Origin of the sequence: Roseococcus sp. YIM B11640 (genome assembly GCF_049727625.1) — a bacterium.
In the GTDB taxonomy this organism is placed as follows: Bacteria; Pseudomonadota; Alphaproteobacteria; order Acetobacterales; family Acetobacteraceae; genus Roseococcus.
In genome coordinates, this window is the sequence record NZ_JBBJOZ010000003.1 from 164514 (window position 1) to 219887 (window position 55374).

Consider the following 55374-nt stretch of genomic DNA (forward strand, 5'->3'; position numbering starts at 1 on the left):
GCCGAAGCTCACCTCCTGGCCGACCGAGCGGGCCGAGGCCAGCGCCACCACCTCGGACACGGGGAACTTCCGCTCCGCCAGGATCTTCAGGAGCTCGCGCCCCACCGCGCCGGTGGCGCCCACGACGGCGACCCGATAGGCCATGGCATCCTCCAATCGACTGTGCCGGGCGGCTTTAAAGCAGAACGCCCTCCGGCGATATCGCCCTCCTTGATGACGGGTGAAAGGACTGCCATCTTGAAGGGGCCGGCATCACGCCGGAGCAAGATTCGGGAGGTTACCTATGGCCTGGAAGAAGCCGCGTATCGTCGAAGTGTCCCTGGCGCTCGAGATCAACAGCTACGCCTGCGCCGAAATCGGCTGATCCGAGACCGGGCGGAAACGCCTGGTCCCTCTTATGCTGCGTGCGATCGTTTTGGGCGCGGGGGCCGGCGGCGGCTTCCCGCAATGGAACTCGGCCGGTCCCGGCTGCCGGCGTGCGCGCTCAGGCGATGCGGCTGCGAGGCCGCGTAGCCAAGCCTCCATCGCTGTCAGCGCCGATGGCGAGACCTGGGCGGTGGTGAATGCCGCGCCCGATCTTCGCCAGCAGATCGCCGATACCCCGGCGCTGCACCCGCGGCCGGAACCCCTTCGCAACTCGCCCATCAGGGCGGTGATCCTGACCGGGGCAGAGGTCGACACCCTCGCCGGACTGCTGACGCTGCGGGAGCGACAAGCCTTCAGCCTCCACGGGAGCGAACAGAGCCTCGCCGTGGTGGAGGAAAATCCCATCTTCCGCGCGCTCAATCCCGAGTTCGTCAGCCGCCACCCGATGCCGATGTCCTCGCCCTTCGAGCCGTTGCCCGGCCTTCGGGTCGAGGCCTATGCCGTCCCCGGCAAGGTTCCGCTCTTCGCCGAGAACGGGGGCGACCCGGGCGTCGCGGAGGATGGCGAGGCGGTGGGACTCGCGATCTCGGCCGGGGGCGCCGCGCTGCACTACATCCCCGGCTGCGCGATGATGACGCCGGCTCTGGAGGCCCGCCTGGCGGGGGCCGATTGCGTGATGTTCGACGGCACGCTCTTCACCGATGACGAGATGATCCGCGCGGGCGCCGGGCCCAAGACCGGCCGCCGGATGGGCCACATGCCCATGACGGGCGAGGGCGGCACGCTCGATGCGTTCGCGCGCCTTGGCGTCGCCCGGCGCATCTTCATCCATATCAACAACACCAACCCCGCCCTGCTGGACGACAGCGCGGAGCGCGCGATGCTGACCGCCGCCGGCTGGGAAGTCGCCGAGGACGGGATGGAGATCACGCTTTGAACCTGGCGACCCCCGAGGAACTGGAGGGCGAGCTCCGCGCCATCGGCGCCGAGCGCTACCACATCCTGCATCCCTTCCACCGGCTGCTGCACACAGGGAAGCTGACGAAGCCGCAGGTCCAGGCCTGGGCGCTGAACCGCTATTATTACCAGGCGAGTATCCCGGCGAAGGACGCCTCGCTGCTGGCGCGGCTCCCGACCACCGACCTGCGCCGCGAATGGCGCCGGCGTATCGAGGATCATGACGGCGACGGTTCCAAGCCCGGCGGCGTGGAGCGCTGGCTGGTGCTGACGGACAGCCTGGGCCTGGATCGCGACTACGTGGTCTCGCTCGCGGGCCTGCTGCCCGGCACGCGCTTCGCCGTCGATGCCTATGTCCATTTCGTGCGCGAGCGCAGCGTGCTGGAGGCGATCGCCTCCTCGCTGACCGAGATGTTCTCGCCCAACATCATCCAGGAGCGCGTGGCCGGCATGCTGCGCGGCTACGACTTCGTGAGCGAGGAGACGCTCGCCTATTTCACGCCGCGCCTGACGCAGGCGCCGCAGGATGTCGATTTCGCGCTCGGCTACGTGAAGGAGCACGCCGATACGCGCGAGAAGCAGGAGCTCTGCCTCGCCGCGCTGCGCTTCAAGTGCGACCTGCTCTGGGCGCAGCTCGACGCGCTGCATCACGCCTATGTGGCGCCCGGCCTGCCGCCGCCCGGCGCGTGGCGGCCATGATTCCGAAGTTTCCCCCGGGCGTCCGCCTGCATGAGGACAAGGCGCGCGACCGCTGGATCGTGATGGCGCCGGAGCGCATGTTCATCCCGGACGACACGGCGCTGGAGGTCCTGCGCCTGGTGGACGGGAAGCGCGACGAGGCCGGGATCGTGGCGGAGCTGGCCCGCAAGTTCGCGGCCCCCGAGGCCGAGATCGCGGCCGATGTCGCGGAGATGCTGCGCGACCTCATCGCCAAGGGCGCGCTCCGCGAATGAGCGCGATCGAGCCTCCGCTGGCCTTGCTTGCGGAGCTCACGCATCGCTGTCCCCTGCGCTGCCCCTATTGCTCCAACCCCGTGGAGCTCTCGCGCGCACGGCAGGAACTGAGCACGGAGGAATGGGCGCGCGTCTTCCGCGAGGCGGCGGCGCTCGGCTGTCTGCAGATCCACCTCTCGGGCGGCGAGCCCACCGCACGGCGCGACATCGTGGAGATCACGGCGGCGGCACGCGAGGCGGGGCTCTACACCAACCTCATCACCGCGGGCGTGCTGCTGGACGTGGCGCTGATGGCGCGGCTCGCGGCGGCAGGGCTCGACCATGTGCAGCTGTCCATCCAGGACGCCGACGAGGCGGGGGCGGAGCGGATCGGCGGGATGCGGGGCGCGCAGGCGAAGAAGGCGAGGGCGGCCGCGCTGGTGAAGCAGGCCGGGCTGCCGCTTACGCTGAACGCCGTGGTGCACCGCCAGAACCTGCACAACCTGCCCCGGCTGATCGAGATCGCGCTGGAATGGGGCGCGGCGCGGCTCGAGGTCGCGCATGTGCAGTATTATGGATGGGCGCTGGCCAACCGCGCCGCCCTTCTGCCGACGCGCGAGATGCTGGACGAGGCGACCCGCGTCGTCGACGCCGCGCGCATTCAGCACCGTGGACGGCTTGTCATCGACTATGTCGTGCCGGACTATCATGCGGCACGGCCCAAGGCCTGCATGGGCGGATGGGGGCGGCGCTTCCTGTCCGTCTCGCCGGCCGGCAACGTCCTGCCCTGCCACGCGGCCGAATCCATCACGGGCATGGTCTTCGCCAATGTGCGCGACACGGCGCTGGCCGAGGCATGGACCGGGAGCCCGGCCTTCAACGCGTTTCGCGGCACCGGCTGGATGCCCAAGCCCTGCCAGGGCTGCGCCCATGCGGAGCGCGACTGGGGCGGCTGCCGCTGCCAGGCCTTCGCGCTGACGGGCGACGCCGCCGCGACCGACCCGGCCTGCGCGCTCTCGCCGGACCACGGGCTTCTCGCAGCCGCGGTGGCCGATGCCCGGGAGTCGCAATTTAGGTACCGCGAATTCTCCTGAAGGCCCCATGTCCGGGGCACTACGGGCTTGCAACACTTGTGGTTTCGTCATTCCATCCGGCGGCAATGCCCCAAGGGGCAGCAGGGAGAGGAAGCATGACCATGAAACGCGTTCTGCTCGGCATGGCCGCGGCGCTGATCGCCGCCCCGGCCTTTTCGCAGGCCCCCGCGCCGGCGCCCGTTCCGGGCTGGGCCGTGGGACGCCCCGAGGGCTCCACCCTCGCGCCCCATGCACCGATCCTGACCGTCACGCCGGTGGACCGGCTGCCTGTCTCGTCGATCCGCGTGCCGCAGGGCTTCTCGGTGGCCGTCTTCGCGCACGGCATTCCCGGCGCGCGCGCCATGACGGAGGGGCCGAACGGCACCATCTTCTCCGGCAGTCGCGCCATCGGCCGCGTCTATGCCACCACGCGCAATGCGGATGGCACGACGCGCTCGCGCGTCATCGCCCAAGGCCTGAACAACCCGAGCGCGCTGACGATGGTGGGGAACAACCTCTACGTCATCGCGCTCAACCGGGTGCTGCGCTACGACAATATCGAGGCCAATCTCGACAACGTGCCCGCGCCGGTGGAACTGACCCAGGCCTTCGGCCTGCCGGCCGATTCGGATCACGGCGGCAACCATTTCTGGAAGCACCTGACGCTGGGGCCCGACAACCGGCTCTATACGAGCGTCGGCGCGCCCTGCAACATCTGCTCCATCGACCGCGACCGTTTCGCGCTGCTCGTTTCCTTCAACCTGGATGGGAGCGATCGCCGCATCGAGGCGCGCGGCGTGCGCAACAGCGTGGGCTTCCACCACCACCCCGTGACTCGCGAGCTCTGGGCCACCAATCACGGCCGCGACTGGGCCGGCAACGACACGCCGCAGGACACGCTGATCCGCGTCCGCCGCAGCGGCGAGGACCATGGCTATCCGTTCTGCGTCGGCAGCTGGGCCGACCCGCAGGAGAATGCCGGCCGCAACTGCAGCGAGTTCGCTCAGCCGGCGGCGCTGCTCGGTGGCCATGTGGCGCCGATCGGCATGCGCTTCTACACGGGGACCATGTTCCCCGAGGCCTATCGCAACCAGGCCTTCATCGCCCGCCGCGGCTCCTGGAACCGGGACCGGCTGAACGGCTATGACGTGGTGGTCGCGAAGCTCGACGCGCAGGGCAATGTGACGGGCATCGAGCCCTTCATGACGGGCCTGCTGGACGAGGCGAACCAGCGCTTCCTGGGCCGCCCTGTCGATGTCCATGTGATGCGGGACGGCTCTTTGCTCGTCGCGGATGAGCAGATGGGCGCGATCTACCGCATCACCTATCGTCAGTGATGCGGCTTCGACTGCTGGCGGCGGCCCTTCTGGCCGCCGCCCTTCCCATCGCGGCCGAGGCGCAGGACGCCCGCCGTGGGGCCGAGCTGGCAGGGCAGACCTGCATCACCTGCCATGGCGAGAATGGCCGCAGCCAGATGGAGAACATTCCGTCCCTGGCGGGCCAGCCGGCCGATTTCATCACCATCCAGATGATCCTGTTCCGCGAGGGCATCCGCCAGGCGCCCCCGATGAACGATTTCGCCGCCAACATGGCCGACCAGGACATCCAGGACATCGCCGCCTTCTTCGCGAGCCTGCCGCCCGGCCCGCCGGATGACCGGAGCCCGCGCGACGACGCGCTCTTCGCCCGCGGGCAGGCCTTCATCGGGCCACGCCATTGCGCCACCTGCCATGTCGCCGATTTCGGTGGCCGGGCGCAGATCCCGCGCGTCGCCGCCCAGCGCGAGGAATTCCTGGCCCATACCATGCGGGAGTACCGGGACGGCCGCCGCGCGGGCGTCGATACCCAGATGAACGGGGCGGTCGTCGGGCTTTCCGACGCCGATATCGCCGCCATCGCGCATTATCTGGCGCACCTGGATTGAGGGGCATTCGCGCGGCAGGTCATTGAGCCGCCGCGCCTCCCGTTCTATCCCTGGCCGCGATGGACTCGGTGCTCCCCCCGACTGACGGCCCTCTGCCGGCCTATCGCGCACGCGTGGCGGAAGGTGCCCTCCGGCCCGACCCGGCCCAGGCCCATGCCGCGGAAATCCTGCAAAGCCTGTGGCGCACGCTGCGGGGATACGACCCCAGGCCGACAGCGACCCAGCCGTCGAAGGGCTTTTTCGGCAAGCTTTTCGGGGCCAAGCGAGGTTCCGGCGACCTCGCCGCGCCCGAGGGGACGCCGGAAGGACTCTACCTTGTCGGTGCCGTGGGCCGGGGCAAGTCCATGCTCATGGACCTGTTCTTCGACACGGCCGACGTCCCGCGCAAGCGCCGCATCCATTTCCACGCCTTCATGCAGGAGGCGCACAACCGGATCCATGCCTGGCGCCAGGCCAATCCGGGCGCGGACGACCCCATCCCGCCGCTGGCGGACCGGATCGCGGCAGAGGCCTCCCTCCTGTGCTTCGACGAGTTCCAGGTCCACGACATCACGGATGCGATGATCCTGGGCCGGCTTTTCGAGGCCCTCTTCGCCCGCGGCGTGGTCATGGTCGCCACCAGCAACACCGCCCCGCAGGACCTTTTCAAGGGCAAGCCGGGGCGGGATGCCTTCCTGCCCTTCATCGCGCTGATCCAATCGCGGGTGGAGGTGCTCTACCTCGAGTCGCTGCAGGATTACCGGCGCGAGCGCATCCGGGGCCTGCCCACCTGGCACCATCCGGTGGACGGGCGGTCTGAGCGCGCCCTGGATGCGGCCTTCGAGGAATTGAGCGGTGAGAAGCACGGCCAGCCGGCCAGCCTGCAGGTGCTCGGGCGCAGCGTGCCGGTGGGCTGGTCGGCCCGTGGCGTGGTCCGGACTTCTTTCGAGGATTTGTGCGGCCGGCCGCTCGGCCCCGCGGACTACCTGGCGCTCGCCACCCATTTCCATACGCTGGTGCTGGACGGGGTTCCGCGGCTCGGGCCCGACAATTTCGACCGCGCCCGGCGCTTCATCACGCTGATAGATGCGCTGTACGAGCACCGCTGCAAGCTGGTCGCTTCGGCCCAGGCGGCGCCGGACCAACTCTACGAACAAGGCGAAAATGCGGCCATGTTCGAGCGCACGGCCTCCCGCCTCATGGAAATGCAGAGCCAGGAGTATTTAGGCTTGCCTCACCTGCCCTGACGTAATACGCCGAAACACGAAGGTCGCGTCTGTCGCGCGACCGTCGCGTTTGTTGCGTCCCGAAGGTGGTTTCCATCTTGGGAGGCCGAGTTGGGGTTGGGGGATTCATGCGGAAAGTGATCGGAGGCCTTCTGGGCCTGTGCCTGATGGCGACCGTCCTGCCGGAGGCCGCTTCGGCCCGGACCGACGCAAGGGCTTCAGTGCAGAGCAGCCGCCCGGCCGCTTCGGCCAGCCGCGCCAGCGCGCCCCGCGCCGCCACGGCGCCGCGCAGCATCAGTGCGAGCCGCTCCGCCGCGCCGCGCGCCTCGGCCGCCAGCAGCCGCAGCGCCGCCGCCCCGTCGCGCAGCGCCCGCCAGACCGCCGCGGCCCCGAGCCGTTCGGGCCGCCAGCAGGCTTCCGCCCAGACCAGCCGCCGCGGCCAGGCCGCCACCCGTGGCAGCCGCAGCACGAACAGCCGTGTCGCCGCCGCGGTTCCCTACGGCCGCCAGTCGGCCATGATGCAGCCCCGGAGCCTGAGCCGCACCGCCGTGGCCACCTGCACGATCCGCAACGGCCGCCGCAGCTGCACCACCACGGCCTCCCGCGGCGAGTCGCCGCTGCGCTGGACGGGCGGCCTCGCCCCGGCCGCGATGAGCCAGGCCTCATGCCCGGATGGCACGATGGCCACCATGGCCATCGGCCATAACGACATCACCCGCTGCGTGCCGCTCTGATCCCTCGGGAACCGAAGCCAACCGAAAGGCCGCCTCCGGGCGGCCTTTTTGTTTGGGGCCGGCCATGTCTTTGAGCCGGACAAACCCGTGATATCGTCCGGACAGGCCGGCGGCTCCAAGCCGGCAGGTCCAGGAGGAATCGCCCATGCACCGGCGCGCCGCGCTCGTAGCCGCCCTGGCGGGGGCCTTGCCTTCAGCGGCGCGGTCGCAGGCCTATCCCAGCCGTCCGATCCGCCTGATCATTCCCTATCCGCCGGGTGGCGGCACGGACGCGCTCTCGCGGCCCTGGGCCGAGCGCATGCGGGCCAGGCTGGGCCAGCCGGTGGTCATCGAGAACCGGGGCGGCGCTGCGACCAATATCGGGATGGAGGCGGCGGCGAGGTCTGCGCCGGACGGCCATACCCTCATCATCAACACCGATAATGTGGCGCTCTTCCCGCATCTCTATCGGCGCCTGACCTACGACCTGTTCCGCGACTTCGCGCCGGTCAGCTACCTAGCGGATTCGCCGCTGGTGCTCGGGATCAACCCGAGCGTGCCTGCGCGCAGCCTGGATGACTTCGTCGCCCTGGTGCGGCGCGAGCCGGATAAGTGGAGCTTCGCCAATCCCAGCATCGGCTCGCCCCATCACCTGGGCTACGAGCTCCTGGCCCGCGAGGCGGGGCTGAAGATGGTCCAGGCCGAATACCGCGGCGGCGGGCCCGCGCTGAACGACGTGCTGGCGGGCCATGTGCATCTCGGCGTCTTCACCCTCGGCGCCGTGCGTCCGCAATTCGAGGCGGGAACGCTGCGCCCGCTGGCGCTGCTTTCGCCGCACCGGTCGGATGCCGCGCCGGCGATCCCGACCACCGCGGAGTGCGGCTACCCGAGCGTGGTGAATTCGCTGCGCTTCGTCCTGCTGGTCCCGGCCCAGACCCCGCCCGAGGCGATCCAGGCGCTGCATGCGGCGAACGTCGAAGCCATGGCCGATCCAGCCCTACGCCAGCAGCTGCTGCGTGCCGGCTTCGACATCCACGTGACCACACCCGAGCAAGCCGGCAACCTGCTCCGCCTCGAGAATGAGCGCTGGGCGCCGATCCTCCCTGGCCTCAACATCCGGCTCGACTGAAAGGCATTTCCGAATGGCGACCATCGATATCGCGGGCGATGCCCGCCGGGCCGTGGATGTGGTGAAGGCGGGCGGCGTCTGCCTGTTCCCGACCGATGTGGGCTATGCCGGCACCGGCGGCTGCGAGGCGGCGCTGCTGCGCTTCTTCCGCGCCAAGGGCAGGGGCGCGCACAAGCGCAACGCCATGCTGGGCAGCCTCGACATCCATGACGAGGTGCACGACATGCCCGCCCGCGCGAAGGAGATGATCCGCGCCCTCGTGCTGGACCACGATCTGCCCATCTCGGCCATCGGGCCCTTCCGCGCGGATCATCCGCTGCCTCGGGCGCTGGGTGCGGACGCGCTGGAGGCCAGCACCGAGTCCGGCACGCTCGCCATCCTGATGAATGTCGGCGCGCTCGAGCAGGAGATGGCGCGCCTCTCGCTGGCCGAGACGCAGCCTCTCTTCGGCTCCTCCGCCAACCTGACCGGGACCGGCACCAAGTTCCGCGCCGAGGACATCCAGCCCGAGATCCGTGCCTGTGCCGATCTCGTGATCGATCACGGCTTGCGGAAGTATCATCGCTACCGGCGCTCCTCGACGATGATCGACTTCACGACGATGGAAGTTGTCCGGATCGGTTCCTGCTATGAGCTCATTCAGGACGTGCTGTCCCGATATTTCAGGGTGGAACTCCCGGCCGATCCGGGACTGGAGGCGCTCCCGTCGGGACACACCCGGGCGGCCCAGCAGGTGCACGTTTAGTCGAATCCTGCGCTGCTTCCCGGCCCGATGCCTTGCTCCGCCAGGGCAACGGGTCTACCCATGCGCCGCACACCAGCCACTACAAAGAGGAAGGCCCCATGGCCCGCAGCAAGATCGCGCTCATCGGCGCCGGTAACATCGGCGGCACGCTCGCCCATCTGATCGGCCTGAAGGAGCTCGGCGATGTCGTGCTCTTCGACGTCTTCGGCGGCGTCGCGGCCGGCAAGGCGCTGGACATCATGCAGTCCAGCCCGGTGGATGGCTTCGACAGCGCGATGTCGGGCGGCGCGGACTACGCGGCGATCGAGGGCGCGGACGTCATCATCGTCACCGCCGGCTTCCCCCGCATGCCGGGCATGAGCCGCGACGACCTGCTGACGAAGAACGCCGGCGTCATGGGCCAGGTGGCCGAGGGCATCAAGAAGTATGCCCCCAACGCCTTCGTCATCTGCATCACCAACCCGCTGGACGTCATGGTCTGGGCGCTGCAGCAGAAGTCGGGCCTGCCCGCGAACAAGGTCGTCGGCATGGCCGGCGTGCTGGACAGCGCGCGCTTCCGCCTGTTCCTGGCGCAGGAGTTCAACGTCTCGGTCGAGGACGTGACGGCCTTCGTGCTCGGCGGCCACGGCGACACCATGGTGCCGCTGACCCGCTACTCCACCGTCGCCGGCATCCCGGTCCCCGACCTCATCAAGATGGGCTGGACGACGCAGGAGAAGATCGACGCGATCGTGAACCGCACCGCCAATGGCGGCGGCGAGATCGTGAAGCTGCTCGAGAAGGGCTCGGCCTTCTACGCCCCGGCGGCCTCGGCCGTCGCGATGGCGGAGTCCTACCTGAAGGACAAGAAGCGCGTCCTGCCCTGCGCCGTGATGCTGAACGGCGAGTACGGCCTCAAGGACTTCTACGTCGGCGTGCCGGTCGTGATCGGCGCGAACGGCGTGGAGCGGATCGTCGAGGTCGAGTTCACCGCGGCGGAGAAGGCTGCCTTCGACAAGTCCTGCGATGCCGTGAAGAAGCTGGTCGAGGACTTCAAGGCGCTCGGCGTCTGAGACAGCCCGTGCGGGTTGCCGTGATCGCCGATGTTCATGGCAACCGCCTGGCCCTGGCGGCGGTGCTCGCCGCCGTGAAGAATGCGTCGCCCGATCTCCTGATCGAATTGGGCGACGCCGTTTCCGGCCCGCTCTGGCCGGCCGAGACTTTCGAGATGCTGGCTTCCTCCGGCGCGGCCGTCGCGCTGCGCGGCAATCATGACCGATGGGTCGCCTTCGATCCGCCCGAGAAGCTGGGCACGACCGACGCCTTCACCCGGGCGCGTCTCGGCGCGGCCGAACGGCAGGCACTGGGCGCGCGGCCCATGTCCTGGCGTGGCGAGGGTATCCTGGCCATGCACGCGCTGCCCGAGGACGACTTGACCTACCTGATGCATGAGGCGACCGAGCATGGCGTGCGCGAGCGCCGGCCGGCCGAGGTCGCCGCCATGCTGCCCGACCCTGCGGGGGAGGGGCTCGTCCTCACCGCGCACACCCACCGCGCTCGCCTCGTGCGCCTGGCCGATGGACGGCTGGTGGTGAACCCCGGCTCCGTCGGGCAGCCGGCCTACAAGGACACGGACCCGTACTTCCACCGGATGGAAGCCGGCGCGCCGCATGCGCGCTGGGCCATGGCGGAAAGGCGGGGCCCCATGTGGCACGTCACGTTCCACGCAGAAGAATACGACTGGGAGGCCGCCTCGGCCGAGGCGATGCGTCACGGAAGGGCCGACTGGTCGCAGTCGCTGGCCACTGGCACAATGGATTGAGCTTGAGGATCCCCCACCCATGAATATTCATGAATATCAAGCAAAGGAACTGCTGCGCCGCTATGGCGTCGCGGTTCTGGATGGCCATGTGGCCTGGACGGCGGATGAGGCCGAGGCCGCAGCGAAGAAGCTGCCCGGGCCCGTTTATGTCGTGAAGTCGCAGATCCATGCGGGCGGCCGTGGCGCCGGCCGCTTCAAGGAGGATCCGAACGGCAAGGGCGGCGTGCGCGTCGTGAAGTCGGTGGCCGATGCCAAGGCCGCGGCCGAGGCGATGATCGGCAAGACGCTGGTCACCAAGCAGACGGGCGAGGCCGGCAAGGTCGTCAGCCGCGTCTATGTCGAGGACGGCTGCGACATCAAGCGCGAGCTGTATCTCGGCCTGCTGGTGGACCGCGAGACCTCGCGCCTCACCATCATGGCCTCCACCGAGGGCGGCATGGAGATCGAGGAGGTGGCCGAGAACCACCCCGAGAAGATCCTCAAGGTCGCGGTGGATCCGGCCTCCGGCATTTCCGGCTTCCATGCCCGCAAGCTGGCCTTCGGCCTCGGCCTCGAGGGCAAGCAGGTCGGCAGCTTCGTGAAGTTCGTGACCGCCCTCTACGGCGCGGTGCAGGAGCTCGACTGCGCGATCGTGGAGATCAACCCGCTGGTCGTGACCGGCGCGGGCGAGATCGTGGCGCTCGATGCCAAGGTCTCCTTCGACGACAACGCCCTCTTCCGCCACAAGGACCTGGAAGAGCTGCGCGACGACAGCGAGATGGACCCGAAGGAGCTCGACGCGACCAAGCACGAGCTCAACTACGTGGCGCTCGACGGCGAGATCGGCTGCATGGTGAACGGCGCGGGCCTTGCCATGGCGACCATGGACATCATCAAGCTCTACGGCTCCTCGCCGGCGAACTTTCTGGATGTCGGCGGCACGGCGGACGCGGCGCGGGTGACCGAGGCCTTCCGCATCATCACCTCCGACGCGAACGTGAAGGCCATCCTGGTCAACATCTTCGGCGGCATCGCCAAGTGCGACATGATCGCGACCGGCATTGTGGAGGCGAGCAAGAACCTCTCGCTGGCCGTGCCGCTGGTGGTGCGCCTCGAGGGCACGAATGTCGAGCTGGGCAAGAAGATCCTGGCCGAGAGCGGGCTGGCGATCATCCCCGCGGACAACCTGGCAGATGCGGCCCAGAAGGTCGTCGCCGCCGTGAAGAAGGCTGCCTGAGCCATGTCCATCCTCATCGACAAGAACACCAAGGTCATGACCCAGGGCTTCACCGGAGCCCAGGGCACCTTCCACGCCAGCCAGGGCATCGCCTACGGCTCGAACTACGTGGGCGGCGTGACGCCGGGCAAGGGTGGCACCATGCACCCGACGCTCAACCTGCCGGTCTTCAACACGGTGGCCGAGTGCAAGGAAGCGACGGGCGCCGATGCGACCGTCATCTACGTGCCGGCGGCCTTCGCGGCCGACTCCATCCTCGAGGCGATCGACGCCGAGATTCCGCTCATCATCTGCATCACCGAGGGCATCCCGGTGCTGGACATGGTGAAGGTGAAGCGCGCGCTGGACGGCTCCTCCTCGGTGCTGGTCGGGCCGAACTGCCCCGGCGTCATCACGCCCGACGCCTGCAAGATCGGCATCATGCCGGGCCACATCCACCGGCGCGGGTCGGTGGGCATCGTGTCGCGCTCCGGCACGCTGACCTATGAGGCGGTGGCCCAGACCACGGCGGCCGGCCTCGGCCAGTCCTCCTGCGTGGGCATCGGTGGCGACCCGGTGAAGGGCATGGACTTCATCGACGTGCTGGAGCTCTTCCTGGCCGACGACGAGACCAAGTCCATCATCATGATCGGCGAGATCGGCGGGCAGTCCGAGATCCTGGCGGCCGAGTACCTGGCCAGCGAGAATTTCGGCCCCGGCAAGCCGAACAAGCCCGTCGTCGGCTTCATCGCCGGCGCCACGGCCCCTCCGGGCCGCCGCATGGGCCATGCCGGCGCGGTCATCTCCGGCGGCAAGGACACGGCCGCCGCGAAGATGGAAGCCATGGCCAAGGCCGGCATCCATGTCGCCGACAGCCCGGCCTCCCTGGGCTCGACCATGGTGCGCGCCCTGAAGGGCTGACTTGCACGGGGCGGGGGGCAAACTCCCGCCCTATTCATTATGTATTGTTGTGGTCCGGGCCTAAGGTCCCGGACCGTCAAATGAATCCGCCTATGGCGGAACGGAGTGAGAGAAATGGCCGGAGTGGACATCCTCGCAGGTGCGATGAACGGCGCGAATGCCGCCTATCTCGCCGACACCTACGCCAGGTGGGTCGAGGATCCCGCCAAGGTCGATCCCTCGTTCGGGGAGCTCTTCGCGGCCCTCAACGATGATGCCCGCGCGGTCCTGACCGATGCGATGGGTGCCTCCTGGGCGCCTCGCCCCCGTGGCGGCTTCGCCCCCGTGGAGGAGCCCAAGCCCGCGCCGAAGGGCGGCAAGCCCGGCGCCGCCGCCCCGGCCATGGACCCCGAGGCCGTCCGCCGCGCCGCGCTGGACAGCATCCGCGCGCTGATGCTGATCCGCTCCTACCGGGTGCGTGGCCATCTGGAGGCGCAGCTCGACCCGCTCGGCCTGCAGACGCCGCCGGCCCACCCCGAGCTTTCCCCGGGCTTCTGGGGCTTCACCGACGCCGACCTCGATCGCCCGATCTTCATCGACAAGGTCCTGGGCCTCGAAACCGCCACGATCCGCCAGATTCTGGAGCGCCTGCGCGCGACCTATTGCGGCCATATCGGCGTCGAGTTCATGCACATCCAGGATCCGGACCAGAAGTCCTGGATCCAGCAGCGCGTCGAGGGCGCGCCCTGGGTGAACAGCTTCAAGGCCGAGGACAAGCGCAAGCTCCTGACCCAGCTGACCGAGGCCGAGGGCTTCGAGGCCTTCTGCGCGAAGAAGTACGTGGGCACCAAGCGCTTCGGCCTGGAAGGCGGCGAGAGCACCATTCCGGCCGTTCTCGCCACTATCGAGGCCGCCGCCCAGGGCGGCGCCAACGAGGTCGCGATCGGCATGGCCCACCGCGGCCGCCTGAACGTGCTCGTGAACGTGGTGAAGAAGCCCTTCGTGCAGGTCTTCTCCGAGTTCAAGGGCTCGAGCTTCAAGCCGGACGATGTCCAGGGCTCGGGCGACGTGAAGTACCACCTGGGCACCTCCACCGATGTCGAGATCCTCGGCAAGCAGGTGCACCTCTCGCTGCAGCCCAACCCCTCGCACCTCGAGGCCGTGAATCCCGTGGTCGCCGGCAAGGTCCGCGCGCGGCAGGACCAGGCGGGCGATACCAAGACGCGCACCAGCGTCATGGGCATCCTGCTTCATGGCGACGCGGCCTTCGCGGGCCAGGGCCTCGTCTACGAGACGCTGGCGATGAGCCAGCTCATCGGCTACCGCACCGGCGGCACGGTCCATATCGTGACCAACAACCAGATCGGCTTCACCACGGTGCCGGCCCATGCCTATTCGGGCCTCTACTGCACCGACGTGGCCAAGTCGGTGCAGGCGCCGATCCTGCACGTGAACGGCGACGATCCCGAGGCGGTGGTCTGGTGCGCGCGTCTCTGCGCCGAGTTCCGCATGCGCTTCCAGAGCGACGTCGTGCTGGACATCGTCTGCTACCGCCGCCACGGCCATAATGAGAGCGACGAGCCCGCCTTCACGCAGCCGCTGATGTACAACCGCATCCGGCAGATGAAGACGACCCGCACGCTTTACGCCGAGAAGCTGGCGGCCGAGGGCTCGGTGACGGCCGAGGATGCCGCCGCGATCCAGGACAGCTTCAATGCCACGCTGGAGGAGGCTTTCCAGGCCTCGGCCAGCTTCAAGCCGAACAAGGCCGACTGGCTCGAGGGCCACTGGACCGGCCTCAAGGCCGTCGGCGAGGGCGAGGGCGTGGAGCAGCTCCACGAAACCGCCGTGGCGCTCGACACGCTGCGCGAGGTAGGCGGCGCACTGTGCCGCGTGCCCGGGGATTTCGCGCTCAATCCCAAGATCGCGCGGCAGCTCGAGGCCAAGAAGTCGGCCATCGAGACCGGCGAGGGCATCGACTGGGCGACCGGCGAGGCGCTGGCCTTCGGCACGCTGCTGCTGGAAGGCCACCGCGTCCGCCTCTCGGGCGAGGACGTGCAGCGCGGCACCTTCAGCCACCGCCATTGCGTGCTGGTGGACCAGAACAACCAGAAGGAATACGCGCCCCTCAACAACATCCGCGAGGGGCAGCCCAAGTTCGAGGCCTTCAATTCGCTGCTGAGCGAGGCGGGCGTGCTGGGCTTCGACTACGGCTACTCGCTGGCCGACCCCCACACGCTGACGCTGTGGGAAGCCCAGTTCGGCGACTTCGCCAATGGCGCGCAGGTCATCATCGACCAGTTCATCGCCTCGGCGGAGACGAAGTGGCTGCGCATGTCGGGCCTCGTGATGCTGCTGCCGCACGGGCAGGAAGGGCAGGGGCCGGAGCACTCCTCGGCCCGCCTGGAGCGCTACCTCCAGCTCTGCGCGGAGCGGAATATCCGGGTCTGCAACTTCACGACGCCGGCCAACTACTTCCACGCCCTGCGCCGGCAGCTGAAGGCCAATTACCGCAAGCCGCTCATCGTCATGTCGCCGAAGAGCCTGCTGCGCCACAAGCTGGCCATCAGCAGCCTGGCCGAGTTCGGGCCGGGCAGCGGCTTCCGCTACGTGATCCCCGAGGTCGAGGCGATCGCGCCGGAGGAGAAAGTGAAGCGCGTGGTTCTCTGCACCGGCAAGGTTTACTACGACCTTCTGCAGGAGCGGCAGGCGAAGGGTGTCAACGACGTGGCGCTGATCCGCATGGAGCAGATCTACCCGTTCCCGGCCCAGAGCCTCGCCCAGGCCCTCGCGCCCTACAAGAACGCCGAGATCGTGTGGTGCCAGGAGGAGCCGGAGAACAATGGCGCCTGGAACTTCGTGGACCGGCGGATCGAGAAGGTGCTGAAGGATATCGGTATCAAGGCCAAGCGCCCTGACTATGTGGGCCGCGCCGCGGCGGCGAGCCCGGCCACCGGCCTCGCGAAGACGCATACCGCCCAGCAGGAGAAGCTGGTCCGCGAGGCCCTCGGGCTCTGACGAAATTCGGGGGCGCCGGCCATTCGGGCTGACGCCTCCGCCCTTGTGTTCTAGAACACCGCAGGATTTGAAGCAGCAAAGCCATGGCAACCGACATTCTCGTCCCCACGCTGGGTGAAAGCGTCAGCACCGCGACCGTCGCGCGCTGGCTCAAGCAGGCTGGTGAGGCCGTGGCGGCGGACGAGCCGCTGGTCGAGCTCGAAACCGACAAGGTGACCGTCGAGGTTCCCGCCCCGATGGCGGGCGTCCTCGAGGCGATCGCCGCGCAGGAGGGGGCCGAGGTCGAACCCGGCGCCGTGCTCGGCAGCATCGCCGCCGGTTCCGGCGCGGCGGCGGCCAAGCCCGCCCCGGCGGCGGCGCCTGCCCCGGCAGCGGCCCCCACGGCCGCGGCCAAGCCGCCCGGCACCGGCGGCGGTTCCGTCGCGGCTTCCGAGGACAAGGCTTCCGCCCCGGCCGCTCCGGGCGCGGCCCTGCCGGCCGCCGCGAAGCTGATGGCCGAGAACAACGTCTCGGCCGCGCAGGTCGGTGCCGGTTCCGCGAAGGACGGCCGCATCGCCAAGGGCGACGTGCTCGATTTCCTGAGCCGCCCCGCCGCAGCCCAGGCCCCGGCCGCCGCGGCGAAGCCCGCCCGCGCGCTGGAGCAGGGGGAGGAGCGCGTGAAGATGACGCGCCTGCGCTCCACCATCGCGCGCCGCCTGAAGGAGGCGCAGAACACCGCCGCCATGCTCACCACCTTCAACGAGGTGGATATGGGCGCGGTGATGGCCCTGCGCGGCGAGTACAAGGACGTCTTCGAGAAGCGTCACGGCGTGAAGCTCGGCTTCATGTCCTTCTTCGTGAAGGCCTGCGTGGCCGCGCTGAAGGAGTTCCCGGCGGTGAACGCCGAGATCGAGGGCGACACCGTCATCTACCGCAACTTCGTCCACATGGGCATCGCGGTCGGCGGCCCCTCGGGCCTCGTCGTGCCGGTGCTGCGCGATGCGGACCAGATGGGCTTCGCCGAGATCGAGAAGCGCATCGCCGACTTCGGCAAGCGCGTCCGTGACGGCCAGCTGAAGCTGGAGGAGATGGCGGGCGGCAGCTTCACCATCACCAATGGCGGCATCTACGGCTCGCTGATGTCCACCCCGATCCTGAATCCCCCGCAGTCCGGCATCCTGGGCATGCACAAGATCCAGGAGCGCCCGATGGCCGTCGGCGGCAAGGTCGAGATCCGGCCGATGATGTACCTGGCGCTCTCCTACGATCACCGGATCGTGGACGGTAAGGAGGCTGTGTCCTACCTCGTCCGCGTGAAGGAGGCGATCGAGGATCCCCGCCGCCTCATGCTGGACGTCTGAGATGCGCTCCCGCGAAGGTCAGCTCAGCGACAACCGACCCATCTCCCGCACCCGCGTGGAGAAGGAGAAGCAGCTGCGCGACCTCAAGGAAGTGCTCGCCGGAATGAAGTCGCACGCGACGCCTGCGCTGCGCGATTCCGTGAAGGCGAAGATCAAGGAGCTGGAGGTGGAGCTTGCCGCGCCGCCTCCGCCGCCCCGGGACCGGCGCCCACCGCGCCGGGAATTCTGAGACTTGGAAAGGCCCGCGTCTCGCGGGCCTTTTCTGTTTCAGCCCAGCTCCATTCGGGTCTCGCGCACCAGCGCGGCCATCGCCTCGCGCTGCTGGCGCACATAGACGGCGAAGGCGTCCGGATCGCTGCCGACCGGGATGGCGCCCAGCGTATCCAGCCGCGCGCGCACGGCGGCATCGGCCAGCGCATCCTTCACCGCGCCATGCCAGCGCGCGACCATGCCGGGTGCCAGGCCCGCCGGCCCGTAGAGGCCATTCCACTCGTTCAGCTCGTAGCGAGGGAAGCCCTGCTCTGCCACGGTGCCGACGTCAGGCAGCGCGGCGAGGCGGTTCGCCGAGCTCACGGCCAGCGCCCGGACCCGCCCTTCCTGCGCCAGCTGCAGCGAGGATGCGACGGTGCCGAAGACGAAGCCGATATTGCCCGCCACGAGATCCTGCAGGGCCGGCGCACCGCCGCGATAGGGCACATGCGTCATGTCCAGCCCGGCGCGGTTCAGCAGCAGCGCAGAAGCGAGGTGAGCGGCCGTGGCATTGCCCGAGGAGCCGTAGGAAAGCTGCCCCGGCCGGGCCCGGACATAGGCCACGAATTCCTGCAGGTTCCGCACGGGCATGCTCTGCGGGACGATGAGGATCTGCGGCCAGACCAGCACCTGGCTGATGGGCGTGAAGGCGGTGGCGTAGTCGAAGGGCAGGCCGCGCATGAGCGCCGGGTTCACCGTATGCGCCAGCGCATCGATCATGACGGTATGGCCGTCCGGCGTGCTGCGCGCGACCTCGCCGGCGCCGATGGACCCGCCCGCGCCCCCCCGGTTCTCGACCACCACGGACTGGCCGAGCGTCGACGTCATGGGCACGGCCAGCAGCCGTGCCGAGGTGTCCACGCCACCACCTGGCGCGTAGGGCGCGATCAGCCGGACCGAGCGGCTGGGCGACCAGGATTGCGCGAGAGCGGGGGCGGCCAGGGCCGAGAGGCCCGAGCCCAGGAACAGGCGGCGATGCATCGAACTAACTCTCCAGGCGGATATTGTTGTCGCGGATCAGGGCACCTATGCGCGTCCGCTGCTCGGCGAGGAAGGCACCGAATTCGGCCGGGCCCTGGGCCATGACCTCCATGCCCAGCAGGGCATGCCGCTCGCGCACCACGGGGTCGGCCAGGCCTTGCTGCGCGGCGGCGGCATGGCGCGCGACCATGTTCGCGGGAGTGCCGGCGGGCGCGAAGAGCGCGATCCATTCATTCAGCGAGAAGCCCGCATAGCCGAGCTCCTGCATCGTGGGCGTATCGGGCAAGGAGGGGATGCGCTGCGGCGTCGTCACCGCCAGCGCACGCACGCGCCCGTCGCGCACCAGCGGCACGGAGAGCGGCGTGGTGTTGAAGGTGAAGAGCGTCTCGCCGGCCAGCAGGCCCGGCATGGATTGCGAGCTCGCGCGATAGGGCACGTGCGTGACCTGCAGCTTCTCGATGCTCGCGAACATCACGGCCGCGAGGTGCGAGGTGATGCCGATGCCGGTGTTCGCACAGGGCTGGCCGGGATTGGCCCGCAGATAGGCGACGAGTTCCGGCACCGAATGGATCGGCGTCTCGGCCCGCACGCAGAGCACGTTGGGCAGCAGGGCGAAGAGGCAGACGGGGGTGAAGGCCGTCAGGTAGTCGAAGGCCAGGCCGCGCATCAGGAAGGGGTTGCTGACCTGCCCCGCCGCGTCGAAGAGCAGCGTCTGGCCGTCCGGCGCGGCCTGCGCCACGGCCGCCGCTGCGATGGAGCCCGAGGCGCCCGCGCGGTTCTCGATCACCACCGGCTGGCCCAGCGCGGTCTGCATATGGGGGGCCACCACGCGCAGGGAGGCATCGGCCGCGCCGCCGCCCGGCCATCCGGCGACGACGCGGACGGGGCGGTTCGGGGACCAGTCCTGGGCGTGCGCGGCGAAGGGGAGGATCATCGCGCTGGCGATTGCGGTGCGGCGGGAAAGCATGGGACGTCCCTATGTCTGGGACGCCATTACCGGGAGATGAACGCCGGTGGTCAACCGTCGAGGCGGATGCCTTCCGAGGCGATCAAGCCTCCCATCGCGCGGCGTTCGGCGTCCAGGAAGCGCGCCAGCGCCTGTGGGCCCTCGGCGGCCGGCGCCATGCCGAGTTCGGCCAGGCGCGGGCGTAGCGCGGGCTGACCGATGGCATCGGCAGCGGCTTCTGCCTGGCGTGAGATGATGCCCGTGGAGGTGCCCGCGGGGGCCAGCAGCGCGATCCAGTCGCCGATGGAGAAGCCCGGGAAGCCCTGCCCGTCGATACTGTCCGCCACCCCGGGGAGGGAGGTGCCGAGCGAACGGATTTGCCCTTCACGAAGCAAGGGCGCTGCCAGGGCGACCGAGGTGAAGCCCATGGCCACGTCGCCGCGAAGCAGGCCGGTGATCTGGTCGGCCCCGCCACGGTAGGGGATGTGCTCGGCGGTGATCCCCGCGCGGCGCAGCAGCGCCGCCATGGCGAGGTGCGTGCGCGCGCCGATGCCGACGCTCCCATAGGCCGCGAGCCGGGGCTGGGCGCGCAGCCGTTCCAGAAGCCCGGCCAGCGTGGTCACGCCGAGATCGGCTCGGACGACGAGCAGCAGGGGTAGCGTGACGAGCAGCGTCACGGGGGCGAAGGCCGTCCGGTAATCGAAGGAGAGGCCGCGCAGCAGGAAGGGGTTCACTGCCTGGCCGCCGCTGTCGAGCAGCAGGCTTCCTCCGTCAGGCACGGCCTGGGCTACCACGCCGGCGCCCACCGCGCCCGAGGCCCCGCTGCGATTCTCGGGCGTCACAGTGGTGCCGAGGAGCTCGGCCATGCGGGGGGCGATCAGCCGTCCGAGCGTATCGGTGCTGCCGCCAGGCGGGAAGGCGATGACGAGGCGCACCGGCCGCTCTTGCGCCGAGGCGACGGCCGGGAGCGTGGCGGCGAGGAGGAGCGGGCGGCGCAGCATGCCGCAGGCGTCGCGCCGGCTCCCTACCGCGTCAAGCTTCGCTTCCGTGAAATCCGCGCCCCCCGTGCCCTTCGGGATGCGAAGGGATAGGATGCCCGCCATGGCCACCCGCCGCCCCCGATCCGAGCCGACCTCCGGCAGCCTTTTCGAGGCCGAGGCGCCGCGCCCGCTCGCGGACCGGCTTCGCCCCAGTTCGCTGCAGGACGTCATCGGCCAGGACCATCTGCTGGGCCCCGGCGGGCCGATCATGCGGATGGTGGAAAGCCGTCGCCTCTCCTCGCTGATCCTCTGGGGGCCGCCGGGCACGGGGAAGACAACCATCGCGCGCCTGCTGGCGACCGCGACCGACCTGCAGTTCGAAGCTCTCTCGGCCATCCAGGGGGGCGTCGCGGATTTGCGGCGGGTCTTCGATGCGGCGCGCGACAGGCGCGCCATGGGGCAGGGCACGCTGCTCTTCGTCGACGAGATCCATCGCTTCAACCGGGCGCAGCAGGATGCCTTCCTGCCGGTGATGGAGGACGGCACCATCGTCCTGATCGGCGCGACGACGGAGAACCCGTCCTTCGAGCTCAACGGTGCCATTCTCTCGCGCAGCCAGGTCTTCGTGCTGAAGGCGCTGGACGACGCGGCATTGTCGATCCTGCTGGAGCGCGCGGAGGCGCATGAAGGCCGCCCGCTGCCGTTGACGCAGGAGGCGCGGGAAGCCCTGCTCGGGCTCGCCGGCGGCGACGGCCGCTACCTGCTGAACCTGGTCGAGCAGGTCTATACCGTCCGCTCCGACACGCCGCTCGACATCGAGGCGATGGGCCAGGTGCTGACGCGCCGCCTGCCCTCGCACGACAAGGCGGGCGACGGGCATTACGACCTGCTCTCCGCCTTCCACAAGTCGCTGCGCGGCAGCGACGTGCATGCGGCGCACTATTACGCGGCGCGCATGGTGGTGGCGGGCGAGGCGCCGGAGGCCATCTTCCGGCGTCTGGCCTGCGCGGCGTCCGAGGATGTCGGCATGGCGGATCCGCAGGCCATGGTGCAGGTCATTACCGCGTGGCAGGCCTTCGAGCGCATCGGCTGGCCGGAGGGGCGGCTCTTCCTGGCCCAGGCCATCAGCTACGTGGCGACGGCGCCGAAGAGCAACGCTTCCTACATGGCCTTCGAGAGCGCCACGGGCCTCGCGCGCGAGACGAGTCACGTGCCGCCGCCGATGAACATCCTGAATGCGCCGACCAGGCTCATGAAGGAGCTCGGCTACCATGCGGGTTATCGCTACGACCACGACTATCCGGATGCCTATGCGGGGCAGGAGTTCTTCCCCGAGGAGATCCAGAAGCGTGGCGAAACGGAGCTCTATCGGCCCAACGAGCGCGGCTTCGAGCGGGACATCCGTAAGCGGCTGGAGTTCTGGGCCGCGAGGAAGCGCGGATGAGCATGATCGTCGTGGCCGCGGGCGGCGCCACCGGATCGGTGCTGCGCTGGCTGTTCTCCGTCGCCTTCAACGGCCCCGGTTGGCCCTGGGGCACGATTGCGGTGAACGTGCTCGGCAGCGCCGTGATGGGGGCGCTGGCGGGGCATGGGCTTTCGGGCCAGGCGCGGCTGTTCTGGATGACGGGCGTGCTTGGCGGCTTCACGACCTTCTCGGCCTTCAGCCTGGAGGCGGCGACGCTGTGGGAGCGCGGCTGGATGGACGGCGCGGCCTATGTCGGGCTGACGCTGGTGCTGGGCCTGGGCGCCTTCGCGCTGGCCTATGGGATGACGCGGAGTTGAGGAGGCGATGATGGACAGGCAGATGCGGCTGGGCATCTTCGTGCAGCCGGCCGGGCATCACGTGGCGGGGTGGCGGCATCCGGATGCCATGCCGGGCGGCCCGAACCTCGCGCTCATGAAGCACATCGCGGCGACGGCCGAGCGCGGCAAGTTCGACATGTTCTTCCTCGCCGACAACTTCACCACCGGCTACGCCGAGCACCCGTCCTCGATCGGAAAGTTCGAGCCGCTGACGCTGCTCTCGCTGCTGGCGGGGACGACGACGCATCTCGGCCTCGCGGCGACGGCGTCGACCACCTATGCGGAGCCGTATCACATCGCGCGCGCCTTCTCGTCGCTGGATCACCTGTCCGGGGGGCGCGCGGCCTGGAACGTGGTCACGACCTCCTACGCCAAGAATGGTGCGGCCTTCGGCCGCCAGCACCCGCCGCATGCGGAGCGCTATGCCATCGCCGAGGAGTTCGTCGAGGCCTGCAAGCTGCTCTGGGATTCCTGGGACGACGATGCCTTCGTCATGGACAAGGCGCGCGGCAGCTTCGTGCGGCCGGGCACGCTGCATGTCCCGGATTTCCACGGAAAGTACTTCACCATCACGGGCGGGCTGAACTTGCCGCGCTGCCCGCAGGGGCATCCGGTCATCATCCAGGCCGGCAGCTCCGCGCCGGGGCAGGCGCTGGCGGCGCGCACCGCCGATGTCGTCTTCACCGCGCAGAACAGCCTCGGCGACGCGCAGGATTTCTATCGCGGCCTGAAGGCCCAGCTCGCGCAGCACGGCAGGGGCGAGGACGAGTTGAAGATCATGCCCGGCTTCATGCCCGTGATCGGCCGCACGGAGGCAGAGGCGAAGGCGCTCTTCGCCGAGCTCAGCCGGAACCTGGATGCGGCGCAGGCCAACACCGTGCTGTCGGACCGGCTGGGCACCGACATGTCGCGCTTCGACCAGGATGCGCCCGTCCCCGAGCTGCCGGAGAGCGACCATCTCAAGAGCCGCGCGCTGCTGCTGCTGGAGATGGCGCGGCGCGAGGGGCTGACGGTGCGCGAGCTCAGCCATCGCGTCGCGGCATCTCGCGGGCATCTGCTGGTCATCGGCACGGCGGCGCAGGTCGCGGACACGATGGAGCAATGGTTCAGCGAGGGTGCGGCCGATGGCTTCAACCTGATGCCGCCCTTCTTCCCGGGCCAGTTCGACGCCTTCGTCGACCAGGTGGTGCCCGTCCTGCAGGAGCGCGGGCTGTTCCGCCGCGACTACGAGGGCACGACCCTGCGCGAGCATCTCGGCCTCGCGCGCGTGCCCAGCCGCTATGCGGCCGAGCACGCGGCAGAGTAGGGCTCAGCCCTTCAGCGCGATCTCGCGAGCCTTGCGGCCGCGCATCCAGGCCATCATTCCCGCCGCGCGGCCGGACCATTTTTCATGGCGGTCGTCGCCGCGGCGGAACGCCGCCTTCAGCGCGAGGGAGGGATACTCGCCGAGCGCGAGCCGCCAGGCCGCGCCGCGTCCGTGATGCTTCGCCTCCAGGTGCAGGCGCGACCAGCCCTGGTGAAACGCCTTCCACCAGTTGAGCCGTGCGGAAGGCGCGCTGCTGGCGCCGCCCTCGTGCCGCACGCGCACGCCCGCGACATGCATGATGGCATGGCCCGCGCCGCGCATCCGCAGGCAGATGTCGTCATCCTCGAAGTAGAGGAAGATCTCCGGATCGAAGCCGCCGATCGCGCGGAAGACGGACATGCGCAGGAACATGGCCGAGCCGCCGGCATACCAGCAGCAGGCATCGCCCACCGGTTCGACGACCGGCCCGCGCAGCCGGCGGAAGGGCAGGTCGTGGCCGAACTGCATCGTGCCTTCGGGGGTGATGATCTCGGGCGCGAACATCGCCGCCTCGGGATAGCGGCGCGCGGCGGCGACCAAGCCGTCCAGCGTGCCGGGCTCCAGGCTGGCATCGGCGTTGAGCAGGATGCCGAACTCGGTCGTGACCTCCGCGAAGCCCGCATTGGCCCCAGGCCCGAAGCCGAGGTTGCGCCCGGCGCGCACCACCTTGGCCGACGGCCGCGCGGCGGCGGCCACGGCGGCGCTGTCGTCCGGGCTCGCATTGTCCACCACGATCACCGGGCATTCCTCCGGGATCGCGGCGAGGCAGGAAGGAAGCAGCGCCGCCGAGTTGTAGGCGACGATGACGACGCTGACGTCCTGAGCGGCCACTCAGGCCATGTTCACCATGATGGTCTTCTTGTGGGTGAAGTGCTCCAGCATCGCCTCCAGCGAGGCTTCCTTGCCGAGGCCCGAGCTCTTCACGCCGCCATAGGAAAGGTTGGCCTGGACCACGAGGTTCTGGTTGATCTGCACCAGGCCCGCCTCCAGCCGGTGCGCGAGGTCGAGACCCACCTTGAGGTTGTTGGTCCAGAGGCTCGCGGCCAGGCCGTACTCGCTGTCATTCGCCTCGGCCAGGACCTTCTCCGCGTCGTCGAAGGGCTGGATGACGGTGACGGGTCCGAAGATCTCCTCGCGCACCAGGCGCGAATTGCCGTCGAGGCCCGTGAAGATCACCGGGCGGATGAAGAGGCCCTTCTTCAGCGCGGAATCCTTCGGCATGGCCGAGCACTCGTGCGCCGTGGCGCCGGCGGTCTTCTTGCCCTCGTCGATGAAGGCCTGGACCTTCTCGAACTGGCCCTCGCTGATGATGGTGCCGATGTCGGTCTTCTCGTCGAGCGGATCGCCCATGACCATCTTGTCCACCGCCTGCTTCATCTCGGCCACGAAGGCGTCGAAGATCGGGCGCTCGACATAGATGCGGCTCGCGGCCGTGCAGCTCTGGCCCTGGCGGGTGAAGCGCATGGAGGTGAGCGCGCCGGACACGGTCTTGGCGAAGTCGCAATCGGCGAAGACGATCATGGGCGACTTGCCGCCCAGCTCCAGCGTCACCGGCACCAGCTTCTGCGAAGCCGCCTTGGCGACGATCTTCCCGGTCTCGACCGAGCCCGTGAAGGTCACCTTGCGGACCAGCGGGTGTTCGACCAGCGGCGCGCCGCATTCCGGGCCCATGCCGCTGATGATGTTGAAGCAACCGGCCGGCAGCACGCGGTTCATCAGCTCGCAGATGCGCATGACGGTGAGAGGCGCTTCCTCGGCCGACTTCACGACGACCGTATTGCCCGCCACCAGCGCCGGGGCGACCTTCAGCGCCATCAGCAGCATCGGCACGTTCCAGGGAATGATGGCGCCGACCACGCCCAGCGGCTCCCGCACCGTCACGGAGAGCACGTTGGGCGCGAAGGGCACGCTCTCTCCCTTCAGCTCGGAGCCGAGGCCGCCGAAGAATTCCAGGATGTCGGCCACCGTGCCGGCCTCGACCCGGCTCTCGGTGCGGATGGCCTTGCCGGTCTCGAGCGCGATGAGGCGGGCCAGCTCCTCCTGGTGCTCGCGGATGACGGCGGCGCACTGATGCACCAGGGCGCCGCGCTTGCGGGCCGGCATCTTGGCCCATTCCTTCTGGGCGCGGGCGGCGTCGCGAACCGCGGCGTCGACATCCGCCGCATCGCCCTCGGCCGCGGTCGCGACCTCCCCGCCGGTGGCGGGGTTCACCACGGGGAAGGTCTTGCCGCTCAACGCCGGGACGTAGCGGCCACCGATGAAATGCAGGCCGGAGAGTTGCTTGGCCAGCTTGAAGCAGTCGAGCTCAGGGGCGGATGGGGTGGGGTGCGGCGTCTCGAGCATCGGGCGTTCCTCAGGCTTTCCAGTGGGCCGGACCATGAACCCGATGCGGGGGAAAGGGCAACCCTCGCCACCGCCGCGGGTTGAATCCGCGACGGACAGGAGGACCCCATGGCCCAGCAGATTTCCGACGACGAAGCCCGCATCCGCGTCCGGGAGCTGATCAAGAAGATCGGCCTCGTGATGCTCGTGACCGCCGACGAGGATGGCGCCCTGCATTCCCGCCCCATGGCGGTGATGGGCGTGGAGGACCAGACGGTCTGGTTCTTCACCGACGTGGACAGCCCCAAGACGCTGGAAATCGGCCGCGACCACGACGTGCTGCTCGCCTGCGCCAACCCTGCCGGGCAGGAGTTCGTCTCGGTCACGGGCCGCGCCCGGGTCATGCAGGATGTGGCGAAGCAGAAGGAGCTCTGGAGCGAGGGCGCGCGGCTGTGGTTCCCCCATGGCCACAAGAGCGAGAACCTGGCGCTGATCTCCGTCGAGATGCTCGGCGCGGAATACTGGGACAGCCCTGGCTCCAAGGTGCTTTTCGCCTATGGCTACGTGAAGGCGCTGCTGGCGAAGAAGACGCCCGAGACGGGCGAGAACGCGAAGGTCGAATTCCGCCACTGAGTTGCCTGGACCGCATGGCGCGTCTAATCCCTGGGGATCGAATGCCTCAGGGGAATACGCGCCATGTCAGCCCAGTCTTCCGGCCCGCTCAGCGGCCTTCGCGTCCTTGACCTGACGCGGGTCCTGGCGGGCCCGACCTGTACGCAGATGCTGGGCGACCTGGGCGCCGAAGTGATCAAGATCGAGCGGCCCGAGGCCGGCGACGACACCCGCGGCTTCGCGCCGCCTTTCGTGCCGAACACGCGCGAAAGCGCCTACTTCGTCGGCGTGAACCGTAACAAGAAGTCGCTGACGCTCGATATCGCCAAGCCCGAGGGCCAGGCGATCATCCACAAGCTGCTCGAGAGCTGCGACATGCTCGCCGAGAACTTCAAGGTCGGCGCGCTGGCCAAGTACGGCCTGGGCTACGAGCAGCTGATGGAGAAGTATCCCAAGCTGATTTATTGCTCCATTACCGGTTTTGGTCAGACCGGCCCTTACGCGCCCCGTCCTGGCTACGATGCGCTGATCCAGGCAATGGGCGGCGTGATGAGCCTGACGGGCGAACCCGGCGGCAGCCCGCAGAAGGTGGGCGTTCCGGTGGCGGATCTGTTCGCCGGCCTCTACGGCTGCATCGGCATCCTCGCCGCGCTCAACCACCGTCACGCGACGGGGAAGGGCCAGCACATCGACATCGGCATGCTGGACACGCATGTGGCCTGGCTGGCGAACCAGGGCTCCAACTATCTCTCGACCGGCGAGAACCCGCCGCGTCTGGGCAACCAGCATCCCAATATCGCGCCGTACCAGGAATTCCCGAGCAAGGATGGCTACCTCATCCTGGCGGTGGGCAACGACGCGACCTTCGAGCGCTTCTGCAAGAATGTCGGCCAGGAGCACCTGCTGGCCGACAAGCGCTTCGCGACCAATCCGAAGCGTGTCGAGAACCGCCAGCTGGTGACCGACACGCTGACGCCCGTGATGAAGTCCAAGACCACCGCGGAGTGGATCAGCCTGCTCGAAGAGCTCAAGATCGCCTGCGGGCCCATCAACACGCTGGAGCAGGTCTTCGAGGATCCGCATGTGAAGGCGCGCAACATGGTCTTCGAGATGGACCACGCGAGCGGCCAGAAGGTGAAGGTCACGGCCAATCCGGTGAAGCTGTCCGACACCCCGCCGACCTACCGGTCCGCCGCGCCGGCGCTGGGCCAGCACAATGAGGAGCTGCTGCAGGGCATGCTCGGCATGAGCGCGGCCGAGGTCGCTGAGCTCAAGGCCAAGGGGATCGTCTGAGATGAGCGAGCCCCGCATCGGCGCGCTCCGCAGCACGCTGGATGGCGGGGCGCTCACGCTGCGCTGGACGGAATGGGGGCCAGTCACCGGCCGGCCCGTGGTCTGCGTGCACGGGCTGACGCGCAACGGGCGCGATTTCGACGCGCTCGGCCAATATCTCGGAGCCGAGGGACGGCGCGTGATATGCCCCGACGTGCCGGGCCGCGGCATGTCCGGCTGGCTGCCGTCGGGCGCGCTTTACGCCGTGCCGACCTATGTCGCCGCGCTGGCGCAGCTGCTTGCCGGGCTCGGCGAGTACGACTGGGTGGGCACCTCGATGGGCGGGCTGATCGGCATGGGGGTGGCCGCGCTGCCCGGTACCGCGATGCGCCGGATGGTGCTGAACGACATCGGGCCCTTCATTCCGGCGGCGTCGCTAATCCGGATCCGCGACTACCTGCAGCAGGTTCAGGTGTTCGACAGCCTCGAGGCGCTGGAAGCGCAGCTTCGGAAAGTCCATGCGCCCTTCGGTCCGCTGAGCGATCTGGAGTGGCGGCACCTCGCCACCTACAGCGCGCGTGTCACCGCGAGTGGGAAGTTCGTGTTGCACTACGATCCCGCGATCGTGGAGCCGATGTTGGGCGCCGTCGGCGATGTCGATATCTGGCCGCTCTGGAATTCCTGCGTCACGCGGCCGGTCCTCGTCCTGCGCGGCGAGAGTTCCGATCTGCTGCTGCCAGAGACGGCGGCACGGATGGCCGAGCACCCGCATGTCCGGCTGGAGACCATCGCTGGCTGCGGCCATGCCCCGGCGCTCATGGAGCCCTCGCAGATGCGGCTGATCGCGGATTTCCTGGCCTGACGGCGAAACCCTTCGCGGCGATCCGTTTTGCGTCTTAGCCTTGTAAGATGCCTTGCCGAGGAGGGGTGCCGATGACGAAACGAATGGGCTTGCTGGCCGTAGTGGGCATCGTGGCGGGGGCCGGCGCCGCGGGGGCGACGGGCATGTCCGTGAACCACGTCCCCCTGCAACCCGGAACCACCATCGCGTCCTGCCTGCAGCGCGCGGCGATCGCTATTGCCTCGACGGGCTTGCGGCCGCTGAACACCACGGCCACGGCCGCCTGGGGCGAGCGCGAGGGCGGGCGCATCTTCTCGATCTACTGCCTGCCCGACAACAACGTCGCCATCTTCATCGGCGCCGGCAATTCCTCCCGCGAGGTCTCGCCGGACGTGACCTCGCTGATGAACGCCTTCCGCGACGGTGCGGGCGGCGGTGGCGGGGCACCGCGGAAGTAGCGGTCAGCCCGCCTTCAGCAGGCGGGCGGCCTTCAGCGCGAAATAGCTCAGCACGCCATTCGCGCCGGCGCGCTTGAAGGAGATCAGCGCCTCCATCATCGCTCGGTCATGGTCGAGCCAACCGCGCTCGACCGCCGCCATGAGCATCGAGTACTCGCCGCTCACCTGGTAGACGAAGGTCGGCACGCCGAACTCCGTTTTCACGCGGTGCACGATGTCGAGATAGGGCAGGCCCGGCTTCACCATCACCATGTCCGCGCCCTCGCCGAGATCGAGCGCGACCTCGCGCAGCGCCTCGTCGCTGTTGGCGGGGTCCATCTGGTAGGTTTTCTTGTCGCCGATCAGCGCGCCCGTGCTGCCCACCGCGTCGCGGAATGGCGCGTAGAAGCCCGAGGCGTATTTCGCCGCGTAGCTCATGATGCGCGTGTGGATCAGGCCGCGCGCATCGAGTGCGGCGCGGATGCTGCCGACGCGCCCGTCCATCATGTCCGAGGGGGCGATCACGTCCACGCCGGCCTCGGCCATCAGCACGGCCTGCTGGCAGAGAATCTCGACCGTGTCCTCGTTATGGACGTAGCCGTCGCGCAGCACGCCGTCATGGCCGTGGCTCGTATAGGTATCGAGCGCGACGTCGCCGATGAGCCCCAGGCCGGGATGCGCCGCCTTCAGCGCCCGCGCGCCCCGGCACATCAGGTTGTTGGCGTCGAGCGCGCCGGTGCCCTCCTCGTCGCGGCCCTCGGCCGGCGTGTAGGGGAAGAGCGCGACCGCGGGGATGCCGAGCGCCACGGCCTCGGCCACATGTTCCGCCGCGCGGTCCACGGAGACGCGGACGATGCCCGGCATGCTCTCCACCGGCACCACCTGGTTCTCGCCCTCGGTGAGGAAGATCGGCCAGATCAGGTCCGCGGGCGTCAGCCGGTTCTCGGCCGTGAGCGCGCGCGTCCAGGCGTCACGGCGGTTGCGCCGCATGCGGGTGGCGGGGAAGGAACCGGGGAAGTTCATGGGGCCTCCAATCGGAGACCCTTATACGAGGGGAAGGGGCCCGCGCCTATGCACGGGCCCCCTGCGTCACGACAGCGCCTGCTTGAGGTCGGCGAGGATGTCGTCGATATGCTCGATGCCGATGGACAGCCGGATGTAGCCCGGCGTCACGCCGCTCGCCGCCTGCTCCGTTTCGTCGAGCTGGCTGTGGGTCGTCGTCGCCGGATGGATCGCGAGGCTGCGAGCATCGCCGATATTGGCGACGTGGTAGAACATCTTGAGCTTGTCGATGAAGCTCTGCCCGGCCTCCTTGCCGTCCTTCAGCTCGAAGCCCAGCAGGCTGCCGTAGCCGCCCTTCAGATAGGTGTCGGCCCGGCGCTTGGCCTCGCCTTCCTGCAGGGAAGGGTAGATGACCTTCGCGACCTTGGGATGGCCCGAGAGGAAGGCCGCGACCTTCTGCGCGTTGCTGCAATGGCGCTCGATCCGCAGCGGCAGCGTCTCTAGCCCCTGGAGGAACATGAAGGCGTTGAAGGGCGACATGGGCGCGCCGATGTCGCGCAGCAGGCAGGTCCGCATGCGCAGGATATAGGCGATGGGGCCGAGCGGCTTGGCCGCCTGGCTCCAGATCGCGCCGTGATAGCTCGGGTCGGGCTTGTTCAGCGTGGGGAAGCGGTCGCCACCGGCCTCCCAGTCGAAATTGCCGCCGTCGATCACGATGCCGCCGATGCTCGTGCCATGGCCGCCGATCCACTTGGTAGTGGAGTGCATGACGATGGCCGCGCCGTGCTCGAAGGGCCGGCAGAGGATGGGCGCCGCCGTGTTGTCCATGATGAGCGGCACGCCGAGCCTGCGGCCGATGGCCGCGACCTCCGCGATGGGGAAGACCTGCAGCTTCGGGTTCGGCAGCGTCTCGGCGTAGTAGGCGCGGGTCTTCGCATCCGTGGCGCGGGCGAAGGCCTCGGGATCCGCGGGGTCCACGAAGCGGACCTCGACGCCGAACTGCTTCAGCGTGTTGGCGAAGAGGTTCCAGGTGCCGCCGTAGAGATCCGTGCTGCTGACGATGTTGTCGCCCGCCTCGCAGAGATTCATCACGCAGAAGCTCGTCGCCGCCTGACCGGAGCCCACCGCCAGCGCCGCCGCGCCTCCCTCCAGCTGTGCCACGCGCGTTTCCAGCGCGTCGCAGGTCGGGTTCATGATGCGGGTGTAGATGTTGCCGAGCTCGGCAAGGCCGAAGAGCCGGGCGGCATGGCCCGTGTCCTGGAACTGGAAGCTCGTCGTCTGATGGATGGGCACCGCGACCGAGCCCGTATTCGGGTCCGCGCGGTGGCTGCCGCCATGAAGGGCGATGGTTTCCGGATGGGTAAAGGGCATCTTGGTTCGGCCTTCCTCGCTTTGGTGCGGGAGCCTGCCATTTTCGCAGGGGCGAAGGAAAGGCCCTCAGGCCGGCCGAAGCTTCGCCGCGACGGATGGCGTTAGCGGACGCCGACCCGGTTGACGGGCCCGCCCCGATTGACCGGCGACACGCCAGGTCCCGGCGCGACCCCCACGCCAGGGGCGCCGACTCCCACCCCCGGTGCCATGCCCACGCCAGGAGCGCCGACCCCCGGTGTGACGGCCCGCCGCACCGCCGGCCGGGCGACGCAGCCGACGGGATAGCCCGCCCTGGTGCAGTACACGACGGCCTCCGAAGGGCTCGGCACGATCAGCCATCCAGCCGCGAGCGAAGCGACAAGTGCGGGGCGCAACATGGGCTTGCCTTTCCGTTTCTCCCGGCCCGCAACCTAGCGCGGCGCCGCCCCGCGCGCACGATCAATCCGAACGTCGCGGCAGCCGCTCAGGCCAGCGCCCTTGCGACCTCCGCCAGGGAGGGGCGCCGTTCCGCCTGGGGGTCGAGGCATCGCTCCTGCATCGCGCGGAGCAATCCCAGCCCCTCGGCATCCTCCGCGTGATCCAGCAACTCGCCCAACAGCAATCCGAAGGCCCGGGCCTCGATCCGCAGGAGCGCGTGGCCGCCCGGCGGCAGGAAGCATGCTGCGCCGAAGTCGCTCACGATCGCCTCGCCGCCGGCGCCGTCCCACAGGATGTTGTGGGCATAGAGATCGCCGTGCAGCAGCCCGCGATCGTGCAGATGGGCCACGGCCGATGCGACGCAGTGGGCGATGCGACGCGCGGCCGGGCCGCTCAGCCGCAGGCTGGGGTCGTAGACGTCCCGTGTGCAGCTTTCCAGGCTGGGTGGCCCCGCAAGCACGCGCCAATGCTCCGGGATCAAGGGCATCAGCAGGCCTTCCAGCCCCTCGGGATGGCCATGGAGCCGCCCGATCGCGCCGACGAGCTGCGGGTGCCCGCCGGCGGCGAGGCAGGCGGCCATTTCGTGGCGCGGCAGCCCGTCGCTGGTCATGGCGCCCTTGAACAGCTTCAGCGCGACGGTCTGCGGCTCGCCGTTGTTCCAGAGCGCGCGGTGGACGCGGCCCGAGGCGCCTTCGCCCAGCAGGGGCCCCGGCTCCAGCTCCTGCCAACTGATCAGCCTCGCGGCGGGAGGCCTGCCGGGATCGAAGGGATTTCCCGCCCAGGCCGGCCAGGCCAGCGTGGGATGGGCTGCGAGCCAGGACGGCAGCGCCTCGAAGCCATTGGCGGAAATCCGCAGCAGTTCGAGATTCGGGGCCTCCGCGAGGCCTGCGGGGAGACGCTGCAGCCGGTTGCCGGACAGCATCAGCTTCTGAAGGGCCGGGCGCTGACCGAGAGCGGACGGGACCTCCTCGATCCGGTTGTCGGTCAGTGTCAGCCAGCGCAGGCGCGGCGGCAGGGATTCGCCCGGAACCTCGCGGATCCCGGCGCCCCGGAAGCCGACCTGGCTGAGCGCCTCGCAACCCCCGATTCCGGGGGGCAGGCGCTCGAAGCGATTGCCGGAGGCGAAGAGCACGCGCAGGTGCCGCAGCCGTCCCAGGTCTTCGGGCAAGTCGGACAGGGCGTTGAAGCCGAGGTCCAGGAACTCCAGCGTCTCCGCCAGTCCGAAGATCTCGCGGGGGAACTCGGTCAGGCCGCAGCCGCCCAGGCGCAGCTCACGCGCGCCGGACAGCGCTCCGCGGCGGAGTGCTTCGAGGGTCGCGAGGCTCATGCGGCGCGCGTCAGAGCGCCCGCCAGCCGATATCCTTGCGGCAGAAGCCCTCGGGCCAGTCCACTTTCGCGATGGCCGCATAGGCCGCCTCGCGCGCTTCCTGGAAAGTCTTGCCCGACGCGCCGATGCCCAGCACGCGGCCGCCATTGGCGACGAGGCGCCCAGCGTCGTCGCGCGCTGTGCCCGCGTGGAAGACCTGCACGCCCGGCACCTGCGCGGCGGCTTCCAACCCGCGGATCTCCGTGCCCTTGCGCGGTGTGCCGGGATAACCCTCTGCCGCCATCACGACGAGGATGCTGGCCAGCTTTTCCCAGCGCAGGTCGAAATCCTTGAGCTCGCCCTGCGTGGCTGCGACCAGCGCGGGCAGGATGTCGCTGCGGAGGCGCAGCATCAGCGCCTGGCATTCCGGATCGCCGAAGCGGACGTTGAACTCCAGGAGCTTCGGGCCCTCCTTCGTCAGCATCAGCCCGGCGAAGAGCACGCCCTGGAAGGGCATGTCGCGCCGCGCGAGCTCGGCGAGGACGGGGGTGATGCAGCGCTCCATCACCTCGGCCTGCAGCGCCTCCGTGAAGGCGGGGGGCGGGGAGTAGGCACCCATGCCGCCCGTGTTCGGGCCGGTGTCGCCGTCGCCCACGCGCTTGTGGTCCTGTGCCGCGCCGAGGGGGATGGCATGCGAGCCGTCGCAGAGCGCGAAGAAGCTGATCTCCTCGCCCACCAGGCATTCCTCGATGACGAGGGTGGCGCCGGCGGCGCCGTGGATGCGGTCCTCCATCATCTCGGTGACCGCCTGCTCGGCCTCCTCCACCGTGGTGGCGACCACGACGCCCTTGCCGGCGGCCAGGCCATCGGCCTTCACCACGATGGGCGCCCCCTTCTCGCGGATATAGGCGCGGGCGGCGGCGGCCTCGGTGAAGCGGCCGAAGGCGGCGGTCGGCGCACCGGCGGCGTTGGCGATGTCCTTGAAGAAGCTCTTGCTGCCTTCCAGCCGCGCGGGCCCGGCCTTCGGGCCGAAGCAGGGGATGCCGGCCTGGGCGCAGGCATCGGCCAGCCCGAGGGTCAGCGGCGCCTCGGGGCCGACCACGACAAGGTCCACACCCTCGGCCTTCGCGAGCGCCAACTGCCCCTCGATATCCTCGGAGCCGACGGGGAAGCATTCCGCAATCTCCGCGATGCCCGGGTTGCCGGGGGCGCAGATCAACCGCGTCAGCAGGGGCGAGGCCGAGATCGCCCAGCACAGCGCATGCTCGCGGCCGCCGCCGCCCACCACCAGAACCTTCATGCCCCATGCCTCCGCAAAGCCGCGATCCGCCGCTATAGTCGGGTGATGGACGGACCCGGCGGCAATATTCCCGAATATGGTGTGGGCGAGTTGGCCGGGGCCATCAAGCGCACACTGGAAGGTGCCTTCCAGCGCGTCCGTGTCCGTGGCGAGCTGACGGAGGTCAAGCCCTATCCCTCGGGCCACATCTACCTCTCGCTCAAGGACGAGAACGCCAAGATCGAGAGCGTCGTCTGGAAGAGCGCCGTCTCCCGCCTCGGGCTAAAGCCCGAGAACGGGCTGGAGGTGATCGCGACCGGCCGCGTCTCGACCTATGGCGACCGCTCCAAATACCAGCTCATCATCGAGAAGCTCGAATATGCCGGCGAGGGCGCGCTGCTGGCGCGGATCGAGCGTCTGCGGCTGGCGCTGCTCAAGGAGGGGCTTTTCGACGCGGAGCGGAAGCGGGCGCTGCCCCTGCTGCCGCGCGTCGTCGGCGTCGTGACCAGCGAGCGCGGGGCGGTCATCCAGGACATCCGCACCACCCTGGCGCGCCGCTTCCCGCGCCACCTCATCCTCTGGCCGGTGATGGTGCAGGGCGAGGGCTCGGCCGAGCAGATCGCGGCCGCCATCAACGGATTTTCGGCGCTGGAGCCCGGCGGGAGGGTGCCGCGGCCGGACGTGCTGATCGTGGCGCGCGGCGGCGGCTCGCTCGAGGACCTGATGGCCTTCAACGAGGAGATCGTGGTCCGCGCGGCAGCCGGATGCACCATCCCCCTGATCTCCGCCGTGGGGCACGAGACGGACACGACACTGATCGATTTCGCCAGCGACCGGCGCGCGCCCACGCCCACGGCCGCGGCCGAGATCGCCGTGCCGGCGCGCGCCGAGCTCGCGGCCGCCCTGGCGCAACGCGGCGCGAGGATGGACCAGTGCGTGGCGGGCTTGCTCCGGGAGTCGCGCCTGCACCTGCATCGCGCCGAACGTGGCCTGCCGGATCTGCCTGCCCTGGTGAACCAGCTGCGCCAGCGCCTGGACGACCGCGGCGAGCGGTTGCGGACGGCGCTGCCGGGCTTCGTGCTCTCTCGGCGCCAGGCGGTCACGCGCCTGGCGGGCCATCTGCGGCACCCTCGCGAGGCCATCGCCGCCGGCCGCAACGCCGTGCAGGCGCTGGATCAGCGGATGGGGGCGGCCTGGGCCCAATCCCAGGCCAAGCGCCACGCAGCGCCTGCCATGGCCCGGCTGTCCGCCGCCCCGGTCATGGCCTTGATCCGCGAGCGCGCGGCCCGCGTCGAGGGCCTCTCGGCTCGGTTGGAGGCCGTAAGCTACAACGCCGTCCTGGCGCGGGGCTTCGCCCTGGTGCAGGGCGCGGGCGGCCAGCCGGTGACGGCGGCGGCCGAGGTCGCGCCCGGCGCCCGGCTGACGCTGACCTTCCAGGACGGCAGCGTGGAGGCGACGGCGGCCGGCAAGCCGCGAGATTCGCGCCAGGGGAGCCTTTTTTGAGGCGCCGCGCCGCCCTCGCGCTCCCCGCGCTGCTTCTGGCGCGCCCGGCCCGCGCGCTGCAATGGCGCGGGACGGCGACCCAGGGCGCGCTGCTGATCGGGCAGGGGGCTGCGGGCGCGAGGCTGGCGCTGGACGGCCAGCCTGTCCGCGTCTCGCCCGAAGGCTATTTCGTCCTGGGCTTCGGCCGCGACCACGGGCCACGCGCGACGCTCGCCGTCAACGGCAGCCCCCAGCTGATCGAGGTGGCTCCCCGCCATTGGGACACCCAGCACATCACCGGCCTGCCGCCCGCGCAGGTGACGCCGGATGCCGCGACGCTGGAGCGCATCCGTGTGGAGCGCGAGCGCCTGGCCGTGGTCCGTGGGATCGACAGCGCGGCCACCGACTTCGCCTCGGGCTTCGGCTGGCCGGCGCGCGGGCGGATCAGCGGGATCTACGGCAGCCAGCGCATCCTGAACGGCCAGCCACGCCAGCCCCACCTGGCGCTGGACGTCGCCGGGCCGGTGGGTACGCCCATTCATGCCGCCTGCGCTGGCCGGGTGACGCTGGCGGCCGAGTTCCACTTCTTCGGCCGGCTGCTGGTGCTGGATCACGGCCATGGCGTGAACACGCTCTATGCGCATCTCTCGGCGATCGATGTGCGCGAGGGCCAGCGGGTGTCGGCCGGCGAGCGCATCGCGGCGATGGGTGCGACCGGGCGCGTCACCGGCCCGCACCTGCACTTCGGAGTCAGCTGGTTCAGGACCTTCCTCGATCCGCAGCCGCTGCTGCCTGGATGACATGTTCCTGGCGAAGGTTTCAGGACGAGGAATGCCCGGCGTAACCTCCCCTATTGGAAAGGTTTTCGGCGACCGCCGCCTCTGCTTGAAAAACTAAGTTACCAAATTGTCATCTGTTCGTGCTACCCGGCCTGTTCAGCTTGGGTTAATGTTGGGCCTCCATCGCAGGGGGGCCGCCAGAGTTGGCGGCGACCTGCTCTGTTCTTGCGCATGGACGGTCCAGGACATTCATGAACGTGATTCATCAGGAGCCGCCGAAGCTCGACCAGAAGGCCGAGACCCGGCAGGTCCAGGAACCGGAAACCCAGCAGGCAGGGCGTCCGTCGCGTAAGCCATGGCTTTGGGCGGCGCTTGCGATCGCGCTCGCAGGCGGCGGCTACTACTACCTGAACCATCAGGCCGCCGAGGCCCCCGCGCCGACGGCGGCGGCCGGGCCTGCGCTTCCGCCCGGCGAATTCAGGCTGAGCGAGGGCGACATGCGCGCTCTCCGCATCGAGCCGATCGTGGCGCGGGACTTCCAGCCCGAGCGCATCGCCGAAGGCCGTATCGCCTATAATGACGACCGTTCCACGCCCATGCTGTCGCTCTATACGGGGCGCGTGATCCGCGCCTTCGCGCGCGTTGGCGATCGCGTGGAGGCCGGAGCGCCGCTGTATGAAGTCGAGACGCCGGACGTGACGGGCGCCGCGAACGACCTCCTGGGCGCGCTCGACAACATGCAGAAGGCGCGCGTCTCGCTGGATCAGGCACGGCGCGAGGAAGCGCGGCAGCAATCCCTGTTCTCCGCGCGTGCCTCGTCGCAGCGCGATGTCGAGCAGGCGCGGGCTGCCGCAACCGCGGCCGAATCCGACATGCGCAGCGCGGCGGCGCAGGCGGAGACCAGCCGCGACCGGCTGCGCGTCCTCGGCCGCACGCCCGAGCAGGTTGCCGAGATCGAGCGCACGCGCCAGGTCAGCGGTGTGATCAACGTGACGGCGCCGCTCGCGGGCACGATCACCCAGCGCCGCGTCGGTCCGGGCCAGTGGGTCACGGCCGGGCAGGGCGATCCCGTCTTCACCATTTCCGACCTCTCGACGATGTGGCTCGTCGCCAATGTGCGCGAGCTGGATGTGCCCCTCGTCCGCGTGGGTCAGCGCGTCGACGTCACCGTCAGCGCGCTGCCCGGCCGCAGCTTCGAGGCGCGGATCGTCCGCACGGCCGCGGGCCTCGACCCCTCCACCCGCCGCCTGACGGTGATGGCGGAGGTCCAGGATCCGCAGAACGAGCTGCGCCCGGAGATGTTCGCGAATTTCCGCATCGAGGTCGGCCAGCCCGCGCGCACGCCGGCGGTGCCGGCCCACGCCGTCATCTTCCGTGGCGCGGAAGCGAATGTCTGGGTGGCGCTCCCCGACCAGCGCTTCACCCTGCGCAAGATCACGCCCGGCATCCGCAGCGGCGAGATGATTCAGGTTCTATCGGGCCTGCAGGAGGGCGAGCGTGTCGTCACCGGCGGCGCCCTCTTCATCGACCGCGCCTCGCGCATCGACTGACGCCCTGACATGCGCCATCTCGTTGCCATCTCGCTCCAGCAGCGGGCGCTGGTCCTTTTGCTGTTCATCGCGTTCGTCGCCGTCGGTGCCTTCGGCTTCCTGCGCCTGAATATCGAGGCCTATCCCGACCCGGTTCCGCCTCAGGTCGTCATCATCACGCAGAACCCCGGCCAATCGGCCGAGGAGATCGAGCGCTACGTCACCATCCCCATCGAGCTCGCGATGGCCGGGCTGCCCAACCTCAATTCCGTCCGCTCGACGAGTCTCTTCGGCCTTTCCGACGTCCGCGTGCAGTTCACCTTCGCCTTCACCTACGAGCAGGCGCTGCAGCAGGTGCTCAACCGGCTGGCCGTGCTGCGCGACCTGCCGGACGGCGCCAATCCCACCATCAGCCCGCTCTCGCCCATCGGTGAGATCATGCGCTACCGCGTGGTCGGCCCGCCGGGCTTCTCCTCGGCGGACCTCAAGACGCTGCAGGAATGGGTGCTCGAGCGGCGGTTCAAGCGCGTGCCCGGCGTCGTGGACGTGACGAGCTTCGGCGGCCGCAGCAAATCCTATTCCGTGACGGTGGACCTGCCGCGCCTCAATGCCTTCGGCTTGCAGCTTCCCGCGGTCATCGACGCGATCCGCGCCGGCAATGCCACGGTCGGCGCGGGCACGATCAACATCGGCCCCCAGGCGGCGGTGGTGCAGGGCGTCGGCCTCATCCGCACGGTCGAGGATGTGCGCAACATCGTCCTCTCCGCCTCCGCCGACGGCACGCCCATCCTGCTGTCGGATATCGCGACGGTGGAGATCGGCAGCCTGCCGCGCCTCGGCGTCGCGGGGCACGAGGGCGACGACGACGTGGTGCTCGCCACCGTGCTGATGCGCCGCGGCGAGCAGACGCTGCCCACCATCCGGGGCGTGCAGCAGGAGGTCCAGCGCATCAACGCGGGTGGCGTGCTGCCGCCGGGCGTGCGCGTGGTGCCGCTCTACGACCGCGAGGACCTGGTGAAGGTCGCCACCCACATGGTGGTGCACAACATCATCGTCGGCGTGCTGCTGATCCTGGTCATCCAGTGGCTCTTCCTCGGCGACCTGCGCGGTGCCGTGGTGGTGGCCGCGACGATTCCCTTCGCCTTCTTCTTCGCCGTCCTCGTCATGCTGGCGCGCGGCGAAAGCGCGAACCTGCTGAGCATCGGCGCGCTCGACTTCGGGCTGCTGGTGGATGCCACCATCATCATGGTGGAGAACATCTACCGCCATCTCGCGCTCGCGCGGCGCAACCCGCATCTTTATACGGCGCCGCAGGGCATGGGCGGGCTTTCGGGCATTTCGCTCACGGTGCTGCGCGCGGGCGGCGAGGTGGGCAAGCCCATCCTCTTCGCGCTGCTGATCGTGATCGTGGCCTTCATCCCGCTCTTCACCATGGGCGGCATCGAGGGACGCATCTTCGGCCCCATGGCCAAGACCTATGCCTATGCCATCGGCGGATCGCTGATCGCGGCCTTCACCATCGTGCCCGCGCTGTCGGCCGTGCTGCTGCGCGAGGACAGCCAGGAGCGCGACACGCCGCTGGTGCGCGGGCTGCGCTGGATCCACGCCCGCATGTACGACGCCGCCATGGCGGCGCGCGAATTCGCCCTGGTGATCGCGGCACTCCTCGTCGCGCTGTCCATCGGCGTGCTCTCGCATCTCGGTGCGGAGTTCCTGCCGACGCTGGAGGAAGGCAATCTCTGGGTCCGTGCCACCATGCCGGGCACGATCTCGCTGGAGGAAGGCCAGGCGACGGTCAGCGGCATTCGCGCCACGCTGATGGAATTCCCCGAGGCGATCACGGTCACCTCGCAGCAGGGACGCCCGGATGACGGAACGGATTCCGCCGGCTTCTTCAATGCGGAGTTCTTCGTGCCGCTGCGGGCGCCAGACCAGTGGACCACGGCCCGCAACCGCGACGGCCTCGTGGCCGCGATGAACGCGCGCCTCAGCCAGCGCTTCCTCGGCGTGCAGTTCAGCTACGCGCAGGCGATCAGCGACAACGTCCAGGAGGCCGCTTCCGGCGTGAAGGGCGCGAACGCGATCAAGGTGTTCGGCCCCGACCTCGATGTGCTGACCGCCCGCGCCGAGCAGATCCGCTCTCTGCTGACGCAGGTGCGTGGCCTGACGGACATCGCGATCTTCCCGACGCTCGGGCAGCCCACCGTCTCCATCCAGATCGACCGGGCCCGTGCCGCGCGCTTCGGCCTGCAGGTGGACGACATCAACGACGTGATCCAGACCGCCATCGGCGGCCGTGAGGCGGGACGCCTCTACGAGCAGGGGGGCGACCGCAACTTCCCCATCGTCGTGCGCCTCGCCGAGCCATTCCGCAACGACATGGAGACCATCCGCCGCATCCCGGTGGGCGGTCCCCGCGGCGCGGTGCTGGCGGATGTCGCACATATCGAACTGACCTCCGGCACGGCCTATGTCTATCGCGAGGAGAGCACGCGCTACGTGCCCATCCGCTTCTCCGTTCGGGGACGAGATCCGGCGAGCGCGGTGCAGGAGGCGCAGGCGCTGATCGCCCGGAGCGTGCAGCTCGATCCCGGCTACCGCCTCGATTGGCTGGGCGAGTTCCGCAACCTGCAAGAGGCGGTGCATCGCCTGCTGAATATCGTGCCTGTCGCGCTGCTCATCATCATGGTGCTGCTCTACGTGCAGTTCGGAAACATCCGGGAGATGCTGCTCGTCATGGCGATGGTGCCCTTGTCGCTGGTCGGCGGCATCATGGCGCTGGGCGCGGCGGGGCTGAACTTCTCCGTCCCCGCGGCGATCGGCTTCCTGGCCCTGTTCGGCATCACGGTGATGGAGGGGATCATCATGCTTTCGCACTTCAATCACCTCCGTCACGACGGCATGGCCTGGCGCCCGGCATTGGATCAGGCGGGCCAGGACCGCCTGCGGCCGGTCTTCATGACCTGCTTCGCCAGCTTCTTCGGCCTGCTGCCGATGGCGCTGGCGACGGGCATCGGAGCGGATGTGACGAAGCCGCTCGCCATCGTGGTGGTGGGCGGCATCGGTCTCGTCCCCATTTTCATCCTTGTGATCTTCCCCGCGCTGATCGACCGCATCGGCCGCCCGAGGGACCTTGCCCGGCAGGAGGCCGCGACGGCCGCACGGCGAGAGCGCGCGGGGCTGCACGCATGAAACCGACCCTGATCCTGGCGGCGCTGTGCATCGGCACCCCCGCCTTCGCGCAAATCACGCCGATCGCGGAGCCCCCGCCGCAACAGCAGCGGCGCGCACCGCGGCAGCAGTCGCAGGCGCCGGCGCCGCAGCGGTACAACGGCGCGGGCATGCAGGCCCTGCCGCTGCCGGGCGCAGCCCGCCCGCTGACCCTCGCAGAAGCCGAGTCGATGCTGGTCGAGCGCAACCTGCTGGTCGTCGCGGCTCAGCGCGGGGTGGATGCGGCGCGGGCGCAGCGCCTCGTGGCATCCTCGCGGCCACCGATGCAGCTCAGCGCCGGCAGCATGGTCGGCGAGTTCAACGAGCTCCGCAGCGGTGCTCTCTATGGCGCGCGCTTCCACGCGCCCACGAACAACGTCAATCTCGGGCTCACCGTCATTGTCGAGACGGGCGGCAAGCGCGAGCTTCGCACGCGCTTCGCCGACGAGAACATCGCGGTGGCCGAGGCGCAGGTGCTCGACGCGCTTCGCGGCCAGGTCTTCCAGCTGCGCCAGGCCTTCATCGCGGCGCTGGGCGCCCGCGCCAATCTCGAGGTCGCGCTCGGCAACCGGGGCAGCCTCGACCGCACGGAGGCGCTGCTGCGTCGCCAGCTCCAGGACGGCGCCCTGCCGGAAGGCGACCTGCTGCGCTTTCAGGCGAGCCGCGTGCCCTTCGAGGCCGACGTCTCCTCGGCCGCCCAGGCCTATGCGGCGGCGGTGGCGCAGGTGGCGGCGACGCTCGCCATGGATGCCGCCGCCGTGGCCCCGCCGGCGACTTCGAGCCGCGATCCCCTCCGCGTCGCGCTGCCCTCCGTTGCCATCGACGTGCGCGGGCGCTTCGACAGCCTGCCCGATCCTGGCGTCTCGCGTGGGGAGCTGGGCGACGCCGTCCAGAACCGCCCCGATGTGGTGGTCGCCGCGCGTCAGGCCTCGGCGGCCGGCGCCAATACCAGCCTCGCCGAATCGCAGCGCTGGCGCGACGTGACGGTGAATGGCGGCTGGGACCGCACGCGCCTCTCGCAGGACCTGCCGAATTCGACGCAGCAGATCTACGCGAGCAACCAGTTCTCGCTGAACCTCTCCGTGCCGCTGTTCACGAGCCAGATCACGCGCGGCAATATCGGCGTCGCGCAGAGTCAGCAGGCGCAAAGCGCGGCGCAGGCGCAGAACGCGCTGCTGCAGGCGCGTGCGGATTTCGCCACGGCCTGGTCCACCTTCGAGCAGGCGCGCGCGCTGCTGCGTCTCTATACCGGCGGCGCGCTGAGCCGGGCGGAGCAGGCCTATCGCAGCACTGAGCAGGCCTATTCGGCCGGTGGCCGCAACCTGCTCGACGTACTGGACGCGCTTCGCACCCTGAACGCCACGCGGGTCGCGGCGAATAATGCCCGTGCCGCCTATCTGACCGCGCTGGCGCAGCTCGAATTCGCGACGGGCGTGACCGGACTTTCGCCGCGCCTGTAACGCGGCGCGAACAGGATGGCCGCCAGGGGCAGGAGCCATACGATCCGCGCCTGGTAGCGATGATGCGGCATGGAGAGCGCGCCCGTCGCCAGCGCGTTCCCCGCCAGCCCCACCAGCAGGCAGAGCAGAAGCCCGAGCCGCCGCGCATCCCGCTCGCGATGCGCACGCCACCAGCCCAGCAGCGCGAGCGGCGTCGCCAGGATCAGCACGGCGGAGTAGAGCGGGTTCAGCGCCCGGCCGATGGGCTTGAGCCGGTCCTGCATCTGGAGCGAGTTGTCGAAGCGGGCGACCTCGCTGGCCGGAAAGCCCCGCGCCAGCACGCCGCGAACGCCTTCTCCCACATCGTGACGCGACAGCGTGTCTCCCACCTGGCTACGGCGGAGCTGGCCCAGGAAGTTGCGCGCCATGTCCGCCAGCACGCTCAGCGGCTCCCGCCGGAGGGTGGTGGCGATGATGGCGCGGGCCTCGGGCGCCAGGATCACGCCGCCCAGAAAGATAGCCTGGCCATCGAGCCCGCGATTCACCGGGCTATCGGGGCGCCAGAGGAAATCGTCCGAATTGGTGGGTAGGCGGTCGGCGAAGGCGCAGAGATACCAGCCCGAGGCGGGGCACTCGGCGGCGATGGTGCGCGCGGCGGGTCCATCGGCAATGAGCCGGGCGAGGAAGAACGTGCTCCCGTAGGGCGAGATCGAGAGGCGGCCATGGCCCACGAGATTGGTGGCCAGGAGAAGCGCCACCGCGCCGAGCAGCGGCGCCGCGACGCGCGCCACGCTCGCCCATCCGGTCCGCAGCAGACCGGCGAGGACCGTCAGCGCGAAGATCACCGGCAGGTTCGACAGATGCGAGGCCGTCGCCACGCAGCCGAGGATCAGGAGCCAACCGCGCTCCCATCGCCCCAGCCTGTCCCATCCCCAGCCGAGCAGGCCGGCGCTGACCACGGCGGCCGGCGTCATGATGTCCGGCATCACCAGGGCGGCGGACCAGGGCGCCGCGGTCAAGGCGGCGAGGGCCAGGCAGATCGCCAGATGCCGCCCCGGTGACGCAAGCCCGAGCGTGCGTGCCAGGAGCCAGAGCAGGTGCGAGACGATCAGCCCTTGCGCCACGACGACCCCCCAGAGGGTGAGGTGCTGGTGGAAGATCCAGGCGAAGGGACCGTAGATCCAGGGCTTATCCCAGATCATCAGCGGCGTGACCGTTTGGTCGAGGAAGGCGCCCGTATCGCTGAAGATGATGGGATAGCGATTCACGAAGGCGGGCCAGATCAGCAGTAGCCCGCCGAGCAGGACGGCGAGGCCGGCCTTCACCAGCGCCCAGCCGCCTGATCGTCCTCGGCGCGTGCCTCGACCCAGCGGGCCCGGCCTTCGCCGAATTCCTCGCGCTTCCAGAAGGGCGCCTTGGTCTTGAGCCAGTCGATCAGGAAGGCGCAAGCTTCCAGCGCCGCGGCCCGATGGGCGCTGGCGGTCAGCACCAGCACGATGGGCTCGCCCGGCAGGATGCGGCCGACGCGATGGATCACGGTGCAGCCGGTCAGCGGCCAGCGCGCCTCGGCCTCCGCCGCGATCCGCGCCAGGGCGCGCTCCGTCATGGCGGGATAATGCTCGAGCACCATGGCGGAGAGACCGTCATCCGCCCGGCAAAGGCCGACGAAGCTGGCGAGGGCGCCGACATCCACCCTCCCCGACGACAGCGCCGCGCTCTCGGCGGCAAGGTCGAACACGGCTTCCTGGACGACCACCCGGGCCATCTCAGCCGCCCGTGACGGGGGGGAAGAAGGCAACCTCGTCCCCAGGGGAGACGAGGTCGGACAGATGGGCGAAATCCTGGTTCACCGCCGCGCGAACCGCGCGGGGATTGGCGAAGGCCTCGGCATGGCCTGGGCTCAGCGTGCCCAGGTGGCGCATCAGCCCGCCGACGTCGCGTACGCTCTCCGGCAGGGCGATCTCCTCGCCGGCGGTTCCAACCTTCTCGCGGACCCAGGCGAAGTAGAGGATCTGCATGATCAGCGCGGAGTCGGCACCTGCTGGACGTTGCCGCCCGGGCCGATGATGGTCGTGACCGCGCCTTCCTGGATCGCCAGGCCGCTGCCCTGGGGGGAGATCGTGGTCTGAACGCGATTCGTCCCGCCCGTGGTGGTGACGGGGCCCTGCGGCGTCGAAATCACCTGGCCCATGTCCATGGCCGGCGCCGGTGTGCGCGGCGCGGTCGTCCGCACGGCACGCTGTGAAACCGGCATGCTCGACGTGCTGCTCGGATAAGTGGGCTCCAGAGCCGCGGCGCTGCCCCGGCGGCGAGGGGGCGGCGCGTCCGCGCTCGGCGAAACGCCGCGGAGCGCCTCATCGGGGTTGGCCAGGGTGGCGCGCGGCGCTTCTTCCTGCGGCCAGACGTCGCCGGGCTCGGGGCGCAGCGGCTGGAATTCGGCGGGCGAGGAACGGGACTGGATGCGCTGCACCGTCAGGCTGTCGGCGGGCGCGGCAGGGCGCATGCCGCCCCAGCTCGGGCCATAGCGAGTGGCCACGCCGGAGAGGCCGCCCGTCATCGACGCGAAGCCCGACTCGAAGGAGGAGCACCCCGCCAGAACGGAACCGATGCCGAGCAGGAGCACCAACCTGAACCCGGAAGCCTTCACCCGCATCCCGCACTCCCAAAAACCAACCGGTTTGCACCATGCGCCGGGGCTAAGCTTCCCTCAAGGGCGCTTGGACGCTCCGACACTCGGCGCGTCCCGCCCCGCGGCATGGCGAAGCCCCGCCACCCAATAATCCCAGCCCGTCACCAGCGTCAGCACCGCGGCCGTCCAGAGCATCGCCTGTCCGATCAGCGAGACCGGGAGGAAATCCAGCCCGACGGCCCACGCGCCACTGTCGCCGGCGAGCAAGGTGCCGAGAGCCCCCATCTGGAAGCCCGTCTTCCACTTGGCAAGGGCGGTGACCGGCAGTCCGACGTTCAGGCCCGCAAGATATTCGCGCAGGCCCGAGACCAGGATCTCGCGCAGCATGATGACAATGGCCGGTAGCAGCGCCCAGTTGGGCAGCCGGTCGAAGCCGGCCAGCAGCATCAGCGCCGCGCCCACCAGCAGCTTATCGGCGATGGGATCGAGCATCCGGCCGAAGCTGGAGACGATCTGCCGCTCGCGGGCGATCTTGCCGTCGAAATAGTCGGTGATCGCCGCAGCCGAGAAGACGACGCAGGCGGCGAAATCGGACCAGGGCTGGCGCAGCGCCACGAAAAGCACGAGCAAGGGGATCGAGAAGATCCGCGACAGCGTCAGGAGGTTGGGCAGGTCGGTGGGCACGAATCCTATGTAGCTTGACCCGTGCCGGGGTGGAAATGCTGGTGAATCCGCCGGGCCAGGGCCGCGCCCACGCCTGGGCAATTGGCCAAGTCCTGCTCGCCCGCGTTGCGCACCCCGCGCGCCGAGCCGAAATGGTTCAGCAGCGCCCGCTTCACCTTCGGACCCACGCCCGGCACGTCGTCCAGCTCTGACCTCGTCAGCGATTTCGCCCGGCCCGCGCGGTGGGTCGCGATGGCGAAGCGATGCGCTTCGTCCCGCAGGCGCTGGAGGTAGTAAAGGACGGGATCGCGGGGCGGGAGCTGGAATTCCTCGCGCCCCGCGAGGTGGAACCATTCGCGCCCGGCGTCGCGGTCCACCCCCTTCGCGATCGCGACGATGGGGATGTCGTCCAGGCCGAGCCGCGCCATGACCTCCCGCGCGGAGCTGAGCTGCCCCTGGCCGCCGTCGATGATGACGAGGTCCGGCCAGCCGGGTTCGGCCCGTGCCGGATCTTCCTTCAGCGCGCGGCCGAAGCGACGTTCCAGCACTTCCGCCATCATGCCGAAATCGTCGCCGGGCGTGACGGCGGACTTGATGCCGAACTTGCGGTAGGCGCCTTTATTGAAGCCGTTGGGACCGCCCACGATCATGGCCCCATAGGCGTTCGTGCCCATGATGTGGCTGTTGTCGTAGACCTCGATCCGCTCCGGCCGTTCCGGCAGGTCGAAGAGGCGCTGCACGCCGTCCAGCAGCTGTCCCTGCGCGGTCGATTCGGCCAGCCTGCGCTCCAGCGCCTCGCGGGCGTTCGTCTCGGCGTGGGCCACGATGTCGCGCTTCTCGCCGCGCTGCGGGCGATGGAGCTCGACACGCCGCCCGGCCTTGGTGGCCAGCGCGTCCGCGATCAGCCCGGCTTCTTCGACGTCGTGGCTCAGCAGGACCAGGGGTGGAGGAGGCAGGTCGTCGTAGAGCTGGGCCAGGAAGCTGCCCAGCACCTCCTCGGGCGTGATGTCCGTGCGGGCATGGGTGAGGAAGTAGGGCCGGTTGCCGTTGTTGCGGCCGCCGCGGAAGAAGAAGACCTGCACGCAGGATTGGCCGGCCGCCATGTGCAGCGCCACGACATCGGCATCACCCACGCCTTCGAGGTTGATCCGGCTCGTGCCCTGGATCTGCGTGAGGCCCCGGATGCGATCGCGCAGGGAGGCCGCGCGCTCGAACTCCAGCGCCTCGGCGGCCTGTTCCATCTCGGCGGCCAGGCGCTTCTGGATCGTTGGGACCTCGCCCGCGAGGAATTGCTTCGCCTCGGAGACGAGCGTGCCGTAGTCCTCTGCGCTCACGCGGCCGACGCAGGGGGCCGAGCAGCGCTTGATCTGGAAGAGCAGGCAAGGCCGGTCGCGCGTGTCGAAGACCGTGTCGCGGCAGGTCCGCAGCAGGAAGACGCGCTGCAGGGCCGTGATGGTCTGGTTCACCGCCCAGACGCTGGCGAAGGGGCCGTAGTAGCTCGCGCCCTTGCGCCGCTCGCCCCGATGCTTGGCGATCTGCGGGTAGGGGTGGTCGTCCGAGACCATGAGCCAGGGGTAGGACTTATCGTCCCGGAGGACGATGTTGTAGCGCGGCCGCAGCCGCTTGATGAGGTTCGCCTCCAGCAGCAGGGCTTCGACTTCGGAGGCGGTGGTGATCACCTCCACCTTCCGGGTCTCGTGCACCATGCGGCGCAGGCGTTCCGGCAGGCGGGAAGCCTGGGTGTAGCTCGCGACGCGCCGGCGCAGGGCGCGCGCCTTGCCGACGTAGAGGACGTCTCCCTTGGCGTCGATCATGCGATAGACGCCGGGCGAGAGCGGCAAGGTCGGAAGGGCGGCCTCAAGCGCGGCGCTGCCGGCGAGCGGTGTCGCGGAAGGCTCGTCGGGGTCCATCCGGGCGGAGATACCCACAAGTCGGGGGCCGCTCAAGCGGTCCGAAAACTATCCCCGACTTCTGTGGATAACCCTGTGGGCTGCTCCGGGGCATCGTCACGGGAGCGGCCTTTCACCTACGGTTGCATTGATCTGCCCAGAGAAGGGGCATTCAAATAAGTTATTGAAAATGCTGTATTAATATAATCATCACACGCCATGAATGTCAGGCGCGTGAAGAAAATGTTGAGGAATCAAAGACGGATTTGGCGGCAAACCGGCGGTGGATGAATCATCGCCCGGTGGCCAGATGGGGCTTGACTCGGCCCGTAGCCTGGGCCGCGGCGAGCCCCGCCCCGTTCGGCCGATCACGTCCAGGTTGGTTTCGGGCAGCGGATCGGCATTCAGGCGATGCCGCCAGCGGGAAATCGACGCTAGGCCCGAACCCGCTCCACGGTAACGCCTACGGAATCGGCATCCGCGAAGGCGTCCGGCTTTTCGATGGTCACCCTCGCCACGCGAACCCGGGGGTCTTCCAGCGCCATCGCGGCCAGGGTCTCGGCCAGCGTCTCCACCAGGAGCACATGGCCCCGCGCCACCTCGGCGCGGGCACCCAGCACCAGGCGCTCGTAATCGACCACCCGGCTGAGCTGGTCCGGGCCGATGCCGACTGCCGCGCTCTCGTCTTCCACGGCCAGTTCCATGTGGACGCGGATGCGCTGGGGCCCGGCCTTCTCATGCGCGTAGATGCCGAGCCGGGCCTGGAGCTCCAGCCCCCGGACGAAGACCTGCCGGAGGGGTTGCGTGCGGGGTGCGGTCATCTCGTCACTCTTCGGGGGCGATGCCGCCGCGCGGCGCCCATTGCAGGTGCTGCCCGCCATCGAGGCAAAGGATCTGCCCCGTCACCGAGGGCAAGGCGAGCAGTGCCACGACGGCGGAGCCGATCTCCTCGGGAGAGGTGCCATGGCCGAGCGGCACGGAGGCGCATTGCCGGTCGAACTGCGCCTGGCTCTGGCGCGGGCTCGGCAGGGCCGGGCCGGGGCCGATTCCGTTCACGCGGATGCGCGGCGCCAGCGCCAGCGCCATCTGCTGCGTCAGCGCCCAGAGCCCGGCCTTGGAGACGGTGTAGGAGACGAAATGCGGCGTGAGCGACTTCACCCGCTGGTCCAGCATGTTGACGATCGCGCCCTGGCTGCCTTCGGGCAGGTGCCGCGCGAAATCCTGCATCAGCACGAAGGGCGCCCGCAGGTTGGGCTCCATGTGCTCGTCCCAGCCCTCGCGGGTCGCGTCGTTCCACTCGTCGCGCTCGAAGGCGCTGGCATTGTTCACCAGCACGCCCGGCGCGCCCATCTCGGCCAGGATGCGCGGCCAGAGGCCGCGGACTTCCTCCTCGCGCATGAGATCGGCCTGGAAGGCGCGGCACCGGCGGCCGAGGGCCGCGGCTTCCTCGGCCAGCGTCGCGGCCTCGGCGGCCGAGGCTCGGTGATGGATGGCGAGGTCGAAGCCCGCCCTGGCCAATGACAGCGCGATGCCGCGTCCCAGGCGCCGGGCCCCACCCGTGATGACGGCGAGGCGGGGAATCTCGGGCGGGATGGGAAGGAGGCTCATGGGGTGGGCTTTCCAGTGCCGCCAGGCGCGTCGTTCGGCAAGAGCATGGCCGCATAGCCGCCACGCGCGGCGGCGCCGACCGCCTCGGCCACCCGGGGATCGACCAGGGCCGCCAACTCCGTCGCATAGGAGTAGCCGGCCGCGCTGCCGGGGAAGCCGCCCGCGGTGGCGGGGTGGAAATAGATCTCGGTCACGCCGTCCTCCGGCAGATGGGGGAGGGCGGCGAGCAGCCGCTCCACCGTGAAATGGCCGGACCAGGCCAGGCCCAGCACCCGGTCCGGCGCCAGGAGGCCGAGTCGCGAGGCACGCCGCCGCAGCACCCGGCACCAGGGCTTGAGCGCCCATTCCGCCGTCCCGGGACTCGCCGGGTCGGCCGCGCGGACGAGCGGGCCCGGTTCCCAGGGCAGGCGGATGCAGCGCACGCCCGCGCCGCTCGCAGCACGCATGAGCTCGACGGCGATCTGCGGATGCAGGTGATAATGCTTGTGGGCGTTTACATGATCGCAGCTGAGCCCGGTGGCGGCGAAGCGCGCCATCTGCGCCGCGACCTCGGCCGCGAGCTCCGAGCGTGCGGCGGGCGAGAGCGCGAGCAACAGGCCGAGAGCCGCCATGTCGTCGCGGAAGCGGCCATTCTTCTGCGTCAGCGCGGGGATCTGCGCGGCCGGCAGGACCGGCACGCCATCGGTCAGCGTCAGGTGCAGCCCGACCGCCAGTCCCGGATTGGCGCGGGCCACGCGCAGGCCTTCCTCGAAGCCCGCCTCGCCCACCATGAGGCTCGCCGCGGTCAGCACGCCCTCGCGATGGGCGCGCTCGATGCCCTCATTGGTCTCGGGGGCGAGGCCGAGGTCGTCGGCGTTGAAGATGAGGCGCTTCATCGCGCGCGCCCGGCCTCCACCATCTCGCCGCCCGGTCCGACCCGGTAGCGCGTCTGGCCCCAGACCACCTGGCCCGGCCGCAGCGCCGCGACCCAGACGGCCGCCGAAAGCAGATCGCGCATCGGCAGCCAGGCGAGGCGTGCCCAGCGTCGTCCCAGGCCGAGGGCCTCGTCCACCCCGGTCGCCAGGTAGCACCGCGCGGCCAGGGCGAGGGCCAGGACGCCCGCCGTCGCCCAGCCCGGTGCGAGCGCGAGCGCCGCCAGGGCCCAGGCCAGGGGATAGGTAAGCGAAAGCCCCCAGTATCCCGCCGGGCTCAGCAGATGCAGCGTCCGCGCCCAGCGCAGCTCGTGCGCCCAGAGCGAGCCGAAGCCGCGCTCCGTCATCACATGGACGGGGAGCACCGGCGCCACCTCCACCTTCAGCCCCAGGCGCCGCACCGCCGCGCCCAGCGCGTGATCATCGGCGAGCAGCGGCAGCAGGGGCTCGAAGCCGCCGATGCGGTCCAGGGTTTCCTGCCGCAATGCCATGGTGGCGCCGTAGCAGCCATTGGCCTTGCCCAGCTCCTCGCCCAGCGCGGCGTTGGGCAGGAACTGCCAGTCGATGGCCAGCGCGGCGAAGCGCGACCAGAAGGCCCCGTCGCCGGCCTCGCCCCGGTAGAGGCAGGTGACGAGCCCGATGCGCGGATCGGCGAGGGGGGCGGTGACGGCCGTCAGCCAATCCGGCTGGCAACGCATGTCGGCGTCCGCCGCCACCAGGACAGGATGGCGGGCAGCTGCGGCCAAGTGGACGAGCTGGCTCACCTTGCGGTTGGCGCCGAGCACGGCCCCGCCCGCGAGCAGGCGGCCCGGCGCGGCGCCTGCGGCCAGCGCGGCTTCGGCCAGCGGGGTGGCGGAGTCCGCCGGGTCGGACACGCCGAAAAGCGTCTCGTATTCGGCGGCATGCTCCTGGCGGAGCGCGGCTGCGAGGTTTTCCGCGAGGCCCGGCTCCGCGCCATGAAGCGGCTTGAGAATGCTCGCGGGCAGGGCGGGCGCCGTCGCGGGCCGCCGCGCCGCGAGCCGCCACAGTGCGCGCCGCGCGAAAACGGCCTGGGCCGAGCCCGCCAGAGCCAGCAGCCCGGCGGCCACGGCCAGGGCCGAGACGATACTCACGGGCGCCCCTTCGCGCGGAGCGCGGCGCTGCGATAAGGTAGGGGGGTGAAGCGCATCATCCTCCTGCTGTCATTGATGCTCGGGGCGTGCACCGTCAACGACCCCCCGGCCACCGATGCGCGTGACCCCTTCGAGGCGACCAACCGTCGCATCTTCGCGTTCAACAACACGGTGGACGACAATGTCCTGCGGCCGGTGGCCGAGGCCTATCGCGACACCCTGCCCGAGCAGCTGCGCACCGCGATCCGCAATTTCCTGCGGAACCTCAACGAGCCCGTGATCCTCGTGAACAACGTGCTGCAGCTTCGCCTGCTCGATGCCGGGCAGACGCTGATGCGCTTCTACGTGAACACGACGGCCGGCGGGCTGGGCTTCTTCGACGTGGCGACGGCCACGGGCATCGAACGCCGCCCGGCGGATCTTGGCCAGACGCTGGCGAGCTGGGGTCTGCCGGACGGGCCCTTCCTCATGCTGCCGCTGCTGGGTCCGACCACCGTGCGCGACGCGGTGGGCGACGGCATCGAAAGCTTTGGCCATCCGATCTCGCTGCTCACGGGCGCGGTGTTCTCGCGAGGCCTTTCTCAGGCGCTGGGCATCGGGCGCGGCACATTGGGCGGGCTCGATCTGCGCGCGGAGAATATCGAGACGCTGGATGCGCTCCGGAACGACAGCCTCGACTACTACTCCCGGCTCCGGAGCGTGGTGCGCCAGCGCCGCGATGCGGAGCTGGGCCGCAGCGGGCAGGAGGGCGAGGGCATCCAGCCGCTCGACGATCCCGGCGCGGTGTCCTCCACGCCGCCCGACCCGGGCGCACCGGTCCAGGCGGGCCTGCCTACCACCATCGGGGGGCCGGCGGCCGAGCTGCCGGGCATCACCGTCACCGCTCCCTCCGCGACGGCGCCCGCGGTGACCTTGCCGCCGGTCCGGCCCCCGCCGGGCGACCCGGCCTGGGTGCGTGGCGTACTCGAAGGCGTACGCGAGCCGCGCTGACGGATTTCTTTCCCCTTCCGGCGCGGAGAAACTTCCGGTAGTTTTACGTGATTGCTGGGGTTTATCGGGGGAAGCTCATGCGCTACGTCATCCTGGCGGCTCTGGCCGCCCTGGCGGCCTGCTCGGGCTCGCCAAGCGGCTCGGCGCCGCAATCGATCGTCGATCGTTCCGCCCTCACGGTGCAGGAGATCCTGACCGAGGAGAATGACCGGCTCGACGCCGCCAGTATCCTGCGCCGGGCGCGCGGGGCGCTGGTCTGCCCGCGCAGCTTCAGCGCGGCCTTCTTCGCGGGCGGCGAGGGCGGCGACTGCGTGCTGGTGGGCCGCGACGCCGCCGGTTCCTGGTCCTCGCCCGCCTTCTACGGCATCGGCTCGGGCAGCTTCGGCCTTCAGGCCGGCATTCGCGACAGCCAGACGCTGCTGCTGCTCATGAACGACCGTGCGCTCAATGCCGTGATCAATAGCCAGTTCAAGTTCGGCGCGGATGCCTCGCTGGCGGTGGCGCATGTCGGCGGCTCGGTGGAGGCCGCGACGACGACGGCCCTGGGGGCGGACATCCTTGCCTTCTCCCGCTCGCGCGGGCTCTTCGCCGGAATCTCTTTCGAGGGCACGGTGATCAATTCGCGTCCGGACTGGAATGCCGCGTATTATGGGCGTGAGGTGACCGCGCGGGATATCGTGGTGAACATGAACGCGCATAATCCCGGTGCCGATCCGCTGCGCGCGGCCCTGATCCGCTTCGGCGGCGCGCCAGCCGCGGCCACGCCGGCGGCCAGTTCGCCGCCCGCCTATTCCTCCGCGCCGTCGGCCTCATCCTCCTCGCGCGGCGTCGGGCGCGCGTCGCTTCCGCCTCCGCCGCCGGCGCGCTGAGGTTCCTCGGGCGGCGAAGTTGCGCTAATGCTGCCCGCGTGTCCGAGGTCCCGCCTTTCTGGAAGACCAAAACGCTCGAAGCCATGACGGATTCCGAGTGGGAGAGCCTGTGCGACGGCTGCGGACGCTGCTGCCTGCACAAGCTCCGCGAGGAGGACACCGAGAGGCTGCACCACACCGAGATTGCGTGTCGCCTGCTCAACCCTGCCACTGCGCGCTGCACGGACTATGCCAACCGCAAGCGCCGCGTGCCCGACTGCATCCGCCTCACGCCGAAGCGCCTGCGCAGTATCGATTGGCTGCCCCCGACCTGCGCTTATCGCCTCCTCGCCGAGGGGCGGGACCTGCCGTCCTGGCATCCGCTCGTCTCCGGCGATCCGGAGAGCGTGGTGCGCGCGGGCGTCTCCGTGCGCGGCCGCGTGATCAGCGAGCGCGAGGCCGGCGCGCACGAGGACCATATCGCCACTTGGCCAGGGAACTGGCCGCGCCGGGCGGGCACGAAGCCCGCCATCGGCTCACTGCAAGGAAGCCTCCCATGAAGAATGCCCTGTTCGGCGGCGTGAACGCCGCGGTCCTGACCGCGATGAAGCCCGACCTCTCGCCCGATCTCGACCGCATGGCGAAGCACGCCAAGTGGCTGCTCTCGAACGGCTGCAACGGCCTCGGCATCCTGGGCACCACGGGCGAGGCGAACAGCTTCGGCCTGCATGAGCGCAAGCAGATCCTGGAGGGCCTGATCGCCCGCGGCGTGCCCGCTTCCGTGATGATGCCCGGCACGGGCTGCGCGAGCCTCGCCGACACCGTCGAGCTGACGCTGCATGCGAAGCAGAACGGCTGCCGCGGCGTGCTGCTGCTGCCGCCCTTCTACTACAAGGGCCCGTCGGATGACGGCCTCTTCGCCTACTTCTCCGAGGTCGCGAAGCGCGTCGGCCCCGGCATCGCGCTCTATCTCTACAACTTCCCGCAGCAGTCGGCGGTGCCCTTCAGCCTCGACCTGATCGGCCGCCTGCTGAAGGCCTTCCCCGGCGTGTTCAAGGGCGTGAAGGACAGCTCGGGCGACTACGCGAACATGAAGGCGATGATCGACGCCTTCGCCGCGCAGGGCTTCGAGGTCTACACGGGCTCGGACGAGTTCCTGCAGAAGATCCTGGCCGAGGGCGGCGCCGGCTGCATCACGGCGGCGAGCAACGCCAACTCCCATTGGGGCGGCATCGTCTACGCGAAGCGCACGGGGCCCGAGGCGGATGCGGCCCAGGCCATGCTGGCCGCGACCCGCAAGGCCGCGACTTCCTTCCCGCTGATCCCCAACCTGCGCGAAGTGATCGCGCGCAGCACGGGCGACGACGGCTACCGCACGATCCGCCCGCCGCACCTGCCGCTGTCCAAGGAAGACGGCGACAAGTGCTGGGCCGCCTGGCAGGCGACCGGCGCCATTCCGCTGCCGGGCCTCTCCCCGGCTGCCCAGGCCGCCGAGTAAGCCATGTCCGAACCGCTCCGCTGCCGGGCGCCCGCCGTCCCGGTGCAGCAGATCGACGACGACAAGGTCCGTGTCACCCGCTGGGACTTCGAGCCCGGCGCGGAGACCGGCTTTCACCGCCATGGCTGGCTCTACATCGTGGTGCCCATGACGGACGGCACGCTGCTGATCGAGTTTCCGGACGGCACGACCATGACGTCCGAGCTCAAGGCGGGTGAGTCCTATCACCGCATCGCGGGCGCCGAGCACAATGTGGTCAACGCCGGCTCGACGTTCCTGAGCTTCGTGGAGACCGAGGTGAAGGCCTTCCCGGGCTAGCCCGGATG

The 55374-nt window shown here is 69.7% G+C and carries 56 protein-coding genes (2 of these 56 running past the window's edge); 36 read left to right on the forward strand and 20 right to left on the reverse strand.

What is annotated here, in order from left to right; translation table 11 throughout:
* Positions 1-144 carry the 5' portion of an aspartate-semialdehyde dehydrogenase gene (locus tag WJM96_RS14680; protein WP_424813264.1) on the reverse strand. Its footprint begins 888 nt before the window's first position, so the window shows 144 of its 1032 coding nt (coding positions 1-144); its start codon is at positions 142-144; its stop codon lies beyond the left edge, outside the window.
* A 139-nt stretch (positions 145-283) separates the two neighbouring features.
* Here WJM96_RS14680 and pqqA point away from each other — a divergent pair, with 139 nt between their 5' ends.
* The 18 genes from pqqA to WJM96_RS14770 all read left to right on the forward strand — a co-directional run bounded on the left by pqqA (position 284) and on the right by WJM96_RS14770 (position 17527).
* Positions 284-364 (forward strand): pyrroloquinoline quinone precursor peptide PqqA, encoded by an 81-nt coding sequence (gene pqqA, locus WJM96_RS14685; RefSeq protein ID WP_131549351.1) that lies wholly within the window; start codon positions 284-286, stop codon positions 362-364.
* 33 nt (positions 365-397) lie between these two features.
* Positions 398-1303 carry a pyrroloquinoline quinone biosynthesis protein PqqB gene (gene pqqB, locus WJM96_RS14690; protein WP_424813265.1) on the forward strand — a complete coding sequence of 302 codons (906 nt, stop codon included), beginning with the start codon at positions 398-400 and terminating at the stop codon, positions 1301-1303.
* Positions 1300-2022 carry a pyrroloquinoline-quinone synthase PqqC gene (gene pqqC, locus WJM96_RS14695; RefSeq protein ID WP_424813266.1) on the forward strand — a complete coding sequence of 241 codons (723 nt, stop codon included), beginning with the start codon at positions 1300-1302 and terminating at the stop codon, positions 2020-2022. Before pqqB ends, pqqC begins: the two co-directional genes overlap by 4 nt.
* On the forward strand, positions 2019-2276 hold the full coding sequence (pqqD, locus tag WJM96_RS14700) for a pyrroloquinoline quinone biosynthesis peptide chaperone PqqD (protein ID WP_424813267.1): 258 nt from the start codon (positions 2019-2021) through the stop codon (positions 2274-2276). Before pqqC ends, pqqD begins: the two co-directional genes overlap by 4 nt.
* On the forward strand, positions 2273-3349 hold the full coding sequence (pqqE, locus tag WJM96_RS14705; protein ID WP_424813268.1) for a pyrroloquinoline quinone biosynthesis protein PqqE: 1077 nt from the start codon (positions 2273-2275) through the stop codon (positions 3347-3349). Before pqqD ends, pqqE begins: the two co-directional genes overlap by 4 nt.
* Positions 3350-3444: 95 nt before the next feature.
* Positions 3445-4665 (forward strand): PQQ-dependent sugar dehydrogenase, encoded by a 1221-nt coding sequence (locus tag WJM96_RS14710; protein ID WP_424813269.1) that lies wholly within the window; start codon positions 3445-3447, stop codon positions 4663-4665.
* A complete protein-coding gene (locus WJM96_RS14715; protein ID WP_424813270.1) occupies positions 4665-5252 on the forward strand; it encodes a c-type cytochrome in 588 nt (195 codons plus the stop codon). The genes WJM96_RS14710 and WJM96_RS14715 overlap by 1 nt, the downstream gene beginning before the upstream one ends.
* Before the next feature lie 59 nt (positions 5253-5311).
* The gene (gene zapE / locus WJM96_RS14720) at positions 5312-6478 is read left to right on the forward strand and encodes a cell division protein ZapE (RefSeq protein ID WP_424813271.1); all 1167 of its coding nucleotides are present in this window, start codon (positions 5312-5314) and stop codon (positions 6476-6478) included.
* Positions 6479-6594: 116 nt separating this feature from the next.
* Complete coding sequence (locus WJM96_RS14725; RefSeq protein ID WP_424813272.1) at positions 6595-7191, forward strand: hypothetical protein; 597 nt, start codon at positions 6595-6597, stop codon at positions 7189-7191.
* Between the two features lie 145 nt (positions 7192-7336).
* Complete coding sequence (locus WJM96_RS14730) at positions 7337-8299, forward strand: Bug family tripartite tricarboxylate transporter substrate binding protein (protein WP_424813273.1); 963 nt, start codon at positions 7337-7339, stop codon at positions 8297-8299.
* Between the two features lie 13 nt (positions 8300-8312).
* The gene (locus tag WJM96_RS14735) at positions 8313-9044 is read left to right on the forward strand and encodes an L-threonylcarbamoyladenylate synthase (RefSeq protein WP_424813274.1); all 732 of its coding nucleotides are present in this window, start codon (positions 8313-8315) and stop codon (positions 9042-9044) included.
* A 98-nt stretch (positions 9045-9142) separates the two neighbouring features.
* Positions 9143-10096, forward strand: a complete 954-nt coding sequence (mdh, locus tag WJM96_RS14740; RefSeq protein WP_424813275.1) for a malate dehydrogenase — start codon at positions 9143-9145, stop codon at positions 10094-10096.
* A gap of 20 nt (positions 10097-10116) precedes the next feature.
* Positions 10117-10845 (forward strand): metallophosphoesterase family protein, encoded by a 729-nt coding sequence (locus tag WJM96_RS14745; protein ID WP_424813276.1) that lies wholly within the window; start codon positions 10117-10119, stop codon positions 10843-10845.
* 19 nt (positions 10846-10864) lie between these two features.
* Positions 10865-12061: an ADP-forming succinate--CoA ligase subunit beta gene (gene sucC / locus WJM96_RS14750; RefSeq protein WP_424813277.1), complete on the forward strand. Its 1197-nt coding sequence runs from the start codon at positions 10865-10867 to the stop codon at positions 12059-12061.
* Between the two features lie 3 nt (positions 12062-12064).
* Positions 12065-12961 (forward strand): succinate--CoA ligase subunit alpha, encoded by an 897-nt coding sequence (gene sucD / locus WJM96_RS14755; protein WP_424813278.1) that lies wholly within the window; start codon positions 12065-12067, stop codon positions 12959-12961.
* Positions 12962-13075: 114 nt separating this feature from the next.
* Positions 13076-15958 carry a 2-oxoglutarate dehydrogenase E1 component gene (locus WJM96_RS14760; RefSeq protein WP_424813279.1) on the forward strand — a complete coding sequence of 961 codons (2883 nt, stop codon included), beginning with the start codon at positions 13076-13078 and terminating at the stop codon, positions 15956-15958.
* A gap of 83 nt (positions 15959-16041) precedes the next feature.
* Positions 16042-17298, forward strand: a complete 1257-nt coding sequence (gene odhB, locus WJM96_RS14765) for a 2-oxoglutarate dehydrogenase complex dihydrolipoyllysine-residue succinyltransferase (protein WP_424813280.1) — start codon at positions 16042-16044, stop codon at positions 17296-17298.
* A gap of 1 nt (position 17299) precedes the next feature.
* Complete coding sequence (locus tag WJM96_RS14770) at positions 17300-17527, forward strand: hypothetical protein (RefSeq protein ID WP_424813281.1); 228 nt, start codon at positions 17300-17302, stop codon at positions 17525-17527.
* Positions 17528-17565: 38 nt separating this feature from the next.
* Here the strand turns inward: WJM96_RS14770 and WJM96_RS14775 are convergent, their stop codons facing one another.
* The 3 genes from WJM96_RS14775 to WJM96_RS14785 are packed head-to-tail and all read right to left on the reverse strand — an operon-like array spanning position 17566 to position 20475.
* Positions 17566-18528, reverse strand: coding sequence for a tripartite tricarboxylate transporter substrate-binding protein (locus WJM96_RS14775; RefSeq protein WP_424813282.1), 963 nt, complete (start codon positions 18526-18528; stop codon positions 17566-17568).
* Between the two features lie 4 nt (positions 18529-18532).
* Positions 18533-19495 carry a Bug family tripartite tricarboxylate transporter substrate binding protein gene (locus tag WJM96_RS14780; RefSeq protein WP_424813283.1) on the reverse strand — a complete coding sequence of 321 codons (963 nt, stop codon included), beginning with the start codon at positions 19493-19495 and terminating at the stop codon, positions 18533-18535.
* Between the two features lie 50 nt (positions 19496-19545).
* Positions 19546-20475, reverse strand: coding sequence for a Bug family tripartite tricarboxylate transporter substrate binding protein (locus WJM96_RS14785; RefSeq protein ID WP_424813284.1), 930 nt, complete (start codon positions 20473-20475; stop codon positions 19546-19548).
* Positions 20476-20575: 100 nt separating this feature from the next.
* On the opposite strand from WJM96_RS14785, the gene WJM96_RS14790 reads away from it, so the two are divergent.
* The 3 genes from WJM96_RS14790 to WJM96_RS14800 are packed head-to-tail and all read left to right on the forward strand — an operon-like array spanning position 20576 to position 23563.
* On the forward strand, positions 20576-21898 hold the full coding sequence (locus WJM96_RS14790; RefSeq protein WP_424813285.1) for a replication-associated recombination protein A: 1323 nt from the start codon (positions 20576-20578) through the stop codon (positions 21896-21898).
* Positions 21895-22236 (forward strand): fluoride efflux transporter FluC, encoded by a 342-nt coding sequence (locus tag WJM96_RS14795; RefSeq protein WP_424813286.1) that lies wholly within the window; start codon positions 21895-21897, stop codon positions 22234-22236. Before WJM96_RS14790 ends, WJM96_RS14795 begins: the two co-directional genes overlap by 4 nt.
* 7 nt (positions 22237-22243) lie before the next feature.
* Positions 22244-23563 carry an LLM class flavin-dependent oxidoreductase gene (locus WJM96_RS14800; protein WP_424813287.1) on the forward strand — a complete coding sequence of 440 codons (1320 nt, stop codon included), beginning with the start codon at positions 22244-22246 and terminating at the stop codon, positions 23561-23563.
* Between the two features lie 3 nt (positions 23564-23566).
* On the opposite strand, the gene WJM96_RS14805 is transcribed toward WJM96_RS14800, so the two are convergent.
* The gene (locus WJM96_RS14805) at positions 23567-24433 is read right to left on the reverse strand and encodes a glycosyltransferase family 2 protein (protein ID WP_424813288.1); all 867 of its coding nucleotides are present in this window, start codon (positions 24431-24433) and stop codon (positions 23567-23569) included.
* Complete coding sequence (locus tag WJM96_RS14810) at positions 24434-25945, reverse strand: aldehyde dehydrogenase family protein (protein ID WP_424813289.1); 1512 nt, start codon at positions 25943-25945, stop codon at positions 24434-24436.
* Between the two features lie 108 nt (positions 25946-26053).
* Here WJM96_RS14810 and WJM96_RS14815 point away from each other — a divergent pair, with 108 nt between their 5' ends.
* From WJM96_RS14815 to WJM96_RS14830, 4 genes are all read left to right on the forward strand, one after another.
* Positions 26054-26557, forward strand: coding sequence for a pyridoxamine 5'-phosphate oxidase family protein (locus tag WJM96_RS14815; RefSeq protein ID WP_424813290.1), 504 nt, complete (start codon positions 26054-26056; stop codon positions 26555-26557).
* A 63-nt stretch (positions 26558-26620) separates the two neighbouring features.
* Positions 26621-27829, forward strand: a complete 1209-nt coding sequence (locus tag WJM96_RS14820) for a CaiB/BaiF CoA transferase family protein (protein WP_424813291.1) — start codon at positions 26621-26623, stop codon at positions 27827-27829.
* Between the two features lies 1 nt (position 27830).
* On the forward strand, positions 27831-28670 hold the full coding sequence (locus WJM96_RS14825) for an alpha/beta fold hydrolase (RefSeq protein WP_424813292.1): 840 nt from the start codon (positions 27831-27833) through the stop codon (positions 28668-28670).
* Between the two features lie 71 nt (positions 28671-28741).
* Positions 28742-29107: a hypothetical protein gene (locus tag WJM96_RS14830; RefSeq protein ID WP_424813293.1), complete on the forward strand. Its 366-nt coding sequence runs from the start codon at positions 28742-28744 to the stop codon at positions 29105-29107.
* Positions 29108-29110: 3 nt separating this feature from the next.
* Here the strand turns inward: WJM96_RS14830 and hemB are convergent, their stop codons facing one another.
* The 4 genes from hemB to purD form a co-directional block, all read right to left on the reverse strand.
* Positions 29111-30109 carry a porphobilinogen synthase gene (gene hemB / locus WJM96_RS14835; RefSeq protein ID WP_424813294.1) on the reverse strand — a complete coding sequence of 333 codons (999 nt, stop codon included), beginning with the start codon at positions 30107-30109 and terminating at the stop codon, positions 29111-29113.
* Between the two features lie 66 nt (positions 30110-30175).
* Positions 30176-31459, reverse strand: a complete 1284-nt coding sequence (locus WJM96_RS14840) for an O-acetylhomoserine aminocarboxypropyltransferase/cysteine synthase family protein (RefSeq protein ID WP_424813295.1) — start codon at positions 31457-31459, stop codon at positions 30176-30178.
* A gap of 463 nt (positions 31460-31922) precedes the next feature.
* Positions 31923-33203, reverse strand: coding sequence for a leucine-rich repeat-containing protein kinase family protein (locus WJM96_RS14845; protein ID WP_424813296.1), 1281 nt, complete (start codon positions 33201-33203; stop codon positions 31923-31925).
* Positions 33204-33213: 10 nt separating this feature from the next.
* Complete coding sequence (purD, locus tag WJM96_RS14850) at positions 33214-34482, reverse strand: phosphoribosylamine--glycine ligase (RefSeq protein ID WP_424813297.1); 1269 nt, start codon at positions 34480-34482, stop codon at positions 33214-33216.
* Between the two features lie 45 nt (positions 34483-34527).
* Here purD and xseA point away from each other — a divergent pair, with 45 nt between their 5' ends.
* From xseA to WJM96_RS14875, 5 genes are all read left to right on the forward strand, one after another.
* Complete coding sequence (gene xseA / locus WJM96_RS14855) at positions 34528-35964, forward strand: exodeoxyribonuclease VII large subunit (RefSeq protein WP_424813601.1); 1437 nt, start codon at positions 34528-34530, stop codon at positions 35962-35964.
* Entirely contained in the window at positions 35961-36743 is a 783-nt protein-coding gene (locus tag WJM96_RS14860) for a M23 family metallopeptidase (RefSeq protein ID WP_424813298.1), read from the forward strand. Before xseA ends, WJM96_RS14860 begins: the two co-directional genes overlap by 4 nt.
* Before the next feature lie 230 nt (positions 36744-36973).
* The gene (locus tag WJM96_RS14865; RefSeq protein ID WP_424813299.1) at positions 36974-38272 is read left to right on the forward strand and encodes an efflux RND transporter periplasmic adaptor subunit; all 1299 of its coding nucleotides are present in this window, start codon (positions 36974-36976) and stop codon (positions 38270-38272) included.
* Between the two features lie 9 nt (positions 38273-38281).
* Positions 38282-41443 (forward strand): efflux RND transporter permease subunit, encoded by a 3162-nt coding sequence (locus WJM96_RS14870; RefSeq protein ID WP_424813300.1) that lies wholly within the window; start codon positions 38282-38284, stop codon positions 41441-41443.
* Positions 41440-42921 (forward strand): TolC family protein, encoded by a 1482-nt coding sequence (locus WJM96_RS14875; RefSeq protein WP_424813301.1) that lies wholly within the window; start codon positions 41440-41442, stop codon positions 42919-42921. Before WJM96_RS14870 ends, WJM96_RS14875 begins: the two co-directional genes overlap by 4 nt.
* Here WJM96_RS14875 and WJM96_RS14880 read toward each other — a convergent pair.
* From WJM96_RS14880 to hpnI, 10 genes are all read right to left on the reverse strand, one after another.
* Positions 42855-44225, reverse strand: coding sequence for a hypothetical protein (locus WJM96_RS14880; RefSeq protein ID WP_424813302.1), 1371 nt, complete (start codon positions 44223-44225; stop codon positions 42855-42857). The genes WJM96_RS14875 and WJM96_RS14880 overlap by 67 nt on opposite strands.
* Complete coding sequence (locus tag WJM96_RS14885; protein ID WP_424813303.1) at positions 44222-44665, reverse strand: molybdenum cofactor biosynthesis protein MoaE; 444 nt, start codon at positions 44663-44665, stop codon at positions 44222-44224. The genes WJM96_RS14880 and WJM96_RS14885 overlap by 4 nt, the downstream gene beginning before the upstream one ends.
* Position 44666: 1 nt before the next feature.
* Positions 44667-44918 (reverse strand): molybdopterin converting factor subunit 1, encoded by a 252-nt coding sequence (moaD, locus tag WJM96_RS14890; RefSeq protein WP_424813304.1) that lies wholly within the window; start codon positions 44916-44918, stop codon positions 44667-44669.
* 2 nt (positions 44919-44920) lie between these two features.
* Positions 44921-45553 (reverse strand): hypothetical protein, encoded by a 633-nt coding sequence (locus WJM96_RS14895; protein WP_424813305.1) that lies wholly within the window; start codon positions 45551-45553, stop codon positions 44921-44923.
* Between the two features lie 54 nt (positions 45554-45607).
* The gene (gene pgsA / locus WJM96_RS14900) at positions 45608-46213 is read right to left on the reverse strand and encodes a CDP-diacylglycerol--glycerol-3-phosphate 3-phosphatidyltransferase (protein WP_424813306.1); all 606 of its coding nucleotides are present in this window, start codon (positions 46211-46213) and stop codon (positions 45608-45610) included.
* A 5-nt stretch (positions 46214-46218) separates the two neighbouring features.
* A complete protein-coding gene (gene uvrC, locus WJM96_RS14905) occupies positions 46219-48102 on the reverse strand; it encodes an excinuclease ABC subunit UvrC (protein ID WP_424813307.1) in 1884 nt (627 codons plus the stop codon).
* 413 nt (positions 48103-48515) lie between these two features.
* The gene (locus WJM96_RS14910; protein ID WP_424813308.1) at positions 48516-48902 is read right to left on the reverse strand and encodes a dihydroneopterin aldolase; all 387 of its coding nucleotides are present in this window, start codon (positions 48900-48902) and stop codon (positions 48516-48518) included.
* Between the two features lie 4 nt (positions 48903-48906).
* Positions 48907-49689 carry an SDR family oxidoreductase gene (locus WJM96_RS14915; RefSeq protein WP_424813309.1) on the reverse strand — a complete coding sequence of 261 codons (783 nt, stop codon included), beginning with the start codon at positions 49687-49689 and terminating at the stop codon, positions 48907-48909.
* A complete protein-coding gene (hpnK, locus tag WJM96_RS14920) occupies positions 49686-50564 on the reverse strand; it encodes a hopanoid biosynthesis-associated protein HpnK (RefSeq protein ID WP_424813310.1) in 879 nt (292 codons plus the stop codon). Before hpnK ends, WJM96_RS14915 begins: the two co-directional genes overlap by 4 nt.
* The gene (gene hpnI, locus WJM96_RS14925; RefSeq protein WP_424813311.1) at positions 50561-51712 is read right to left on the reverse strand and encodes a bacteriohopanetetrol glucosamine biosynthesis glycosyltransferase HpnI; all 1152 of its coding nucleotides are present in this window, start codon (positions 51710-51712) and stop codon (positions 50561-50563) included. Before hpnI ends, hpnK begins: the two co-directional genes overlap by 4 nt.
* A gap of 45 nt (positions 51713-51757) precedes the next feature.
* Between hpnI and WJM96_RS14930 the strand changes: the two genes are divergently transcribed.
* The 6 genes from WJM96_RS14930 to WJM96_RS14955 all read left to right on the forward strand — a co-directional run.
* A complete protein-coding gene (locus WJM96_RS14930; protein WP_424813312.1) occupies positions 51758-52702 on the forward strand; it encodes an MlaA family lipoprotein in 945 nt (314 codons plus the stop codon).
* 77 nt (positions 52703-52779) lie between these two features.
* Positions 52780-53571 carry a lipid-binding SYLF domain-containing protein gene (locus WJM96_RS14935; protein WP_424813313.1) on the forward strand — a complete coding sequence of 264 codons (792 nt, stop codon included), beginning with the start codon at positions 52780-52782 and terminating at the stop codon, positions 53569-53571.
* 38 nt (positions 53572-53609) lie between these two features.
* A complete protein-coding gene (locus WJM96_RS14940) occupies positions 53610-54110 on the forward strand; it encodes a YcgN family cysteine cluster protein (RefSeq protein ID WP_424813314.1) in 501 nt (166 codons plus the stop codon).
* Positions 54107-55048 carry a dihydrodipicolinate synthase family protein gene (locus WJM96_RS14945; RefSeq protein WP_424813315.1) on the forward strand — a complete coding sequence of 314 codons (942 nt, stop codon included), beginning with the start codon at positions 54107-54109 and terminating at the stop codon, positions 55046-55048. Before WJM96_RS14940 ends, WJM96_RS14945 begins: the two co-directional genes overlap by 4 nt.
* Before the next feature lie 3 nt (positions 55049-55051).
* Positions 55052-55366 carry a cupin domain-containing protein gene (locus WJM96_RS14950; RefSeq protein WP_424813316.1) on the forward strand — a complete coding sequence of 105 codons (315 nt, stop codon included), beginning with the start codon at positions 55052-55054 and terminating at the stop codon, positions 55364-55366.
* A gap of 5 nt (positions 55367-55371) precedes the next feature.
* Positions 55372-55374 carry the 5' portion of a GrpB family protein gene (locus WJM96_RS14955; RefSeq protein WP_424813317.1) on the forward strand. It continues 528 nt past the right edge of the window, so the window shows 3 of its 531 coding nt (coding positions 1-3); its start codon is at positions 55372-55374; the stop codon falls past the right edge of the window.

What these genes read in the sequence shown, in the direction of transcription:
- moaD (WP_424813304.1), bottom strand. Translation starts at nt 44,918, where the DNA reads ATGCAGATCCTCTACTTCGCCTGGGTCCGCGAGAAGGTTGGAACCGCC.
- WJM96_RS14870 (WP_424813300.1), top strand. Translation starts at nt 38,282, where the DNA reads ATGCGCCATCTCGTTGCCATCTCGCTCCAGCAGCGGGCGCTGGTCCTT.
- WJM96_RS14785 (WP_424813284.1), bottom strand. Translation starts at nt 20,475, where the DNA reads ATGCTGCGCCGCCCGCTCCTCCTCGCCGCCACGCTCCCGGCCGTCGCC.
- WJM96_RS14800 (WP_424813287.1), top strand. Translation starts at nt 22,244, where the DNA reads ATGATGGACAGGCAGATGCGGCTGGGCATCTTCGTGCAGCCGGCCGGG.
- WJM96_RS14810 (WP_424813289.1), bottom strand. Translation starts at nt 25,945, where the DNA reads ATGCTCGAGACGCCGCACCCCACCCCATCCGCCCCTGAGCTCGACTGC.
- mdh (WP_424813275.1), top strand. Translation starts at nt 9,143, where the DNA reads ATGGCCCGCAGCAAGATCGCGCTCATCGGCGCCGGTAACATCGGCGGC.
- WJM96_RS14730 (WP_424813273.1), top strand. Translation starts at nt 7,337, where the DNA reads ATGCACCGGCGCGCCGCGCTCGTAGCCGCCCTGGCGGGGGCCTTGCCT.
- WJM96_RS14885 (WP_424813303.1), bottom strand. Translation starts at nt 44,665, where the DNA reads ATGGCCCGGGTGGTCGTCCAGGAAGCCGTGTTCGACCTTGCCGCCGAG.
- pqqA (WP_131549351.1), top strand. Translation starts at nt 284, where the DNA reads ATGGCCTGGAAGAAGCCGCGTATCGTCGAAGTGTCCCTGGCGCTCGAG.
- WJM96_RS14715 (WP_424813270.1), top strand. Translation starts at nt 4,665, where the DNA reads ATGCGGCTTCGACTGCTGGCGGCGGCCCTTCTGGCCGCCGCCCTTCCC.
- WJM96_RS14830 (WP_424813293.1), top strand. Translation starts at nt 28,742, where the DNA reads ATGACGAAACGAATGGGCTTGCTGGCCGTAGTGGGCATCGTGGCGGGG.
- purD (WP_424813297.1), bottom strand. Translation starts at nt 34,482, where the DNA reads ATGAAGGTTCTGGTGGTGGGCGGCGGCGGCCGCGAGCATGCGCTGTGC.
- WJM96_RS14760 (WP_424813279.1), top strand. Translation starts at nt 13,076, where the DNA reads ATGGCCGGAGTGGACATCCTCGCAGGTGCGATGAACGGCGCGAATGCC.
- WJM96_RS14875 (WP_424813301.1), top strand. Translation starts at nt 41,440, where the DNA reads ATGAAACCGACCCTGATCCTGGCGGCGCTGTGCATCGGCACCCCCGCC.
- WJM96_RS14865 (WP_424813299.1), top strand. Translation starts at nt 36,974, where the DNA reads ATGAACGTGATTCATCAGGAGCCGCCGAAGCTCGACCAGAAGGCCGAG.
- WJM96_RS14735 (WP_424813274.1), top strand. Translation starts at nt 8,313, where the DNA reads ATGGCGACCATCGATATCGCGGGCGATGCCCGCCGGGCCGTGGATGTG.
- WJM96_RS14820 (WP_424813291.1), top strand. Translation starts at nt 26,621, where the DNA reads ATGTCAGCCCAGTCTTCCGGCCCGCTCAGCGGCCTTCGCGTCCTTGAC.
- WJM96_RS14845 (WP_424813296.1), bottom strand. Translation starts at nt 33,203, where the DNA reads ATGAGCCTCGCGACCCTCGAAGCACTCCGCCGCGGAGCGCTGTCCGGC.
- sucD (WP_424813278.1), top strand. Translation starts at nt 12,065, where the DNA reads ATGTCCATCCTCATCGACAAGAACACCAAGGTCATGACCCAGGGCTTC.
- WJM96_RS14915 (WP_424813309.1), bottom strand. Translation starts at nt 49,689, where the DNA reads ATGAGCCTCCTTCCCATCCCGCCCGAGATTCCCCGCCTCGCCGTCATC.
- sucC (WP_424813277.1), top strand. Translation starts at nt 10,865, where the DNA reads ATGAATATTCATGAATATCAAGCAAAGGAACTGCTGCGCCGCTATGGC.
- pqqD (WP_424813267.1), top strand. Translation starts at nt 2,019, where the DNA reads ATGATTCCGAAGTTTCCCCCGGGCGTCCGCCTGCATGAGGACAAGGCG.
- WJM96_RS14780 (WP_424813283.1), bottom strand. Translation starts at nt 19,495, where the DNA reads ATGCTTTCCCGCCGCACCGCAATCGCCAGCGCGATGATCCTCCCCTTC.
- WJM96_RS14795 (WP_424813286.1), top strand. Translation starts at nt 21,895, where the DNA reads ATGAGCATGATCGTCGTGGCCGCGGGCGGCGCCACCGGATCGGTGCTG.
- WJM96_RS14935 (WP_424813313.1), top strand. Translation starts at nt 52,780, where the DNA reads ATGCGCTACGTCATCCTGGCGGCTCTGGCCGCCCTGGCGGCCTGCTCG.
- zapE (WP_424813271.1), top strand. Translation starts at nt 5,312, where the DNA reads ATGGACTCGGTGCTCCCCCCGACTGACGGCCCTCTGCCGGCCTATCGC.
- WJM96_RS14840 (WP_424813295.1), bottom strand. Translation starts at nt 31,459, where the DNA reads ATGCCCTTTACCCATCCGGAAACCATCGCCCTTCATGGCGGCAGCCAC.
- WJM96_RS14825 (WP_424813292.1), top strand. Translation starts at nt 27,831, where the DNA reads ATGAGCGAGCCCCGCATCGGCGCGCTCCGCAGCACGCTGGATGGCGGG.
- WJM96_RS14895 (WP_424813305.1), bottom strand. Translation starts at nt 45,553, where the DNA reads ATGCGGGTGAAGGCTTCCGGGTTCAGGTTGGTGCTCCTGCTCGGCATC.
- hpnK (WP_424813310.1), bottom strand. Translation starts at nt 50,564, where the DNA reads ATGAAGCGCCTCATCTTCAACGCCGACGACCTCGGCCTCGCCCCCGAG.
- WJM96_RS14950 (WP_424813316.1), top strand. Translation starts at nt 55,052, where the DNA reads ATGTCCGAACCGCTCCGCTGCCGGGCGCCCGCCGTCCCGGTGCAGCAG.
- WJM96_RS14710 (WP_424813269.1), top strand. Translation starts at nt 3,445, where the DNA reads ATGACCATGAAACGCGTTCTGCTCGGCATGGCCGCGGCGCTGATCGCC.
- uvrC (WP_424813307.1), bottom strand. Translation starts at nt 48,102, where the DNA reads ATGGACCCCGACGAGCCTTCCGCGACACCGCTCGCCGGCAGCGCCGCG.
- WJM96_RS14770 (WP_424813281.1), top strand. Translation starts at nt 17,300, where the DNA reads ATGCGCTCCCGCGAAGGTCAGCTCAGCGACAACCGACCCATCTCCCGC.
- WJM96_RS14945 (WP_424813315.1), top strand. Translation starts at nt 54,107, where the DNA reads ATGAAGAATGCCCTGTTCGGCGGCGTGAACGCCGCGGTCCTGACCGCG.
- WJM96_RS14815 (WP_424813290.1), top strand. Translation starts at nt 26,054, where the DNA reads ATGGCCCAGCAGATTTCCGACGACGAAGCCCGCATCCGCGTCCGGGAG.
- odhB (WP_424813280.1), top strand. Translation starts at nt 16,042, where the DNA reads ATGGCAACCGACATTCTCGTCCCCACGCTGGGTGAAAGCGTCAGCACC.
- pqqB (WP_424813265.1), top strand. Translation starts at nt 398, where the DNA reads ATGCTGCGTGCGATCGTTTTGGGCGCGGGGGCCGGCGGCGGCTTCCCG.
- hemB (WP_424813294.1), bottom strand. Translation starts at nt 30,109, where the DNA reads ATGAACTTCCCCGGTTCCTTCCCCGCCACCCGCATGCGGCGCAACCGC.
- xseA (WP_424813601.1), top strand. Translation starts at nt 34,528, where the DNA reads ATGGACGGACCCGGCGGCAATATTCCCGAATATGGTGTGGGCGAGTTG.
- pqqE (WP_424813268.1), top strand. Translation starts at nt 2,273, where the DNA reads ATGAGCGCGATCGAGCCTCCGCTGGCCTTGCTTGCGGAGCTCACGCAT.
- WJM96_RS14910 (WP_424813308.1), bottom strand. Translation starts at nt 48,902, where the DNA reads ATGACCGCACCCCGCACGCAACCCCTCCGGCAGGTCTTCGTCCGGGGG.
- WJM96_RS14790 (WP_424813285.1), top strand. Translation starts at nt 20,576, where the DNA reads ATGGCCACCCGCCGCCCCCGATCCGAGCCGACCTCCGGCAGCCTTTTC.
- WJM96_RS14775 (WP_424813282.1), bottom strand. Translation starts at nt 18,528, where the DNA reads ATGCATCGCCGCCTGTTCCTGGGCTCGGGCCTCTCGGCCCTGGCCGCC.